Origin of the sequence: Pseudomonas sp. LS.1a, assembly GCF_022533585.1 — a bacterium.
Lineage (GTDB): Bacteria > Pseudomonadota > Gammaproteobacteria > Pseudomonadales > Pseudomonadaceae > Aquipseudomonas.
This window is the reverse complement of sequence record NZ_CP092827.1, coordinates 2,026,968-2,084,483: the sequence shown is the minus strand read 5'-3', so window position 1 is coordinate 2,084,483 and position 57,516 is coordinate 2,026,968. Positions and strand designations below refer to the sequence as shown.

Here is a 57,516-nt window from a genome sequence, read left to right as displayed (position 1 = left end):
AGTGGTACGGCGAAAGCCACCCGTCGGCGATGACCCTGTGCCCACGCACCACCGAGTTGCTCAAAGGCATCGGCACGATCAAGGCCGCCATGTTCGCCACCCTGCCGCCGGGCGCCAAGCTGGTGCGCCATCGTGACCCGTATGCCGGCTCCTACCGCTACCACCTGGGCCTGGACACGCCGAACGACGACGGTTGCTACATCGACGTGGACGGTGAGAAGTACTCCTGGCGCGATGGCGAGGGCGTGGTCTTCGACGAGACCTACATCCACTACGCGGCCAACACCACCGAGCACAACCGCATCATCCTGTTCTGCGACGTGGAACGCCCGCTCAAGTACCGCTGGGCAACCGCGTTCAACCGCTGGTTCAGCCGCAACGTCATGGCCGCCGCCGCGGCACCCAACGATGCCGGCGACAAGACCGGTGGCATCAACCGGCTGTTCACCCGCATCTACAAGATCCGCGAACGTGGCAAGGCGCTGAAGAAGCGCAACCGCACGCGCTACTACCTGGAGAAGTGGGCATTCGTTGCGGCGTTGGTGCTGGTGTTCATCTACATCTGACCGGTGCGGGAGCGCGCAGCCCAAAGGCCTGCGCGCAACCAACCAAAGTACGAGTCTCACACATCCCACTCTTCGACTAGCCTGAAAGCTCCACTCGCAACCTCCCCAAGGTGAAGACGATGAGCATGATGGACTGGGACGCCTACCGTAAGCAGTTGATGGCCGGCATCGGCGATCTCAAGCAGCTTTCCCCTGATACCGTTGCCGGCTACATGACCGCCAGCGGCGCAGGGGCCAAGACCAACCACCTGGACGCCAAGACCCGCGAGCTGATCTCCCTCGCCGTGGCCGTGACCACCCGCTGCGACGGCTGCATCGCCGTGCACTCGCAGCAAGCCGTCAAGCACGGCGCCAGCCGTGAGGAAATCGCCGAAGCGCTTGGCGTTGCCGTGGCGATGAACGCCGGAGCCGCGCTGGTCTACTCGGCACGGGCCATGGATGCGGTGGGCAAGGCCAACGGCTGAGTGCAATTGGCGTCGCCGCCCTTGCGCGACGGCGCCGCGCCACCCAGACTGGGCGGCCCAGCCCTTGCAGGAACCCGCATGATCCACATCCGCCCCATGACGCCGGAAGACTTCGAACGCTTCTGGCCCACCTTCCAGGCCGTTGTCCAGGCCCGTGAAACCTACGCATTCGACCCGGCCTTGAGCTTCGACCAGGCCCGCCAGCTGTGGCTGGAGCTGCCCATGCGCACGCTGGTGGCCGAAGAAGACGGCGAGCTGCTGGGTTCGTATTACCTCAAGGCCAACGCCGCCGGGCCTGGCGGGCACGTGGGTAATTGCGGCTACATGGTCTGTGAGTCGGCACGCGGCCGGGGCGTGGCGCGGCTGATGTGCGAGCACTCACAGAAACAGGCGCGCCAGGAGGGCTTTCTGGCCCTGCAGTTCAACTCGGTGGTGGCCACCAATGAGGTGGCTGTGGCGCTGTGGCACAAGCTGGGCTTTGAAACCGTTGGCCGCTTGCCCAAGGCCTATCGCCACGCCCGCCTGGGGCTGGTGGACTGCCTGGTGATGTACAAGTGGCTGGCGGATGAGCCAGTGGTGGAGAAGCCACCGCTGCTGATCGGGCGCAAGAATATCGAGGCGCGGGTATCGCGGCGGCGCGGGCGCTGATCTTCTCTCGCAGGCCTGGCCTCTTCGCGGGTAAACCCGCTCCCACAGGGATATCACGGGCTTCTGGGCCGGTGTTTTACTTGTGGGAGCGGGTTTACCCGCGAAGAGGCCAGGCCTGCCTACAACTCCCCCCAATGATCACACCAGATTTGACGCCCCTACGTTTCAATGGTCAGATGCCCGCCAGTTTCAGGTGCCCTGCGCCGCCGCGCGCAGGGTGAAACGGGAAGCCGGTGCGTCGTGTTGCCCACGACAAGTCCGGCGCTGCCCCCGCAACGGTAAGCGAGCGAACCCTTCGAGATACCACTGTGCACCTGCATGGGAAGGTGAAGGTTTCATGCCCCTCGCAAGCCCGGAGACCGGCCTGGAGCTTCACTTGGCAACCCGCGGTGGGCGGGCGCAGGCCGGTATCCGTGCGCGCACCTGTGGGCACGGTGCGCCTTTGCGTGTTTTCCACCGGGATCCATTCATTCCTGCAGCAGTGGAACGACATGTCCCGTATGTTAAAGCTTCACCCCCTGGCGGCCTGCCTGGCCGTTTCCCTGCCGGCCCTGGCCGACGACCTTGACCGACAGCCCCTGGCCCTGCCCTCCACGACCATCACCGACACCCAGGGCAGCCACGCCATCGACCTGGCCACCCCGACCCAGGCTGGCTCGCGCCTGGGCCTCAGCGCCCTGGAAACACCGGCCAGCACCAGCAGCATCAGCGCCGAGCAGATCCAGCAGCGCAACAACCTCACCGTGCAGGACGCAGTGACCCGCTCGCCGGGTATCAGCTACGTCGGCTCCCCGGGCGACGGCGGCACGGGTCTTTCCGCCCGCGGCTTTGCCGGCCACAGCTCGGTGATGACCTTGTTCGACGGCGCACGCCTGTACACCGGTGCCGGTACCCAGACGTTCCCGGTCGACCCGTGGATGGTCGAGCGCATCGATGTGATTCGCGGCCCGGCCTCGGTGCTGTATGGCGAAGGCGCCACCGGTGCAGTAGTCAACGTGATCCCGAAAAAGCCGTTTGCCGGCGAGGTACGCAACCACCTGCGCCTGGGCTACGGTTCGTGGGACCGTCAGCAACTCGGCCTGGACAGCGGCGGCAGCCTCGGCGAACGCCTGAGCTACCGCCTGGTCCTGAACCAGCAAGCCGGTAACGGTTGGGTCGACCGCACCCCTTCACGCAGCCTGGCGCTGAGCGCCGCGCTGCGCTTCGATGCCAGCGACGACCTCAGTTTCACCCTCGCCCACGACCGCGGCGATGCGGAGCCTGCCAACTACTACGGCACCCCGCTGATCGACGGTCACTACCGCAGCAGCCTGCGCAAGAAGAACTACAACGTGCAGAACGACGTGCAGCATTACGTCGATGAATGGACCCGCCTGAACACCGACTGGACGTTGAACGACCACCTCAGCGCCAGCAACCAGCTGTACTACATCAAAAGCCGCCGGCACTGGCGCAACGCCGAGGACTACAGCTGGGACGCCGAGCGCCAGCAGCTGCTGCGCGGCAGCTACCTGGAAATCAAGCACAACCAGGAACAGTTCGGCGACCGCCAGACCTTCACCCTCGACCACACGCTGTTCGGCCTGGCCAGCAAGACCATGGTCGGTGCCGAGTACAACAAGGTCCGTTTCAACGTCGACAGCAACGCGCCCTACAACGATGTGGGCGGCGACTACGTCGACCCGTGGCAGCCGCAACCGGGTTGGTTCCACAGCGCCTCGCCGTTGCGCCCGCAAACCTTGTCCACCACCCACACCTTTGCCCTGTTCGCGGAAAACCGCCTGCAGCTGAGCGATCGCCTGTCGCTGGTTACCGGCGTGCGCCGCGACCAGAACCACATCGTTCAGGAAAAACTGACCGTCGACAGCCGCAGCGACCGCAGCCTGCAAGGTGGCAACTGGCGTGCCGGGCTGGTGTTTGCGGTCAGCGACGACCTGTCGCTGTATGGCCAGTACTCCACCAGCGAGGACGGGGTCGACAACCTCATCAGCCTCAGCGCCAACCAGATGCACTACGACCTGACCGAAGCCAGGCAGACCGAGGTGGGCCTCAAGCAGCGCTTCTGGGAAGGGCGTGGCGAATGGACGTTGGCGGCCTACCACATCGTCAAGAAGAAGCTGCTGGTGGATGACCCGGTCACCCACGAGAAGCAACAGGCTGGTCAGCAGACATCCGACGGCCTGGAGGCAACCCTGGAACTGGCGCTGGCGCACCAGTGGCAGGTGTCGGCCAACGCGTCGGTGGTGCGCGCCAGGTACGACGATTTCGACGAAGTGGTCGGCGGCGTGGCACAGGACCGTGCGGGCAATCGCCCGGCCAATATCCCACGGCGTACCGCCAACCTGTGGCTGAGCAAAGGCTTCGGCCAGCGGATGGAGGCCGGCATTGGCGCGCGCTATGTGGATGAGCGCTATGCCAACACCGCCAACACCCGGAGTGCCCCCGGCTACACCGTGGTCGATGCCAACATCGGCTGGCAGGTGTTGCCGGATGTGCGGCTGGGGTTGCAGCTGAACAACCTGTTCGACCGTGAATATGTGCAGTCGGCGTTCAGTGGCCAGCAGTGGCTGTTGGGGATGCCACGGTCGTACTTTGCGACGGTGGATTACAGCTTCTGATCCTATCTGCCTGCACCGGCCTCTTCGCGGGTAAACCCGCTCCCACAAGGACATCACAGACCTTGAAACCTGTAACGTACCTGTGGGAGCGGGTTTACCCGCGAAGAGGCCGGTGCAGGCAGCACAAAAAATCTACCAATCCATGATTATTTAGTTATAAGATAACATTTCATTTGACATCCATTCCTACCAGCGAACTTTCATGACAAGCGCCAGTGCCACCCCCACCCTGCTCACCCAGCGCCTGCAGAGCATCGATGCCCTGCGCGGTCTGGTGATCCTGTTCATGCTCCTGGACCACGTCCGCGAACCCTTCTTCCTGCACCGCCAGGTCAGCGACCCGATGGCCATCGATACCACCGAGCCCTCGCTGTTCCTCAGCCGCACCCTGGCCCACCTGTGCGCGCCGGTGTTCGTCATGCTGACCGGCCTGTCAGCCTGGCTGTACGGCGAGAAACACCAGGGCCGCGGCGATGTCTCGGCGTTCCTGTTCAAGCGCGGGCTGTTCCTGGTGGTGCTGGAATTCACCCTGGTCAACTTCGCCTGGACCTTCCAGCTGCCGCCCAGCGTCATCTACCTGCAGGTAATCTGGGCCATCGGCGTCAGCATGATCGCCCTGTCGCTGCTGGTCTGGTTGCCACGTGCCGCCCTGATCGCCTTGGGCGCAATCATCATCGCCGGCCACAACCTGCTCGATGGCCTGCACTTTGGCGCCGAATCCGCCCTGCACGTGCCATGGGCAATCCTGCATGACCGGGGCTGGCTTGAGTTCTCCGAAAGCCTGCGCCTGCGCACCTCCTACCCGGTGCTGCCGTGGATCGGTGTCATCGCCCTGGGCTACGGCCTTGGCCCGTGGTTCGCCCGTGGCAGCGAGGCCGGCCAGCGCCAGCATCGCCTGCTGCTGGCCGGGTTGATCGCGCTGCCGGGCTTTGTCGTGCTGCGCCTGCTCAACGGCTACGGCGAGGCGCCGTGGAGCGCTTACCCAACCCTCACGCAAACCCTGATGAGCTTCTTCAACATCACCAAGTACCCACCGTCGCTGCTGTTCCTGGCCCTGACCCTGGGCTGTGGCCTGCTGTTGCTGCGCGCTTTCGAACGCGCCGGCCAGGCCCGCTGGATCAGCGCCCTGGCGGTGTTCGGTGCAGCCCCCATGTTCTTCTACCTGCTGCACCTGTATGTGCTGAAGCTGCTGTACCTGGCCAGCGTGGCGCTGTTCGGCCGCAACCATGGCGACTACTTCGGCTTCGACGGCATCGCCGCGGTGTGGCTGGGGGCGGTGCTGCTGGCGGTTTCGCTGTACCTGCCGGTACGCTGGTTCGCCCGCCTGAAGGCGCGGCGGCGCGACATCACCTGGCTGAAGTACTTCTGAAAAGCGTTTTCACCCGGCGGCGCGATGGTCTACCATGCCGGCCGCCGGTTTCCACCACGGAATCAATAGGGAATCCCAGGCCCGCCAATTCGGGCCAAACGGAACTGCCCCCGCAACTGTAGGTGCCGAGCCTGCTCCATCGATGCCACTGGGCCACCAACCCGGGAAGGCGGAGCCAGGCCATGACGCACCAGTCAGGAGACCTGCCGGCCTACATTCACCAACCGGCGGGGTGTCCGGGATTGGCTATCAGTGTTGCCCCTGCCGCCAGCGGGGGCTCGACGATGCCTGTCCGTGCGTTCCTCACCCGAACTGTCCGATAGGAGATCGCCCAGCATGCTGCCCCGTTTTGCCACCCTGCTCGCCAGCCTCGGCCTCACCGGCCTGGCCCAGGCTGCTGCCACCCACTACCCGCTGACGGTCGACAACTGCGGCAAACCGCAAACCTTCGCCCAGGCGCCGGAGCGCGCGGTCACCATTGGCCAGGCCGGTACCGAGATGCTCTACGCGCTGGGGCTGGGTGACAAACTGGCGGCCACCTCGCTGTGGTTCAACAACGTGCTGCCCGAGTACCAGGTACAGAACGACAAGGTGCCGCGCCTGGCCGACAACGAGCCCAGCTTCGAGGCAGTAGTGGGCAAGCGCCCGCAACTGGTGACGGTGCAGTTCGAATGGATGGTCGGTGCCCAGGGGGCGGTCGGCACCCGTGAGCAGTTCGATGAACTGAGTATCCCCACCTACCTGCTGCCGTCGGACTGCGAAGGCAAGGACAACCTGGTGGGCGCCGACGGCACCCGCCTGCAGGCGTTCCAGGTCGAAAGCATCTACAAGAGCGTCAGCCAGCTGGCGGAAATCTTCGACGTGCAGGACCGTGGCACAGCCCTGAATGCCGAGCTCAGAAACCGCCTGGACAGCGCCAAGGCGCAACTGGCCGGCAAGGATCTGTCCACCACCTCGGCATTGTTCTGGTTCTCCAGCGCCGACCTGCACATCGACCCCTACGTAGCAGGCCGCCAGGGGGTCGCCGATTTCATGCTGCGCACCCTCGGCGTGCGCAACGTGGTCGAGTCCAGCGAAGAGTGGCCGACCGTTGGCTGGGAAACCCTGGCCAAGGCCAACCCCACCTGGCTGATCATCGCCCGCATGGACCGCCGCCGCTACCCCGCCGACGACTATCAGAAGAAGCTGGCATACCTGCGCAGCGACCCGGTAACGCGCAACATGGACGCGGTGAAACACGACCGCATCATCATCCTCGACGCCGACGCCATGCAGGCCGGCATTCGCTTGTTCAGCGGCCTGCAGACGCTGGCCGCCGCCTTCACCAGCGGCAAAGCAGCCCAGTGATGATGCGCCTGTTACCGATCGCCGTTGCCCTGGTCGCCCTGTTGGCGGCCTTGCTGGCCGGCACCGCCATCGGCGAAACCAACCTGTCACCCGGCGTGGTCGGCCAGGTGCTGGCCAACCACCTGTGGCAGGCCGGCTACCCGGTCGACCCGATCGACGCCGGCATCATCTGGAACTACCGCCTGACCCGCACCCTGGTCGCTGCGGCCTGCGGCGCCGGCCTGGCCATCTGCGGCGTGATCCTCCAGGCATTGTTGCGCAACCCGTTGGCCGAGCCTTACCTGCTGGGGTTGTCTGCCGGCGCCTCGACCGGTGCGGTGCTGGTCGGCCTGCTGGGCCTGGGCAGCCTGGCGCTGAGCATGTCCGGCGGCGCTTTCATCGGCGCCCTGGCAGCATTCGCCCTGGTGCTGGTGCTGGCCCGCGCAGCCGGCCCGGGCAGCAACAACGCCCAGGTGATCCTCGCCGGGATCGCCGGCTCGCAACTGTTCAACGCCCTCACCGCCTTCCTCATCACCAAGTCGGCCACCGCCGAGCAGGCGCGCGGCATCCTGTTCTGGCTGCTGGGCAACCTCAGTGGCGTGCGTTGGCCTTCGGTGTGGCTGGCCGTGCCAGTGGCGCTGTTCGGGCTGGTGGTGTGCCTGTGGTATCGCCGTGCGCTGGATGCCTTCACCTTCGGTGCCGACTCGGCGGCGTCGCTGGGCATCCCGGTACGGCGTACCCAGTTGCTGTTGATCAGCTGCGCGGCACTGGTGACCGCCGTGATGGTGTCCATCGTCGGCGCCATCGGTTTTGTCGGGCTGGTGATTCCCCATGCCCTGCGCCTGCTGCTTGGCCCCGGGCACAGCCGCCTGCTGCCTGCCAGTGCCCTGGGCGGGGCACTGTTTCTGATTGCTGCCGACATCCTGTCGCGCACCTTGATTCCTGGCCAGGTGATCCCCGTTGGCGTGGTCACCGCGCTGCTCGGCGCACCGGTCTTCGCGCTGATCCTGGTCAGCCGCCGGGGGCGCCCATGACGGTCATGACGGCTGTACCGATGGCCCCCTTGAGTTGCCAGAGCCTGGGGCTGCAACTGGCCGGCAATAGCGTGCTCAGCGATATCGAACTAAGCGTTGTCGCCGGTGAAACCCTCGGCATCGTCGGCCCCAACGGCTCCGGCAAGTCTTCGCTACTGAAGGTGCTGGCCGGGCTGCGCAAGCCAGGCAGCGGCTGCGTGCAGCTGCTGGGCGAGCCGCTGGCACAATTGCCCCGCCGCCGCGTCGCCCAGGCCTTGGCGCTGGTCGAACAGCAGGCCGATACCCTCGATGCGATCAGCGTGTTCGACGCCGTTGCCTTGGGCCGCACCCCTTGGCTGTCGGCGCTGGCGCCGTTCTCCCGGGAAGACCGCGCGATCGTCGAACAGGCCCTGGCCGACCTCGACGCCCTGCACCTGCGCACACGCCTGTGGGGCTCGCTGTCCGGTGGCGAGCGCCAACGCGTGCACATCGCCCGTGCCCTGGCGCAACGGCCGCAGGTGCTACTGCTGGACGAGCCGACCAACCACCTCGATATCCAGCACCAGCTGGGCCTGCTGCAACAGGTGCAAGCCCTGCCGGTGACCACCCTGGTGGCCTTGCACGACCTCAACCAGGCACTTACCTGCGACCGCGTCGCGGTGCTCGACAAGGGCCGCCTGGTCGCCCTCGGCAAGCCGCTCGAAGTGCTCAACCCCGAGCGCCTGCTAAGCACTTTCGGCGTGCACGCCCACTACCTCACCGACCCCTTCGACGGCGCACGCATCTTGCGTTTTCGCGCCTCCTGAACAGGAAGCTTTGCCCATGCCGCGCCCTGTCGCCCTGCTGCTCACCGGCACCCTGCTAGCACCGGCCGCGCTGGCCGAATCCGCCCAGTCGCAAAGCAACGGCTTTGTCGAGGATGGCCGCTGGAGCCTGCTCAACCGCAGCGTATTCGACCAGCGCGACTACAAGCATGGCGGGCGCAACAGTGCCGCGCGCAACGCCTACAAGCCGCGCAGTGAACGTAACGGCAAGGCCGAGGAATGGGCCTATGGGCTGATGGGCACCTTTCAGTCCGGCTTCACCCGGGGGCTGATCGGTGTCGGGGTCGATGCCCACGCCTACCTGGGTGTGCAACTTGACAGCGGCGGCGGGCGCGCAGGCAAGGCGCGCTTGCTCGGGGTGGATAACGAGGGGCACCCGAAAAACGAATACAGCCGTGCCGGCGCGGCACTGAAACTGCGCATGTCCAATACCGTGCTGTCTTACGGTGAGCAACGGGTCAAGACCCCGGTGTTCAGCTCTTCGGACAGCCGCCTGCTACCCGAGACAGCCACCGGTTTCTTCCTTGCCAGCAACGAATTCGACACCCTAAAGCTGGTGGCCGGGCACTTCAACGAGAGTACCGACCGTAATGCTTCCAGCCACGACCAGGGCTTCGTGGTGAACTACTCCAACGGCCGCCAGGGCAACAGCTTCGACCTGGCTGGCGTGGTGTGGAACCCCGGCGCCGCCTTCAGCGGCAGCCTGTACACCTCCCGCTACCAGGACAGCTGGAACCAGCACTACCTGGGCAGCACCCTCAGCCATGCCCTGGATGAGCGCCGCAGCCTCAGCCTCGACCTCAACCTGTACCGCACCACCGACACCGGCAAGGCGCTGTCCGGGCGCATCGACAACACCACCTGGAGCCTGGTCTCACGCTACAACCACGGGCCGCACGGCTTCAGCCTGGGCTGGCAGCAGGTGGACGGCAACACGCCATTCGACTACGTGACGCGGGGGGCGATCTTCATTGCCAACGCGGTGCAGATGTCGGACTTCAACGCGCCGAACGAGAAGTCGTGGCAGGCGCGTTATGACCTGAACATGGGCGCCTACGGCGTGCCAGGGTTGAACCTGACGGCATTGTACGTGCGCGGGTTCGATATCGACGGCACTCATGTCGACCCTGCAGGCGGGTATGCGTACCTGGGGTATGGCAAGGGGGGCAAACATTGGGAGCGCGACCTCGAGGCACGGTATGTGGTACAGAGTGGCAAGGCCAAGGGCACCGTGTTTTCGCTGCGCCATGACGTGCATCGGGGCAACACGGCGCAGGCGGAGCTGGATGGGGACCAGATACGGTTGGCGGTGGAATGGCCGTTGGGGGGTGAGTTCTGATGTATCGCGTGGTCGGAAAGATCCTGGGGCCGCATGACGGCCCCAAAAACCGATCAGACGACCGAACTGCCAACAGGCTGCAACCCCCACTCCGCCCGTTCCTGCGCACTCAGCGTCGCCACCACCTCGGCAAAGGTCCGCTCCAGCTCTGAGCTGACATTGCCAAACACCCGGTAATTGGTCAGCAGGTAGCGCTTCACGGTCCTGGGCCAGCGCCTTTCCTTGTGCGCCGCATGGATGATGCCTTTGGCGTCATGCCGCGTCGCTCCACGCCACAGGTCCATCAACCTGTTCTCGAAATCACCGAAGGTCCACAGGTCTCTGCGGTCTTCGAACTCGTCCAGCAGTTTGAGTTTATACAGGGCCATGTGCGTCATCGTGAATCTCCCTTGGGTGCATTGAAAAATCCGTGCACCTCGGAAGGTAAGCAACCCGGGCAGGTTTTGAAATGAACGCGTCGATTAGCTGAGCAGCATCTTTGTAGGCACTTTCTGACCTGCCAGCGCAGCCACAACGGCCGACATCGGTATAATCGGCAGCACTCACTGCCCAACCAGGCCACGCCATGCCTCGCTTCCTGAAGTTGCTGTTGCCCCTGCTGCTGACTGCCGCCCTCACCGCCTGCGACCAGCAACCCTCCCGTGAAGAACAGATCCTGGCCCAGCTGCCGCTGCAGGATGCCTACACGCACAACATCGAGCGCATGGCAGCGCTGCTCGGCCGCACACACCCGCAGCTGTCGCAGGCGACCATCCAGGGCGTGCTGCGCAAGTACCTGACCGTCGAGGACCAGCGCCAGGACCTGTTCCGGCTGTACAGCGAAAAGAACTTCAGCGATGCCGAGTTCGCCACCATCGTCGAGGCCACCCAGGACCCGGCCAAGGCCCGTGCCCTGGAAGACACCGAGGCCGGCAAGCGCCTGAGCGAGAAGCTGACCGCCCTGATGCGCGAGACCGCCCGCGACGCGAAGGTGCAGGCCTTGGCCGAACAGCGCATGCAACAGGTCGAAGACGAACTGGACGCGCTGGAAAAGGCAGGCTCCTGAGCGTGGTTCCCCGCTGCGGCCATAACGCGTAAGGTTATTCCCATTTCATAGCTGTTTTTCGATCACCCGAGGTCAGGATTGCCACACACCAAGCACGGATTGCGCCTGGATTTACGCACACTCATTCTGGTGCTCTGCGCCCTTACCGCCGTGGTCATGCTGTGCGCCAGCTATTTCGCCAGCTACCGGGTGCAGCGCCAACTGCTCATCGACCACGCCCTGGAAGCCAACCGGGTGTACGCGATGAAACTGGCCACCATCACCGAGACCTTTATCGGCAACGCTTTACAGCAACTGTCGTTCAGCGCTGGCGTGCAAGGCCGGCAGTTCGGTGACGCCGTTGCCCTGCAGGCAGAGACCGAGCGTGTCCTGAGCCAGAGCCTGGCCTTCAACTCCACGTTCGTGATCGATGCCAACGGGGTGCTGCTGGCGATTTCCCCCGCCCCGTTGCGGCACCTGGTCGGCAGGCACATGCAGTCGCCCGGCGTTCAAGAGGCGCTGCACGCGCGCCGAGCACTGGTGTCGACGCCTTACGTGACGGCGGCCAATAACCTGGTGGTGGCGCTGTCGCAACCCATTTTCGACAGCAATGGCCGCTACCTGGGGTATGTCAGCGGCAGCCTGTACCTGCGTAAACACAACATCCTCAACAGCCTGCTGGGCGAGCACTTCTACAAGGACGGCTCCTACCTGTACGTGGTCGACCGCAACCGCCGTCTGCTGTACCACCCCGACAGCCAGCGCGTGGGCACGGTGGTTGAAGGCAACGCATTGATCGACCAGCTGACGACCCTGGGCAGCGGTACCCGGCAACTGACCAACAGCCTCGGCGTGGAAATGCTCGCCGGGTTCGCCACCGTACCCAGCACCGGTTGGGGCGTGGTGGCGCAGCAGCCGCTGACTCAGACGTTGGCGCCACTGAGCAACCTGATCCTCAACGTGGTCGGCACCTCCGTACCGTTGGCGCTGGTGGGCAGCTTGCTGCTGTGGTGGCTGGCCATGACCATCGCCCGGCCGCTGTGGCAGCTTGCCGCCGGCGCCCGCTCGATGGACCGTGCCGGCACTGCCGAGCGCCTGCATCGGGTACCAGCCTGGTACTTCGAAGCGGCCGAGCTCAAGCGCGCGCTGCTGTTCGGGCTCAACCTGCTGCAGGAACGTATTGGCCGGCTCAACCGCGACGCCCAGACCGACCCGCTGACCGGCCTGGGCAACCGCCGCAGCCTGGAGTTCAGCCTGTCGTTGCTGGAAGCCGAGGGTCGGGCATTTGCGGCCATCGTGCTGGATATCGACCATTTCAAGCGGGTAAATGACTGCCACGGGCATGAAATAGGTGACCAGGTGCTGCGCCGGCTCGCAGAGCTGATGCGCCGCTGCTGCCGCGAGGGTGACCTGCTGTGCCGCACCGGCGGCGAAGAGTTCCTGATGCTGCTGCCAGGGGCCAGCCTGGACGTTGCAGCAGCGGTGGCCGAACGGCTGCGGGTGACGGTGCAGGATACCCCGGTGGAGCCGGCGGGGGCGGTGACGGTGTCGCTAGGGGTTGCGCGTTGGGATGGCGAGGCCGATAGCGAACCGGGGGATGCGTTGAGCGAGGCTGACCAGGCGCTTTACCGGGCCAAGCAGCAGGGGCGTAATCGAGTAGTCGTTGCCTGAGCGCCCTTGCTTGCCTGTTCTGGCATCTTCGCGGGTAAACCCGCTCCCACACCCCGCCGCCCTTAAGGATGGTGCATAACCTGTGGGAGCGGGTTCACCCGCAAAAGGGCCGGAACAGACACTACACCGCTCAAGGCAGCCCCATTGCCACATGAAGAAATGAACTTAGCTGGCTGTAACAATCCTTGTCATGAAACTGTCGCGTTTCAGTCATGGATGAACGCCTCATGCGTCCTGTGGTTTTCAATCAGAAGGGCGGTGTCGGTAAGTCCAGCATCGCCTGCAACCTTGCCGCCGCCAGTACCGCCGAAGGCTACCGGACCTTGCTGGTCGACCTCGACCCGCAGACCAATGCCACCTACTAAAAATCTTGAGCCCGAAGCACTACCCGAGCGTTCATCCGGATGATAGATTCGCCGCCATGAAAACCACCCGGCACACCCGCACGCTGACTGCCTGGACGCTCTACGCCAGCGTCCTGTTCAGCCTGGTGCTGTGCGGCCTGCACCACGGCCAGATGGGTGGCTTGCGCCTGGCCGGCCTGGAAGGCGGTTTCTGCTCGGTCAACAGCGAACACGGTGTAGCCATCGACCTGGATGGCGCCGGCGGCGACCAGCACATGGCCCAGCTCGACTGCCCGGTGTGTTCCTCGTTCAGCCTGGCCGTGCCGCTCAGCAGCGGCGGCTGGTCGTTCACCCCGGCGCAAGCCGTGGCCACCTCGCCCATCGTGGTGCGCAGCTGGGCGCAACCGCCGCCACGCTATCAACGCCCCGCCCTCAACCCCCGCGCCTCCCCCGCCTCTTTCCCCGCAGCCGTACTTCATTTCGCCTGACCTCAGCCGGGCGCGCCTGATTGCGCGCGCTCGCGGTCAGCCATGACCTTTGCGTGGAAGACACACCAACATGCTTCGCAATACCTCCCTGGTGCTCCTCATGGGCACCTGCAGCCTTGCCTGGGCGGACGCTGCCCCGGTTGAACTGAGCGCCACCACCATCGACGGTGAACGCGACGCCGCCAGCGGCGTGCAACTGGACGAGCCGATCCGTACCGGCTCGCGCCTGGGCCTCACCGCACGAGAAACGCCTGCCTCGGTCAGTGTCTCGGACCGCCGCCTGATCGAAGAGCGCGACGCCAAGGACAGCCAGGACGTGATCAACGCCATGACCGGCGTCAACGCTTCGGCCAACCCCGGCTTTGGCGGCTTCGTCGCCTACCGCGGCTTCACCCAGAACCAGGTTACCCAGTTGTACAACGGCATCAACCTGGGCTACAGCAGCGCCACCCGGCCAGTGGATGCCTGGGTGCTCGACCGCGTCGAGCTGATCGGCGGGCCGTCGTCGTTCCTGCATGGTGCGGGCGCGGTAGGCGGCTCGATCAACTACATCACCAAGTTGGCCAGCCGCGATCAACAGACCATCGACGGCCGTATCCGCTATGGCAGCTTCGACGACAGCGAAGTGGCGTTCGGCATCAACCAGGCACTGGCCAGCAACCCCGCCGATGCCCGCCACTTCATGCGCCTGGACTTCAGCCGTGGGCATGGCAACGGCTACATCGACCGCAACGAACGGCACACCGACAGCCTGGCCTTCTCGCTGCTCAGCGACCTCGCCCCCAACCTCACCCATACCCTGGCCGTGGAGTACCAGGAAGATCGCGAAGACAGCCCGTATTGGGGCTCACCGATCCTGCCCGGGCGCAGCACGATGAAAATCGACAACAGCCGCCGCTTCGAAAACTACAACGTCGGCGACGGGCGCTATGAGCAGCGGGTACGCTGGCTGCGCTCGATCCTCGACTACCAGCTCAGCGACAGCACCAGCGTGCAGAACACGCTGTACCACTACAACGCCCAGCGCGACTACCGCAACCTCGAACGCTACAGCTACACCGACGATGGCAAGGTACGCCGCAGCAGCCCTTACCTGCAGCGCCATGACCAGAACCTGCTGGGCGACCGCATCGAGCTGCGCCACGACAACCAGCTGCTCGGCCTGGCCAGCCAGTGGTCACTGGGGCTGGAGTATTCGCGCATGCGCCAGACCCTCTACCCCACCTCGAGCAGCTGGAGCGACGTGGTCGATGCCGAGCACTTCGACCCCGGCAGCTTCGACGACATCCCCGGGGTGAATGCCGGCCTGACCAAGCAACGCCGTCACGAGGTGACCAACCGCGCAGTGTTTGCCGAAAACCGCCTGCAACTCACCGAACGCCTGGCCCTGCTGACCGCCTTGCGCTACGACTACCTGGACATGCAAGTGACCAACTACGGCGCGGTGACGCCAACCTCGCCGGCGTTCTTCGAGCGGCGCTGGGAGCCGCTTTCCGGGCGTATCGGCCTGACCTATGCGCTGACGCCCTCGGCCAGCCTCTATGCGCAGTACAGTACCTCCGCCGACTTGCCGGCCGGCTCGCTGGCGGCAGCGACCTACTCCAACGTCGGGCTGTTCGACCTGTCCAAGGGCGAGCAGTGGGAAGTGGGCAGCAAGTTCGACTTTCTCGACGGGCGCGGTGCGGCCACGCTGGCGCTGTACCAGATCGTGCGCAAGGACTTCGCCGTGCGCGACGCCAACGACGCCAACCTCACGGTCCAGGCCGGGCAGCAGACCTCGCGCGGTGTCGAGCTGTCCGGGCGGCTGCAGGTGACACCAAAGCTGCTGGCCGAGGCCAACTATGCCTACGTCGATGCGCAGTACGACGAGTTCAACGAGGCGGTCAATGGCGTGTCGGTGTCGCGCAAGGGCAACGCACCGGTGAACGTACCGGGCAACATCGCCAACCTGTGGCTGACCTACAGCCTGACCCCGGCGTGGTCGGTGGGGGCAGACGGGCGCTATGTGGGCTCGGTGTATGCCGACAATGCCAACAGCCTCAAGGCCCCGGCCTACACCCTGTTCGGCGCGTTCGCCCGCTACCGGCTGGATGAACACACCTCACTCACCGGCCGGGTACGCAACCTGACCGACGAGGTGTATGCCAAGCAGGCCTACAACAACCAGTACTACATGGGGCCGCCGCGCACTTTCGAACTGGCGCTGGACATGCGTTTCTGAGCGCATGGCTTGTCTTGCATGAACACCCCGGCCTGCGTTGGCTCCTGTGGGAGCGGACCGCGCAAAGCGAACAACTCGCGGTTGATTCAGGTATCCCGAGGTCGCCCTCGACAAAGCGTCCTCCAGCGCCCGGTTATCTACTGGCAAGCACAACAATGATGGCGCGGCCCGACCGCGCCACTTTCATCATGCCTGCCAATGGAACCGGAGAGCACTCGCATGCCCACACCTCACGAGGTATCCCCCGCCACACTGCGCCGGGTGATCGCCGCCTCGGCCATCGGCAATTTCGTCGAATGGTTCGACTTCGCCGTCTACGGCTTTCTCGCTACCCTGATCGCCAGCCAGTTCTTCACCGGCGAAGACGCCAGCGTGGCCTTGCTCAAGACCTTTGCGGTGTTCGCCGTAGCCTTCGCCCTGCGCCCGCTGGGCGGCATCGTGTTCGGCGCGCTGGGTGACCGCCTGGGGCGCAAGCGCATCCTGTCGCTGACCATCCTGCTGATGGCCGGTTCCACGACCCTGATCGGCCTGCTGCCGACCTACGCCAGCATCGGCCTGACAGCCCCCGCACTGCTGACCCTGGCGCGCTGCCTGCAGGGCTTTTCTGCCGGTGGCGAATATGCCGGGGCCTGCGCCTACCTGATGGAGCACGCGCCCAACGACAAGCGCGCCTTCTATGGCAGCTTCGTGCCGGTCTCGACCTTTTCCGCGTTTGCCTGTGCGGCAGTGATCGCCTATGGCCTGGAAGCCAGCCTGTCGGCCGAAGCGATGAATGCCTGGGGCTGGCGCATCCCGTTCCTGATCGCGGCACCGTTGGGGCTGGTCGGCCTGTACCTGCGCTGGCGCATGGAAGAAACTCCGGCGTTCCGCGAAGCCATCGCCCAGGGCAAGGAGCATGAACATTCGCCGCTCAAGGAAACCCTGCGCAACCATGGCCGGGCGATCCGCAATCTGGGGGCCTTCATCTCGCTGACCGCGCTGTCGTTCTACATGTTCACCACCTACTTCGCCACCTACCTGCAACTGGTCGGCAACCTGACCCGCGCGCAATCGCTGCTGGTGACCACCGTGGCCCTGTTGTTCGCCGCCGTCGGCTGCCCGCTGGCCGGCGCGTTCTCGGACCGCGTAGGGCGGCGCAAGACCATCGGCTTTACCTGCCTGTGGGTGATGCTGTGCGTGTTCCCGGCGTACTGGCTGGCCAGCTCCGGCTCGATGTCCGGCGCGCTGCTGGGGGTGATCCTGCTGGCAGTGGGGGCATTGTGCAGTGGTGTGGTCACGGCGGCATTGCTGTCGGAAAGCTTCCCTACCCGCACCCGCTATACCGCTTCGGCGATTACCTACAACGTGGCCTATACCCTGTTTGGCGGCACCGCGCCATTGGTGGCGACCTGGCTGATCGGGCAGACCGGCAGCAGCCTGGCACCGGCGTTCTACCTGGTGGTGATTGCGCTGGTGGCCTTGGTGGGTGGGTTGGCGTTGCCGGAGACTTCGCGGATTTCGTTGCATGATGAGGCGGGAACGGAGAGCGCGCGGCCCGGAGCCCGTAGTACCGTTTGATATTTTGGGGGCTGCTTTGCAGCCCTTCGCGGGCTTGCCCGCTCCCACAGGGATCGCGCAAGCCCGCGAAGGGCCGCAACGCGGCCCCGGGGGCTCAACCCTCCTGCACCTCTTCGCGCCGATACGCCCACTGATACAACGCCGGCAACACCAGCAAGGTCAGTGCAGTGGAGGACAGAATCCCGCCAATCACCACGGTCGCCAGCGGCCTCTGCACCTCGGCCCCGGTCCCGGTAGCCAAAGCCATCGGAATGAACCCCAGCGACGCCACCAGTGCCGTCATCAGCACCGGCCGCAAGCGCGTCAGCGCGCCCTCCTCGACGGCCGCCCGCAGCGTACGCCCCTCCTCCCGCAGGCCACGGATAAAGGCGATCATCACCAGCCCGTTGAGCACCGCCACCCCCGACAAGGCAATGAACCCCACGCCAGCGGATATGGACAACGGGATGTCCCGCAACCACAGCGCCAGCACCCCGCCAGTGAGGGCGAACGGAATGCCGGTGAACACCAGCAGGCCATCCCTGAGGTTGTTGAACATCATCAGCAACAGTGCCATGACCAGCAGCAAGGCCACCGGTACCACCACCTGCAGACGCTCGGCCGCCGACTGCAGCTGCTCGAACTGGCCACCCCAGCGTGTCCAGTAACCCGGTGGTATCTGCACCTGCTCGATCAACGTCTGTTCGGCCTCCTCGACGAACGAGCCCAGGTCACGCCCGCGCACGTTGGCACTGACCACTACCACCCGCTTGCCATCCTCGCGGCTGACCTGGTTCGGCCCCAGCTGCAGGTTCAACGTGGCCACCTGCGACAGCGGGATGAAGCCGATCTGCCCGGCACCCGCTGCAGCGCTGGCCGGCACCGGAATCAGCAGGCTGGCCAGCCCGTCGACATCGGTACGCAGGGTTTCCGACAGGCGCACCACCATGTCGAAACGGCGGTCACCTTCGTACAGCGTGCCGGCCGTGCGGCCCCCCACGGCAATGGCAATGGCGTCCTGCACGTCGCCCACGTTCAGGCCATGGCGTGCCGCCTTGTCGCGGTCGATATCGATGGTCAGCACCGGCAGGCCAGTGGTCTGCTCGACCTTTACCTCGGACGCGCCCGGCACGCCTTGCAGGCTGCTGGCGATCTGCGCGGCGGTGCGGTTGAGCACGTCCATGTCGTCACCGAACAGCTTGACCGCCACATCGCTGCGCACCCCCGATATCAGCTCGTTGAAGCGCAACTGGATCGGCTGCGACAGCTCGTAGTTGCTGCCTGGCACGCTGGCAGCGGCACGTTGTACCTCAGCGATCAGCTCATCACGCGGCTTGCCCGGGTCGCCCCATTGCTCACGCGGACGCAGCATCACATAGGCGTCGGAAATGTTCGGCGGCATCGGGTCAGAGGCGATCTCGGCGGTGCCGGTGCGGGCGAACACCCGCTCCACTTCCGGCACCTGGGCAATGATCGCCTGTTCCAGACGCTGCTGCATGTCGACCGATTGCGACAGGCTGGTGCCCGGCACGCGCAGGGCCTGCAGGGCGAAGTCGCCTTCGCTGAGGCTGGGGATGAACTCGCTGCCCATGCGGCTGGCCATTACCCCGGACAACAACACCAGGGTGGCGGCGGCGGCGAACGCCAGCTTGCGCCGGCCCAGCACCCAGGCCAGCACCGGGGCATAGCGCTGGCGCGCCGTGCGCATTACCAGGCCTTCCTCTTCCTTGACCTTGCCGGTGACGAACAGAGCAATGGCCGCTGGCACGAAGGTAACCGAGAGGATCATGGCACCGAGCAGGGCGATGACCACGGTAAAGGCCATAGGGTGGAACATCTTGCCCTCCACCCCGGTCAGGGCAAAGATCGGCAGGTACACCACCATGATGATCAACTGGCCGTAGATCAGCGGCCGGCGCGCCTCACGGGCGGCCGCAAACACCTCATGGAAGCGCTCGGCGCGGCTCAGCATGCGGCCATGGCGTTGCTGGGCGTGGGCCAGGCGGCGGATGGCGTTCTCCACGATCACCACCGCGCCGTCGACGATGATACCGAAGTCCAGTGCGCCCAGGCTCATCAGGTTGGCGCTGACCTTGTTGCTGAACATGCCGGTGAAGGTGAACAGCATCGACAACGGAATGACCATGGCGGTGATCAGCGCAGCACGGATGTTGCCCAGGAACAGGAACAACACGGCGATGACCAGGATGGCCCCTTCGATCAGGTTCTTCTTCACCGTGGCGATGGCCTTTTCCACCAGATTGGTGCGGTCGTACACCGTCACCGCGACCACGCCCTTGGGCAGGTTGCGGTTGATCTCCACCAGCTTGGCGGCGACCGCCTGGGACACCGTGCGGCTGTTCTCGCCAATCAGCATGAACACCGTGCCCAGCACCACTTCCCGGCCATTTTCGGTAGCCGCGCCCGAGCGCAGCTCTTCGCCCAGGCCGACCTGGGCAACATGGCTGACGCGGATTGGCGTGCCGTCGACACTGGAGATGACGATGTTGGCGATGTCCTCGGCCGATGCCACCTGGCCTGGCGCGCGGATCAGCAACTGCTCGCCATTGCGCTCGATGTAGCCGGCGCCGACGTTGGCGTTGTTGCGTTCCAGCGCCGCGATCAGGTCGTTGAGGGTGAGCTTGTAGGCCGCCAGGCGCTTGGGCTCCGGCGCAATCAGGTACTGCTTGGCATGGCCACCGATGCTGTTGACCTCGGCCACCCCGGGTACATTGCGCAGTTGCGGCTTGATGATCCAGTCCTGGATCACCCGCAAGTCAGTCGGGGTGTAGGGCGTGCCGTCCTCCTTCAGCGCGCCCTGCTCGGCCTCCACCGTCCACAGGAAGATTTCGCCCAACCCGGTGGAAATCGGCCCCATGCCCGCTTCGATGCCATCGGGCAACTGCTCGCGTGCCACTTGCAGGCGCTCGTTGACCAGTTGACGGGCGAAGAACAGGTCGGTGCCGTCGTCGAAAATGACCGTGACCTGCGACAGGCCCGAGCGCGACAGCGAGCGGGTCTGCTTGAGCCCAGGCAGGCCGGCCATGGCGGTCTCGATGGCGAAGGTGATGCGCTGCTCGGTCTCCAGCGGCGAATAGCCGGGCGCGGCGGTATTGATCTGCACCTGGACGTTGGTGATGTCCGGTACAGCGTCGATCGGCAGTTTCTGGTAGCTGTGGATACCCACCGCAGCCATCAGGACCACGGCCAGCATCACCACCAGGCGCTGCTCGATGGCAAATTGGATCAGGCGTTCGAACATGCAGGCGTCCCCGTGATCAATGGCTGTGCTCGGCCGAGCCCTTGCCCAGCTCGGACTTGAGGACAAAGCTGCCGGCGGCGGCCACCTGGGTTCCGGCGGCAACGCCGGTGGTGATTTCCACCTGGCCGGCGTCGCGGCGGCCGGTCTTCACCGGGCGGGCCTCGAAGCCTTCCTCGGTGCGGGCAAACACCACGGTCTGCTCCTCCCAGGTTTGCAGGGCGCTTTCCGGCACCACCACGGCGGCTTTGAAGCGCTCGACGCTGACCGCAACATTGACGAACAGCCCCGGGCGCCAGGCGCCGTTGGGGTTGGCCAGGGTGGCGCGGACAGTGGCAGCGCGGTTCTGCTCGCCGAGCAGGCTGCCAACGTAGTTGACCTTGCCCTCGACCTGGGCCCCCAGGTCCGGCGCGCTGACCGTGACATTGCGGCCGGTGACCACCTTGTCCAGATCGCGCGGGGCGACGGCGAAGGTGGCCCAGACCCGGTTCAGGTCAGACAGGGTGAAGGCGTTGCTGGTCTCATCGACCACCTCGCCCACGGTCAAGTGCTTTTCCACCACCACTGCATCGAACGGCGCGCGTAGTTCATAGCGGTTGCCGGTGCCGGCCGGCCCCACGGCGGCGACCTTCTGCCGGGCGTTGGCCAGGGCAATCTCGGCTTCCTGCAAGGCCTGGCGGGCCTGCTGGTAATCCTGCTCGGCGCTGATGCGTTCCTGCCACAGCTGCTGTTCGCGCTGGAAAGTCAGGCGCGCCAGTTCCAGGCGGCGCTGGGCAGCTTGTTGCTCGCTGCGCAGGTCGGAAATCTGCTGGCTGGCGATTACCGCCAGCACCTGGCCGCGCCTGACCGCCTGGCCCAGCTCGGCTTGCACCGCCTCGACCACGCCGGGCACGCGTGGCACCACATGGGCGGTACGGTCTTCGTCAAAGCGGATTTCACCCGGGAAGCTGATGGCGGTACCCAGCTCACGAGGGCCGGCGTTGGCCAGTTGCACACCGGCCGCTTCGATCTGGGCGATGGACAGGTGCAGCTTGCCCTCTTCTTCTTCGTGGCCTTCGCCGGCCTGTTCCTCGCCGTGGCCGTGGCTGTCGCCGTGGTCGTCGTGCCGGGCTTGCGTGCTCGACGCCTTGCCAAGGTTGTCGGTCCAGGCCAGGCCACCCAGGCCAAGCGCGGCAATGGCGGCAGCCAGAAGGGCTATCTTGCGTGGATTAGTCATTGTTGCTCCTGCTGTTCAATTTGTTGCTCAGGCCATCGAGGTCGCCATAGATCCGCTCGACCTGCGCCCGCGCGTCGGTCGCCGAGGCCAGTGCCTCGAGGTACAGCCCGCGTGCCTCGATCAGCGTGCGCTGGGCGTCGAGTACATCGAGAAAGGCGAACTTGCCCATTTCGAAACCGCGGGTGGCGGTGTCCACGGCCTGCTGCGCAGAAGGCAGGATGGTGCGGTCGTAGGCCTGCACTTCCTGCATGGCCGTGGCCCACTGGCTGACGGCGCTGCGGGTTTCACTGCGCAAGCGCAGCTCCACGGCGTTGCGCAGGTCACGCGCCTGGTCGGCACGGCGCGCCGCGGCCAGCACGTTGCCCTGGTTGCGGTCGAACAACGGCAAGGGCATCGACAGGCCCACCACATTGACTCGCTCGCGGTCTTCGCGGCTGTACTGGCTACCCAGGCTGACGGTGAGGTTGGGAATGCGCAGGGCCTTTTCCGACCCGAGGGACGCGTCGCCGCGCTCGACCTGGGCGGCGGCCAGGCGCCATTCGGCCGTCTGCTCGACCTGGCTGAGCAGGGCGTCGGCGCTGGGCGCGTCACCGGGGGACAGGTCGGCGGCCTGCAACTGGTCGAAGCTTGCCAACGGGCTGCCGGTCAACCGTGCCAGGGCCTGATAGGCCACGCTGCGCTGGGTTTGTGCACGGCGCACTTCGGCCTGGGCCTGGGCCAGCTGCACCTGGGCCCGGGTGGCCTCCACGGGCGATGACTGGCCGGCGGTCACCCGCCCCTGCACTACCCGCAGCCCACGCTCGGTCAACGCCTGCGATTGCTGCGCCAGTTCAAGCGCAGTCTGCGCGCGCAAGGCCGCATGGAAGGCCTGCACCACATCGGCGCGCAGGCCGTTGCGCTGGCGCTCCAGGTCCAGTTGGGCAATGGCCTGGCCGGCACCGGCCACGGCGATGCGTGCGCCGCGCTTGCCGCCCAGCTCCAGCGCTTGGCTGAGGGTGACAGTGGTGGTGCTGGTGTCACGCCGGGTGTCCTCGACCTCCCAGGACAGTTCCGGGTTGGGGATTAGACCGGCCTGGCGCCGCTCGCCGTCGGCAATGCCGATGTCCCGGCCAGCCGCGGCCAGTTCCGGGTTCTGGGCAAAGGCGGCGTCAAGCGCCTGGGGCAGGCTCAGGCTCTGGCTGGCCTGGGCGCTGGCGGCGCCGGCCAGCAACAGACAGAGCAAGGCGGTCTTGCGGGGAATGGGCACGAAACAGGTCCTCGTCGGCGAGCTTTGGCGAGGAACTGTAAAAAGCCGTGCTTATCGGGGGGGTGGCGGAAAAATTACAATTCTGTAATCCAGCCTGCGTTCTCTCCTACCGGGGATGTGTACATGCAGGGTTCGATAATCGCCCACTTTCCTGGTACAGCGGTTTAGTCCAATTGACTAAACTAACCAGGCGGTACAAAACTAGGTGAATCCAACAACAACAAAGCGATGCCCGTAATGAAGCCCATTATTCTCGTGCTCAACGGCCCCAACCTGAACATGCTGGGCACCCGCGAGCCTGCCCAGTACGGCTACGAAACCCTCGCCGACCTGGCCCGGGGTTGTGCCGATACTGCCCATGCCCATGGCCTGGAAATTGAATTCCGCCAAACCAACCACGAAGGCGAACTGATCGACTGGATCCATGCCGCTCGTGGTCGCTGCGCCGGCATCGTGATCAACCCCGGTGCCTGGACCCATACCTCAGTGGCCATCCGCGATGCCCTGGTGGCCAGCGAAGTGCCGGTTATCGAAGTGCACCTGTCCAACGTGCACAAGCGTGAACCGTTCCGTCACCTGTCGTTCATATCGTCCATCGCCGTCGGGGTCATCTGCGGCCTGGGCAGCCATGGCTACCGCATGGCCATCAGCCACTTCGCCGAAAGGGTGCAGGAGCACGGCGCATGAGCCAGCAAGCCATCCTCGCCGGCCTGATCGGCCGCGGCATCCAGCTGTCGCGCACCCCAGCCCTGCACGAACACGAAGGTGATGCCCAGGCGCTGCGCTACCTGTACCGGCTGATCGATGCCGACCAGCTGCACCTGGACGACAGCGCCCTGCCCGGCTTGCTCGACGCCGCCCAACACACCGGTTTTACCGGGCTCAACATCACCTACCCGTTCAAGCAGGCGATCCTGCCGTTGCTCGACGAACTGTCGGACGAAGCCCGCGGCATCGGCGCGGTGAACACCGTGGTGCTCAAGGACGGCAAGCGGGTCGGTCACAACACCGACTGCCTGGGCTTTGCCGAAGGTATGCGCCGTGGCCTGCCCGACGTGGCACGGCGCCAGGTGGTGCAGATGGGTGCCGGTGGCGCCGGTTCCGCCGTAGCCCATGCCCTGCTGGGTGAAGGGGTCGAGCGGCTGGTGCTGTTCGAAGTGGATGCGGCCCGTGCGCAAGCCTTGGTAGACAACCTGAATGCCCATTTCGGTGCCGGGCGCGCCGTGGTCGGCACTGACCTGGCCACGGCCCTGGCCGAAGCGGACGGGCTGGTCAACACCACGCCGGTGGGCATGGCCAAGCTGCCGGGCACGCCGCTGCCGGTGGAGCTGCTGCATGCGCAGTTGTGGGTGGCGGAGATCATCTACTTCCCGCTGGAAACCGAACTGCTGCGCGCCGCCCGGGCACTGGGCTGCCGCACCCTGGACGGCAGCAATATGGCCGTGTTCCAGGCGGTGAAGGCGTTCGAGCTGTTCAGCGGGCGCCAGGCGGATGCGGCGCGGATGCAGGCGCATTTCGCCAGTTTCACCTGACAGATCGTTGTTGGCTTCTTCGCGGGTGAACCCGCTCCCACAGGGATCGCACAGCCTGCAAGCGGTGCAGTACCTGTGGGAGCGGGTTCACCCGCGAAGAGGCCGGCACAGACCACTCACTCTTTCTCATCCAGCAACGCCTGTATAACCTGCTCCTGCCCCCCATAATCCCCCTCGCCAAAGTGCACATGGCGCACCTGCCCCTTGCGGTCGACAAAGTAGTGCGCCGGCCAGAACTGGTTGCCCCAGGCATTCCACACCTTGTAGTCGTTATCCACCGCCACCGGGTAACCGATCCCCAGCCTGGCCACCTTGTCACGCAAGGTGCCCACATCGTGCTCGTAGTCGTACTCCGGGGTGTGCACGCCGACCACCACCAGGCCCTGGTCGGCATAGCGCCGCGCCCATTCGTTCACATGGGGCAGGCTGCGCCGGCAGTTGATGCAGTCCCAGGTCCAGAAGTCCACCAGCACCACCTTGCCCTTGAGCCCGGGGCCATCCAGCGGCGCCGAATTGAGCCACTGGCTGGCTCCCGACAGCGACGGCATGGCACCGTAGCTGTCGCGGGCCATCAGGTGCCCAGCCAGGCCCAGGCCGGCCAGCGCCAGGGCAATGCCGCCAACCTTCAACAACAAGCGGCGATCAATTCTCATGGCAACCGCCGGTGGCGTAGGTACGGTACTGCACGCTCTGCTGCTGGCCCTTGGAGTCGAGGTAGTCCATGCGGGTGTTCACCAGGCCGCAAGCATCACTCTGGTCATCCTGTATCGACAGCACTTTCTTCACATCCAGGTGGTCGCCGTAGCGGTACTGCATGACCCCGGTATCGTTCATCGGCATCGTGGAGGCCTGGGCGGCAATGGCGCCGAAGCTGAGCACGGCGAACAGGCTGGCACTGACGAAGGTATTGAGTTTCATGGCATCTCTCCTGTGTAACGCTTTGGGGGTGGGGAGGTGTGCTCCCCGGTCGAGAGCCATTTCACGCCAGCCAGGTATCCCGTATGTGTCGCCCGAAGCGGTGATGTGCTTCCTCCTGTGTCTGTCCGCACGCCAGATACACTGCAATACAAAACCCCGCAGGCAAGGGCGAACACGCTCGGTACACTGCGCCCATCCCCTCTTGCACAGGAACGCAGCGCATGGAACACGTCGATCACATCCTGATCGTCGACGACGACCGCGAAATCCGCGAACTGGTCGGCAACTACCTGAAAAAGAACGGCCTGCGCACCAGCATCGTCGCCGACGGCCGGCAGATGCGCGCCTTTCTCGAAGCCAACAGCGTCGACCTGATCGTCCTGGACATCATGATGCCCGGCGACGACGGCCTGCTGTTGTGCCGCGAGCTGCGCGCCGGCAAGCACCGCAACACCCCGGTGCTGATGCTGACCGCGCGCAACGACGAAACCGACCGCATCATCGGCCTGGAAATGGGCGCCGACGATTACCTGACCAAACCGTTCTCGGCTCGCGAACTGCTGGCCCGCATCAACGCCGTGCTGCGCCGCACGCGCATGCTGCCGCCCAACCTGACCATCAGCGAAAGCAGCCGCCTGCTCGGCTTCGGCCAGTGGCGGCTGGACACCACCGCGCGCCATCTGCTCGACAGCGAAGGCACCCTGGTTGCCCTGAGTGGTGCCGAATATCGCCTGCTTCGGGTGTTTCTCGACCACCCGCAGCGGGTGCTGAGCCGTGAGCAGTTGCTCAACCTGACCCAAGGCCGCGAAGCCGACATCTTCGACCGATCCATCGACCTGCTGGTCAGCCGCCTGCGCCAGCGCCTGGGAGACGACGCCCGCGAACCCAGCTGCATCAAGACCGTGCGCAGCGAGGGCTACGTGTTCTCGCTGCCGGTGCAACTGCTCGAGTCGCCATCATGAAGTGGCCACGTACCCTGGCCTCGCGCCTGGCACTGATCTTCTTCACCGGCCTGGTGCTGGCCTACGGCCTGTCGTTCGGCCTGCAGGCCTACGAGCGCTACATCAGCAGCCGCTCGATGATGCTCAGCACCCTGGAGCAGGACGTGGCCACCTCGGTGGCCATCCTCGACCGCCTGCCCGCGGCCGAGCGCGCCGCCTGGTTGCCACGCCTGGAGCGGCGTACCTACCGCTACCGGCTGGACCATGGCCTGGCGGGCGAAGCCATGCCCAGCAGCGACCCGCCCATGGCTGCCGACTCGATCGTCAAGGCCATTGGCGCCGACTATCGCCTTTCCTTCCAGGAAATCCCCGGCCCGAACGCGCACTTCCAGGCACACCTGACCCTCGCTGATGGCGCACCGCTGACCATCGACGTAACCCCATCGCCGGTTCCGGTGGCACGTTGGCTGCCCGTGGTGTTGCTGATCCAGTTGGCCGTGCTGTTGCTGTGCACCTGGCTGGCGGTACGCCTGGCGATCGGCCCGCTGACCCGCCTGGCCCACGCGGTGGACAACCTCGACCCGGACAAGCCTGGCGTGCAGCTGGATGAAAGCGGCCCGCGCGAGGTGCGCTACGCCGCCGTGGCCTTCAACGCCCTGCAGGCGCGCATCGCTGCCTACCTCAAGGAACGCATGCAGTTGCTGGCAGCCATTTCCCACGACCTGCAAACGCCGATCACGCGCATGAAACTGCGCGTCGAAGTGATGGACGACGGGGTTGAAAAGGACAAGCTGTGGAGCGACCTGGGCGAGATGGAACACCTGGTGCGCGAAGGCGTGGCCTATGCCCGCAGCATGGACACCAGCACCGAGGCACCGTGCCGGGTGAACCTCGATGCCTTCCTCGACAGCCTGGTGTTCGACTACCAGGACAGTGGCGCCCGGGTCGAGCGCCATGGCAGCAGCGGCAGCCTGCTGGAAACTCGCCCCCATGCGCTGCGACGGGTGCTGGTGAACCTGGTGGACAACGCTCTCAAGTTTGCCGGTGCTGCCGAGCTGGAGGTGGGCCGCGAGGGTGACATGACCGTGATCCGCGTGCTCGACAACGGGCCAGGCATACCTGGTGACGAACTGGATGAAGTGCTCAAGCCGTTCTATCGCGTGGAAGGCTCACGCAACCGCAGCACCGGCGGCACCGGGCTGGGGTTGGCGATTGCCCACCAGCTGATCCAGGCCATGGGTGGCCGACTGACCCTGAGCAATCGCGCAAGCGGCGGGCTGTGCGCGCAGATCGAGCTGAGGTAAGGCAATCTCAGGCAGGAGCGGCCTTGTGTCGCGATCGGGCCGCAAAGCGGCCCCGGCAATTCATGCGCCGAAGCTGAAAACCTGGGGCTGCTTCGCAGCCCATCGCGACACAAGGCCGCTCCTACAGGGACTGCGGCGCTTGAGCGACTTCTACAATCCGATACACAACCCCACCACCGCCGACACACTGCAGATACCCCTCCCCGACACACTTCCGGTCACACAACCACACCCCGGGAGCCTCCCTGATGAAACCCCTCACCCTTCCCTCCGGCTGGAAGCTGTTCGCCACGCTCGCCGGCCTGACCCTGGCGATGACCGCCATGGTCCTGGCCAGCCAACCTGATCCCGACGGCCTGCGCAGCGCGATCCGTGCCACTGCGCGCAGCTCCTTCGCGCTATTCCTGCTGGCCTTCCTGGCTTCGTCGCTGGTGACCCTGCTGCCTGGCACAAGCAGCCGCCGCCTCCTCCAGGAACGGCGCTATCTGGGGCTGGCATTCGCCTTTTCCCACACCGTGCATGGCGTACTGATCTACCGCTACGCCCAGCAATTCCCCGAGCTGTTCTGGGCCGGCCGCACGCTCACCTCCAGCCTGCCCGGTACCCTCGGCTACCTGTTCCTGCTGCTGCTGACCATCACCTCGTTCAAGGCCCCGATGCGCCTGTTGGGTGGCCGTGCCTGGCAGGCCCTGCACAGCACCGGCATGTGGGTACTGGCCGCGGTGTTCTGCCTGTCGTTCTACAAACGCATCCCCATGGGCGGCTGGTACCCGCTGGCGTTCGCCCTGATGTTCAGCGCCATCGCCGTCAAGCTCACCGCCAAGCTGGCCCGTCAGCAACGCCGTAACGCCCGTGCCCTTTCCTGAAGAGAGAAACCAGCATGACTACCTTGACCCGCACCCTGACCACCTTCGACCGTTTCGGTACCTGGAGCGCCGACCTGCCGTTGCGGCTGTTTCTGGCCTGGGAATTTTTCGAATCCGGCTGGGAGAAATTCAATGGCAGCAACTGGTTCGCCGACCTGCAAGCGAACTTCCCGTTCCCCTTCAACCTGCTGCCTGCAGAGCTGAACTGGCAGCTGTCGATGTGGGCGGAGCTGATCCTGCCGTTACTGCTGTTGCTGGGGCTAGGTACCCGGCTGGCCTCGTTGGGGCTGATGGTGCTGACCGTGGTGGCGATTGCCGCGGTGCATTGGCCGGCGCACTGGTCGAGCCTGGCCGAGCTGGCCCAAGGGTATGCGATTACCGACCAGGGTTTTGGCAACTTCAAGTTGCCGCTGATCTACCTGGTGGCGTTGCTGCCACTGCTGCTGAAAGGGGCTGGGAGGTTGAGCCTGGATCATTGGCTCAGGGGGCGGTTCTGCAGGTGATTTCGCCGGGGCTGCGTTGCAGCCCATCGCCGGCTTGCCGGCGATGGGGCGCAAAGCGCCCCCCATACCAACGATTCAACCTGTACCGATGATAACCCCCTGCTCGCGCAGCCCCTCCAGCAACGCCAACCCCTCTTCCATACCACCTCCCAACGCCTCCAACCGCACCCGCCCACTGCCCTGTTCCAAGGCCAGTAACCGGTACGCCAGCGGTGCCAGGCGCGCGAAGCGCACTTTCAACTCCGCATCGCGATAAACCAGCAACAAGGTCGGCGTCTCTGGTGCGACCGCTGGCTGGTAATCCGCCCCGATCCGCTCCACCGGCCAGCGATAGGCCAACACCCGTGCCACGCACGACAACAGTGGCTCCCCTTCCAGCAGGTCGCCTGCCGGGTCATGGGCCGGGTCCTCGGCATCGCTCAGATACAACTGCGCCTCGACCCACTCATAGTGCGCCAGCTCCAACTGCCAGGACGCATCCAGCTCGATGCCTTGCAGGTACTCGACGAACGCTTCGGCAATCTCGGTGAACAACGGTGTCTGGCTGCGATAGTTGGCATAGAAATCTCGCACTCGCGCATGCCAGCGCTGTTCGCCCAACGCCTGGCGCATCACCGGAAAACTGCCGGCCAGCAAACCTTCGATAGCACCATAGAACAGCTCGCGGTAAATCTTCAGCCGCCGGGCCTCTATGCCAGGCGGCGGCGCATGGCGCTGCGGGTCACGCAGGTGCCGGGCCAAGGTGTACTGCTGCTCACGCAAGGTCTCATTCATTTGCATGCCCTCCCGAAACACGCTGCACAGTGCTGATGCGCGCCGTTTCGGCGAGCAGTTCGGCTAGCGGCGGGTAGTTGAAATCACGCTCGAGCACGGTCGGTTGCACACCGAAGCGCGCACAGGCGACCGCGTACAGCGCCCATACATCTTCCTTTACCGCAGCCCCGTGGGTATCTACCTTGAGGTCCGGCGCTTCATCGTAATGGCCGGCCACGTGCATGCCGGTCACCCGCGCCAGGGGCAAGCCTGCAAGGAATTCGCGGGCGTCATAGCCGTGGTTGCAGGCGTTGACGAAGACGTTGTTGACGTCCAGCAGCAGGTCGCAGTCGGCCTCATCAAGTACCGCACGGATGAAATCGAGTTCGCTCATCGCCTGGTATGGCGCGGCGTAGTAGCTGATGTTTTCCACGGCAATGCGCCGTTCCAGGTATTCCTGGGCCTGGCGAATCCGCGCGGCCACATGGCGCACCGCTTCGTCAGTGAATGGAATTGGCATCAGGTCGTACAGGTGCCCGTCATCGCTGCAGTAGCTCAGGTGCTCGCTGTACAGGCGTACCTGATGGCGATCGAGAAACTGGCGGGTCTGGCCAAGGAAATGTCGGTCCAGCGGCTCGCTGCCACCCAGCGACAACGATAGCCCGTGGCAGGTAATGGCAAAACGCTCGGCCAGCTGCGCCAGCCCCTTGCCGTAGGCACCACCTACGGCAATCCAGTTTTCCGGTGCGCATTCGAGAAAGTCCACGGCGTCAGTTTCCATGGCCAGCAGTTCCGGCAACAGCCCGCGGCGCAGGCCGAGCCCGACCCGTAAAGGGACGGGAGACAAAGATGTGGGGTGCATGAGCAGGTCTCCGCAACAGGCACAACGCCCCGCCTGACCAGCAGGAGGGGCGTTGCGCGGTTCGTGGGGCAGAAGGTCAGGGCTTGCCGGTCAGGTGGCTGAACAAGCCTTCGGGCATGGCCTTGCCATTAGCCTGGTAGATCGCCTTGAGGTGATCCGCGGCTTCCTGCTCGGAGATGAAGCCATCATGGTTGCGGTCGATCTTGTCGAAGTCGCCGGCACGATCCTTGGCCACCACCAGGAACTCGTCGCGCGAGACCTTGCCGTCGTGGTTGCTGTCGGTCTTGGCGAACGAGGCATCACCACACTTGCCCTCGCCACACTTGCCCTCGGCACCGGCCTTGGCGCTGGCGCCGCACTTGCCCTCACCACATTTGCCTTCGCCCTGGGTGGCCTTGGCGCTGCCACCACATTTGCCTTCACCACACTTGCCCTCGCCGGCCACCTTGGCCGAAGCCAGCTGGTAACCCTGGGCCAACGGCTCGACGGCAAAGGCGCTGCTGCTCAAAGCCATGCTGCCGATCAGGGCAGCGCCGAGCAGGCCGAGGGTGTTTCGTACTTGAGTCATGGTGTTGCTCCACTGTGGTTGGAATGTGGAGCCATTAGGCCGTTGCGGTATGTCGTGGATGTATCGCACGGGGTGCGGTTTTGTATGGGAATGGGTCTGCGGCGTGAGCAGATACAGTGGGATACACAACGGCCCCGAGGTGCGCCGGGGCCGTTGTGCCGGGTCAGTCTTCCAGCGGTTTGGGCGGCGCGGCCGGTTTGGCGGGCTTGCTGTCCTTGGCCTTGGCTTTGGTTTCCGGTACCGCCGCGGCCACAGGCTCGGGCGCCGTCACGGCTTTTTCGCTGGCGGGCAGGTCATCGACCGCCTTGAGAATCACCTGCGGGTCGATAACCTCGCCACTCTCGTCGTCCTTGAGCATGTGCCGCTCACCGTCCTTGCCCACCAGGATCACCTTGGTGCCTTTGCTGGCACCCAGCTTCAACTCGCGGATCAGGGCCATGGTGGTCTGCTGCTCGAGGTTCTTGTCCTCACGCTTGCCCATCATGTTGGCGACGCTGTAGACCACCAGGTTGCGCTCTTTGAAGGCGGCCTGGGTGGCCGGGTCCTTGAGGGCTTCGTTCAACCCACGCAACGTCGGGTCGGCGCTACTGGGCGCAATGACGACCAAGGGCCTGGCCTTGCCCAGTTCCTTGGCCAGCGGCGCGTCACTGTCGGCGGCAAATACGGGGCCGACAAATGCGAGCAAGGTGGCGAGGGTCAGTGACCGGACGAGCATGCGTATCTCCTTATTCTCTCGATAAACCAAAGACTACAGATCAGGGAGAAAGATCCTACAAGCGAGCCTAAACCAACCGAGCCGGCACGTGCGTATGCAAAGGTAACCTGGCATTTCCCCCAGGCACATGCGGCGCTCAAGCACGCCGTCGATGCCCGATAATCAGCATAGTTCATCGCCATACCACTGCCCGTGCCGGCACCGACGACTTCAAGTCGCCGCCTGTTCTGCCTGCCCGTCCAGCGCATCGAGCGTCAGCGTCATCATCAGTTCGCGTTCCGCCGCCTGCCGCTCGCTGGCCACCCGATTGATTTCGGTCAAACGCTCCGCCTCGGGCAGGGTGAAATTGCCCTGCAACGCCTCCAGGCGCTCGTGGAAGGGGGCGTCGAGCAACTCGAACCGCGCTGCATGGGCAGCGCGCAGGTGAGCTTGCCAGAAATCGCGCACGATCAATGAACTGGCAAGCCGCTCCCCGGTTTCATTGGCCAGCACCCAGTTCCGCGCCTGCGCCAATTGCGCTGCCCCTACCTGGGCAAGCGTACGAAACGTCATGCCACTGGTCAGAACCGGGAGCTCAAGTTGCTCGCGCAGGCCCAGGCGATAAGCCAGCACTATGTCGATCGGGTCTGTGCCTCGCCCTTCGAACTCACGCGCAAGCACATCCTGCTGGGCAAACTGATCGACCTCATCCAGCCGCCACATTTGCCGACCGAGCCGCAGCAGTGCTTGCTCCTGCCCGCCCGCCGCCGCCTGAGTACGGGCCCGCCACGCCAGCAAACGCAGCTCCAGGTCGCTGAAACGCAGGGCCACGCTGTCCTGGCAGGTCAACTGCTCGGCGTCATTGAACATCAGGTCGCGAAGCTCGTCCGACTCTCTCATGGCACGCAGCAGTTCCAGCACCCGGCCAGCCAGGTAACGTGCCCCGGTCAGATGCTGGAAGTCTTCGGTCTCCATCAAGCGTTCAAGCAGGTTGAAGAACTGCGTGGCATCAGGCATGGCTTCCAGCGCCTCCCAATGGGCACCGAGCTCGGTACGCAAGCTGACCCCGGCAGCATCCATCCAGCGCAACCGCGCGGGCACCGCCGCCGCGCCCCCATCGGCCATTGCGGCAAGCAACACTGCATGCAACCGTTGGGCTTCGGGCTCGCTAAAGGGGTTACCTCTAAGGCGCACTTCGTGCTCCATCCACAGCCGGGAATCATAGAAACCCTCCGGCATGGTGGTTATCAGGTTGTCGCGAAAGTCCACCACCCTCAAGGAGGTGCTTTGGAGGAGACCATAAGGGACATCCCGTATGCCTGTGTCGGCAAGCCGCAGCTCGCGCAGGCGCGGCAGCCCACTCAACGAAAACGGTCGACCCAGAGGGTTATGCGACAAATCGACGGACACCAGGTTGGGGCAGCTGGCAAGAATGGTGGCTTGCCCGGCATCCAGGCGGATGCGGTTTCGCTGCAGGCTCAGACGCTGCAGGTTGGGCATGCCCAGCAGCGCGTGCGGGATTCGGGCGAGCCGGTTATTGGGCATCTCCAGGCCACGGATATTCGGGAATGCGCGCAAGAAACTCTCGGGCACATCCTCAAGCTGCATGTTCTGCAGCGTCAGCACATGCACATGGGCAAACACCACCTGCTCGGAAAACGCCGGCAGGTTACTGGTGCGCATTTCAGTCATGTCCCAACGGTAGACCGTACCAGGCCCCACCTCGTGCGCCCCCTCCTCGAGCATCTGTTGCCAGCAGCAGCGCAATGCACGTCGCAACCTGCGCCTGTTCTCTCGCTCGGCGGTGTCGGGGGCTGCATGAACCCAGCGCCGCAGCTGGGTAGTGAGTGCGTCGAAGGCCTGTTCGTACTGCTGCAACGTGCGCTCCAGCCCCAGGACCGAATTGCGTGCCCGCTCTACCCAGGCAAACACCTGCTCATCGGTGAAGGTCGGGTACAGGTAACGCACGCGGCGCAGGATCGGCCCGGGTCGATACGCACTCGGCGAGCCGCCCGGAAGACGCCCGCTCAAGGGATAACCGATGCGGCCGTCCGCCAGCCGGGTGGGTAGGTGCAGCCCCGACGTACGCGAAGGGCTGAGCAGTTGCTCGACAGCCTGACGCCTGGCCAGGGCCTGGCGCGTGAGCAGCACCCGCAGGTTATGGGCAAAAGGCTCGGACACCTGCAGGGCTGCGCGCAGGTCATCGCCATAGGCATGGCTGATGACCTCGAACAGCTCGCCCGCCTCACCAACGGCCAGCCCTTGCGGGCCGATACGCTGGAACAGCCCGTCCTCGAAAGCCAGGTCGCAGACCGGGCTACCCGCCTGCATCGTGGCCACCGGCGCAGCGCGCTCCCCGCCATTGAACAGCCGCCAGCGTATCCCACCGCTGGCCGCCGGCAAGTGCTCGAGCATCGCCAGCACAACGCGGGCAAGGTCGAGGTTTTGCGGGGTGTCCCAGTGCAGCGCTTCGAACACCCGAACCTTGCGCACGTCAGTCAGTCGCTGCCTGGCGGCCTCGCCCAGGCGTAACGGGATACGCCCGGTCAGTTGCAAGCGCTCACGGTCCGCTGCACTGGCCCTGGCCAGCAGCGCCTGAGCGGCACGCCAATGAAGGCCGGGGAACACACGCCGCAGTGCCGTGATGTCGGGGTTGCCTGCCGACACCTGGGCTTCGGCCTGATAAACCTGCTCGAACAACCGCCGCCGCTGGGCCCAGGCCAGGTCCGCCAGGGCTTGCCCGGAAAGGCCAGCGGCCCCTTCGAGGCCTTCGAGCTGCGCCAGCACCACACTGTCTTCGGGTTGCTGCCCTGACCGCAAACGGGCCACCAGCGTACGAATGCGCTGGTCGATCAGCACCCGCTGGGCGCTGTCGACTACCCCCGGCTCCGGCGCCCGTCCCAGTACATGCCAGGCTCTTAGCTGGTCGCTGCCCAGGCCATGGATGCCCAGCACTTCGTCAACCTGTTCGTCCTGCAACTGCGCCAGTTGGCCGCCCAGGCGCCTGAACAGGTAGCGAGGCGCATCCCACTGCAACGGCTGTTCGTACCAGAGCCTCCAGGCGCCGGCACCATTGTGCACCAGCAGCGGCCCGTGGCCATGGCGCGGCAGCAATTGCCAGCAGCCATCGGTACTGCGCTGCACCACCCGGTAGAAGTGCTCATCGATGGCCACCCAGGCCCGCTCACCCTGGCGCCAAACGCCTTGCGCATCACTCAGCGCATCGGCAGGCGGCGCCTCGCCACGAAAGGCTGCCAGGTCACCGTCCCATAAACACACGGCACCGTCCTCCAGGCGCGCCTGGGGCATGCTGTCGACCCGCAGCGAGCGCTGCCACAGGCGCCGCGCCCCGCCCAGCGCGGTGCCTGTGGCAGCGATCACGGCCAGGTCGATGGCCACCTCGGTGACATGGTCCAGTGCTTCACGAACCTCCCCTTCCTGCCACGCCGCCACCGACTGAAACACGTCATCCAGCCATTTCCAGGCAAGCATGGCCAGCAGCACGGTTCCCAGTGCAGGCAGGTAAAGACTGGCAGCACTCAGGGCGGTCAACCCCAACGCCGCCAGGCGCTGCGCGTGCGCCTGCTGGACCTCCCGGTCCAGCTTCGCTACAGATGGCGCGAACACTTGCGCATCATCCTTGACCTGGGCAACACGCAGTGCCGCGAGGTGTTTGAACACATAAGCCCCTATAGGGTGCATGCGCTCATCAAGGTCGATGTTGGCCCATTTCGTCAGGTCATCGTAGCCCGCCCCGATGCGCGAAAAAAACGCCTGGCTGTCACGCGCCCGCACGAAGCGAGCGAAAAACTGCCGGTATGTGACCATGCGCAAGCGCTGCCCCAGCACGCGCTGGGCAAATTGCTGCAAATCGTCATGGGCGCTCCACGCGCCTTGGGGGTCACCCGGGATATACACCAGCACGCGTCTGGTACTGGTGTGCAGCGGGGCAAAGGTCTCATCGCGAACGTCGAGCACCACGATCTGCTGCAGCGGGCAACCCAGCACTTCGAGGCGCTTGCCCAGCACTCGAGTGTCATCGAGCTGGGATAACCAACCGTCACGCCACAGTTTGACCAGCAACTCGAGCTCTGCTGCGTCGAGCACACCCGCGTGGCGAGCCTGCATGGCATCGATCAACATGCCGTGGCGCACGCTGTCGGCCAACAACGCCTTGCTCTGCGGAGTTGCCAGGTGGCTGTCCAGATGCTGCTGGTAACGCTGGCCCAGGTCCAGCTCGCGTACCAGGCTGGCAAAGGCCATGGCGCTGGGAGCCTCCAGTGGCATGCCGTCGGCCTCGTAGAGGCCACAGTCCGGCGCCTGGCCACCGGCCTTGGCCTCGGCAGCGGTAAAGCCGTGCAACGCAGCCTCGAGCAGGGGAATCTGGTAATAGACCCGCTCGGTCAAAGGCACGCGAATCGGCGCATAGGTGCTCAGTGGTTTTTCAAATGCCGCGCGCATCCACAAATGATCAAGGTCCTGTTTCAGGCCGTAGCGGGCTTGCAGTGCCTGTTTCAGCAAGGGCGTGGCGAAGCGGTCGATTGGTACAATCTGCTGCAACAAGGCCTGCAAGCGGTATCGGCAGTCCAGGCTGCCCCTCAATGCCTGGCACAGGACCCTCATGTGCTCGGGGTTGCCCGGGCGCATCCAGCCGGGCAAGCGCTTGGCGATGATGGCGTCCTGCTCGGCTTGTTCGAGCAGGTCGTGTGTGGCTTGCAGGGTACCCATGATGCCGCCTCCGCGTGCTGAAAAAACGCAAGGCTATCGGCGGGCGAGACACCCAGGTGCCTAGCGGATTACTACCCGCTTCACCGGCAAGGGCAACCGCCCAGGCACCGCTACCTGGGCGCAGCCACGGGTATCATCACAGCCGCCAGGTGGCGGCCCAGCGCCTCCCGTGTCAGTTGCCTGGTCACATTGAGTTCCCACTGCTGTACGCGGTCCTGAAGCCGATCGATATCCACTTGCGCGGCGTTGCGCTCGACCAGCGCTTCCAGTTCGGCATGAAAGAAATGCGGCGTACTCAAGCGCGTCGCGAAGACGCGAGTCAGGTACTCCTTCCAGAACGCTGTGGTCGACAGGTAATCGACCAGCGCGTCCCTGGACTGGGCAACCCGCACCAGCTGCGCGGCGGCGTCGATATCCTGCCGCGACAGGTTGGCAACGCCGGGGTTGAGCATTTCGTCGTGCTCGACAGGCAGGTCCAGCTCGTCGGCCAGCGCCAGCCGGTAGGCCAGTGCGAACTCCAGCGACTCCTCAGGCCGGCCAGCACGCACGGCGTGCAAGCCACCCACCTGGTCGAGGGTATCCAGCCGCCAGCATTGCCCGCCCAGGTGCAACAGCGCCCGCTCCGGGTCGTCGGCCTTGCTGCCGTGCAGTGCTTTCCATTTGCGCACACGTACTTCCAAGTCGCTGAAGCGCAAGGTTGCGTTGTCCTGGCAGTGCTCGGTCAGCGCATGCGCGTACAGTTCCGTGCACAACAGCGGCTGTTCGCTCATGGACACCAGCATGCGCAGCACCCTGAGTGCCAGGTAGCGGGCCAGGAATTCCTGCTGGAAATCGGCCGAACCAGTCAAGCGCTGCAGCAGGTGAAAGAAGTCTCTCGATGCCTCCTGGCCATTGAGCTTGCTCCAGATATCAGCCATGCGATCTCGTTCAGCGGGCTGCACCAGGTCGGTCCAGCGCAGCATCGTCGGCACCTGGTCTTCGAGAACCTCGTGCCAGGTATCCTGGTCACGCAGCAAGGGGTTGCCTGCAAGCCAGACCCGCCCCGCGTGCCACAAGTCCGAGCGATAGAACCCGTAGGGCAAGGTGCGGATCGCATTGTGGCTCACGTCCAGCGTATGAAGGTGCGGTGCCTCCATGACCCCGGCGGGCATCTGCGTCAACTGCGCCCCCCGCAGCATCAAGGCATTGAGCCGGGGCATGTCCGCCACTGACAGCGCACTGCGCAACGGGTTGTGGGACAGGTTGAGGTACACCAGCGAGCGGCAGGCCTGCAGCAGGGCCGGCATGCCGCCCTCAGGCCCGATCTGGTTGTTCGACAGGTCCAGCACCTGCAGGCGTTCGGCCATGGCCTGGGGCAACGCCAGCGTACGCAGTCGGCAATTGGTGATGTTCAGGGTGCTCAACGTGGAGAAGGCGTGCAGAAACGTGTCTGGCACGGTGTGTATCTGCAGTGACCGTAATGCCAGGTCCGACACATGCGCGAAGCTGACCGTCGCCGGGATAGCCGGCAGCGCATCCAGGTCACTGCGGTAGCAACTCAGCAAATAACCGCGGTCTGCCTCTACAGCCCCCAGTTGTCTGGGCACCAGGTAGCGCCAGCAGTCAACGAGGCCTCGGGCGAACTCTCGACGCGCCTTCCAGGCCCAGGCTTTGACCGTACCCACCTGCCAGCTCTTCAGCGTCTGGCGCAACGTGCCCAACTGTTGCTTCAGCTCGGCCAGCTCCGTCGCAGGGTCACGTTGCGACGCCCGCAACCGTTCCAGCCAATGCTCGACTTCGTCATCGTCGAAGCCCGGGTAAAGGTCACGCAGCTCGGCGGCCAGGTTCCTGACTACGGCCCGGTCCAGGCCCAGGCACTGGCGCCAGCCACTCAACGGGTAGCCGATGCGGCCGTTGGCCAGGCGTTGCGGCATGAACACAGCGCCATTCGAGGGCCTGATGCCTAGCACTCCGGCGATCACTTCCCGCTGTTGCGCCACCCGCCGCGCCAGCTCGCTGCGTAGCTGCAAGGCGAACGGTTTGCCAATGGCCAGTGCCGCGCGCTGCTCACGGGTATAGCCGCTGGCTATCTGCTGGAACAACTCACCCGCTGTGCCCAACGGCCTCTGGTCATCGCTGAGATGGAACAGGCCGTCCCGGTACCTGAGCTGCAACTGCCGCCCGCCCCCACGGGTGCTGAACAGCGGCGTACCGGCGTCACCGTCGAACAATTGCCAGCGTGGGCCGATGTCCATGCCAGGCATGCGGTCGAGCATGCCCAGGGCGAAGCGCGCAAGGTCCAGGGTCTGCGGCGTATCGAAAAACAGGGCTTCGTGTACACGGATGCAGCGGATGCGCTTGACCAGTACCGCAGCCGAGATCAACAGGTCGTCCGGGCTTGCCGTGCCCAGCAGCTGCTCCGCCGCAAGCCGGTGCAGGCTGGCAAAATCGCGCTGTAACGCCTGCGTATCGCCGGTCACCGGGTACTGTTCGTAGTACAACTGCCCCAGCAACGAACGGCGACGGTTCCACAGGTAATCGGCCAGCTCGTCATTCGCCACATCCTCTGTACTCTGCCAGCGCCGTGCCCGGGCAAGCAGTGCCGTATCGGCCACCGCCCCGCCTGCGCGCAGCTGGCTGACCAGGAGCTTGATGCGGTTCGCCAGCCTGACCCGGCTGACGGTGTCCAGCAGGCAGGCATCCGCTGCCTGGCCGCACACATGCAAGCCGCGCAAGTCGTCCGGTTCCATCCCGTGAATGGCCAGCACGTGATCGATCTGGTCGTCTTCCAGTTGCCTGAACTCACCGCCCAGGCGCCGGAACATGGCGTGCGTGTCATGCCACTCCACCGGCTGCTCGCACCATACCCGCCAGGCACCGGCGCCGTTGTGACGCAACCGTGGGCCGTGGCCTTGCCTGGGCAGCATGCGCCATTGCTCGTCGTCGCCCTGTACCACTTCGTAGAAGTAACCCTGTATGTTCACCCAGCAACGCTCGCCCAGGCGATACACTCCCTCGGCATCGGGCTGCGCTTGCAGCGCTGGCGGCTCGGTGCGAAAAGGGGCCAGGTCGAAGCGCCAGAGCTTTTCGCTGCCATCCTCGAGGCGCGCCGTGACCAGTTGCTCGACCAGGTCGGTCCTACGCACCACCGCGCCGGCCAGCACAGACGCGATACCCACCGTGATGACCGTCCTGGCGATGTTCAGCAGGTGCTCGACCGCGGCATGGGTATCGCCCTCCCGCCAGCTTTCCACCGCATGGAATGCGTCCTTGAGCATGTCCCAGGCCATGGCTGCCGCCATCACCGCGCCAATGACCGGCACGAACAGCCCCGCTACCCCTGCCGCAGCCCAGGCGCCGGCCTCCAGACGTTCACGCTGCGCCTGCTGCACGCCGCTGTCGATCATGCGTACCGGTACCGCGATGAATGCCGCATCATCCTTGATCACATCGATGCGTGCCTGTGCCTGGCGGTCGAACAAGGGCAATGCACAGTCAACCAGGTGCTGTTCCATATCCCGCGAAGCGGCTTCGGTCACATCCGCTAGCTCGCTGATAACCCGGGCGAAAAATCCGGCCTGATCACGCAGGCGCACGAAACGCCTGAAGAAACCCTGATACTGAGGGTCGGCAAGGCGTTTACCCAAGATCCTGCGGACAAAGGTGTCGAGGTCTGGCGCAACACACCAGGGGCTGACCGGGTCGCCGGGCAGATACACCAGCACGCGCCTGGTGCTGGTAAAACCCAGCGTCGTGCGGGTGACATGCAGCACGATGATCTGCTCCAGCGTGCACCCAAAGGCATGCAGATGCCTGGCGGCGACCGGGTCACCCTCGAACCTGCCAGGCTCGCCGCTGCTGCACAACCCCAGGATCAGGGCCAGTTCTGCATGGGTCAGGGCTGCCTCGGTCATTGCCTTGAAGGCATCCACCTGCATGTTCGACACCAACTGTGCCTTGAGCGTGGCTTGCAGGCCCTCGGTGCCCTTGGCGGGCGGGTACAGGACGGTGTCCAGGTGCTCCTGGTAGCGCTCACCCAGGTCCAGCTGGCGGCACACTTTGGCCAACGCCGGAGCGCTCACCCCCGGCACCGCCACACCCACTGCGTCCACCAGGCAGTCGCTGCGCGGCAGGGTGCCCGGGCTCGCTTCATCCTCGGTGAAATTGGCCAGCGCAGCATCGACAAGCGCGATGTCGTAGTAGTCTTTTTCCTGCTGCGCCAGGCGGCCCGTGGCCAGTTCGGGATCAGGCGAAAGGGTGAAGTAGGTATGGCGGTAGTACAACGTATCGGGGTCGTGCAGGGAATGCAGTTTCTCCTGCAACGCCCGCTGCAGCAGCGGCTTGCAGAACGCGTGAATGCCTTGCACCGGCGCCAGTTGGCGCTGCAGGCGCTGGCGGCAGTCGAAACTGTCTTGCAGGGCCTGCAGCAGCGTCGTCAGTTGTTCTGCTGTTACCGAAGAAGGCGGCTGCGGCGCACTGTCCGGGCTTGCCAGATGCAGCCCGCTCAGCCAGGCCGGCAAGCGGCGGGCAAGGATGCCGTCCTGGAAGCCTCGCTCCAGGTCCAGGGTGGTGGGCAATGCTTGGGTCGGATTCAGACGGTTCTGCATGTCGCGCCTCCAGGGTAAACGGAGGTGCGAAACTAGTGGCTGCCACTGGCCAGCGAGTGCTAGCCAGGTACCACCGCGTCAGAACAACAGGAGCTGGCGATCGGTCAGCGCAGCAAAATCATCCCCCACGAACGGCAGGATGGCATCGGCCACCGGCTGCAGCTGGCGGCTCAGGTAATGATCGTAATCGATGGGCGCCTGCGGGTTCTCCAGCGGCTCGGGGCCCGCGGTGGTCATCAGGTAGCTGATCCAGCCGCCGCGCTGGTACTGCTTTGGCCTGCCCAGGCGGCTGTTGTAGTCATCTGCCAGGCGCGCAGCGCGCACATGTGGGGGCACGTTGCGTTGATAGTCGGCCAGCGGCCGGCGCAAGCGCTTGCGGTACACCAGCAACTCGTCCAGTTCACCGGCCAGCGTCTGCCGCACATAGTCACGCACGTAGTCGCGGTACGGCTGCCCACGGAAGATCCGCGCATACAGCTGTTGCTGGAACTGCCGGGCCAGCGGCGACCAGTCGGTACGCACCGACTCCAGGCCCTTGTAGACCATCTCCTCGTTGCCATCGGCCCGCAGCACCAGCCCGGCGTAGCGCTTCTTGCTGCCTTCGTCCGCGCCACGGATGGTGGGCATCAGGAAGCGCCGGTAATGCACCTCGAACTGCAGCTCCAGCGCGCTTTCCAGGTTCATCTGTTGGCGCAGGTGTTCGGCCCACCACTGGTTGACCTGGGTCACCAGCTCGCGGCCGATGCGTGCCGCAGCCTCCTCGCCATGGGCGCCCTTGAGCCAGACGAAGGTGGAGTCGGTATCTCCGTAGATCACCTCATAGCCCTTGGCTTCGATCAACGCGCGAGTCTGGCGCATGATCTGGTGGCCGCGCATGGTGATCGACGAAGCCAGGCGCGGGTCGAAGAAACGGCAGCCGCTCGAGCCCAGCACCCCGTAGAAGGCATTCATGATGATCTTCAGCGCCTGCGACAGCGGCGCGTTACCCTCGCGCTTGGCGGCTTCCCGGCCCTGCCATACGCGCTCGACGATGGCCGGCAGGCAATGCTCGCTGCGCGAAAAGCGCCCACCCCGGAAGCCTTCCACCGAATGCTCGTCATCGGGCTGGCGCAGGCCTTCGACCAGCCCCACCGGGTCAATCAGGAAGGTACGAATGATCGACGGGTAAAGGCTTTTGTAGTCCAGCACCAATACCGAGTCGTACAGGCCCGGGCGCGAATCCATGACGAAGCCACCGGGGCTGGCTTCGTCGGGGCGGCTGCCCAGGTTGGGGGCGACGAAGCCCAGGCGGTGCATCTGCGGGATGTACAAGTGGCAGAACGCGGCCACCGAACCACCGCTGCGGTCCGCGGCAAGGCCGGTGACCGATGAACGCTCAAGAAGGAATTCGAGCAGGCGGGTGTGGGCGAAAATGCGCGTCACCAGCTCGCAGTCCTTGAGGTTGTAGCGCGCCAGGGCCGGTTTGTCCTCGGCAAAGCGGCGGTTGATTTCGTCCATGCGCTGGTAAGGTGTGTCGATGGCCTTGCCTTCACCGAGCAGGGTTTGCGCGACACTTTCGAGGCTGAACGACGGGAAGCTCCAGGTCGCCGAGCGCAGCGCCTCGATGCCGTCGATCAGCAGCCGCCCCGGGGCATCGGCGAACAGGTGGCCGCCACTGGTATGGCTGCGCAAGGTCATGGGCGCGCCATTGCGCCCCAGTGCCAGTGGTACCTGCAGCAGCTTGGCGTGCTCATGCAGCAGGCGCAGGTCGAACTGGACCAGGTTCCAGCCGATGATTGCATCCGGGTCATGCGTGGCCATCCACTGATTGAGGCAGGCCAGCATCTCGGCGCGGTCGGCGCAGTAGTGCAAGTCGAAGTCAAGTCCATCAGCCGTGCCATTGACCGGGCCGAGCATGTACACCTGGCGCTGGCCACAGCCTTCCAGGGCAATGCTGTACAGCTCACCCCGCTCGCTGGTCTCGATATCCAGCGACACCAGGCGCAGCGGCGGGCGATAACCCGGCAGGGGTTTGAGCTGGGCATCGCAGAGCACGCCCTGGGCATCCGGCTGGCCGGTGAACTGCACCGGGGCAGTGATGAAGCGCTCCATCAGGTAGCGCTCGGGCGGACGGATATCGGCCTCGAACACCTCGATACCGGCTGTACGAAGGCGTTGCTCCAACTGCATCAGTTGCCGGTGCTGGCGGCAGTACAGGCCCAGCACCGGGCGCTGGTCAAAGTCCTTCAGCTGCAGTGGCCGCAGCTCGACACCGGGTTCGTTGGCCAGCAGCACCCGTGCGTGCGCTTCCTGCGCCTGGGGAATGAAAGCCACCGATACCTGTGGCGCCAGGCGCAACTGCCGTGGCCCCTGATCGGTGGCCAGCCAGAATTCCACGCAGGTGCCTTCGGGCGTGTCATGCCAATGCCGGGTCAGGACAAAGCCCTGCTGCAACTCCACCGCGTCGACCTCTGAATCGTTTGTTGTGCTGATTGCGGCGATTCTACCGCCGATGCTCCGTTGCAGCGCATTTTTCCAGAAGAACATCCAGCCCGTCGGGTGTGCTGTTACGCAGATGACTCCAATGGGTAAGCGCGACGCGGCACCTGTGGGAGCGGGCATGCCCGCGAACAGTCCAATTCGATGGCTGGCACCGCGTTGGATTCTTCGCGGCTAAAGCCGCTCCCACAGGGTACGCGGATTGCCTGCAATTTCAGTAGCCCGTCTAGCGGGCTCCCGCCACGAACCCACTGCGCCGCCCAGCCCACGCCAGCAGCCAGGCCAGCGCGATCAACCCCAACACCACCCCACCAAACCACTCCACCCCTGCCCCGCTCAGCAACAACCCGCCAATGATCCCGCCCAGGGCGATGGCGCTGTTCCACACCGTGACCAGCATCGACTGCGCCACATCACCACCCTCGCCCGCCGCATCGGCGCAGGCGGTCTGCAGCAGGGTTGGCGCACCGCCGTAGGTCACGCCCCACAAGGCGATGCTCAGGTACATCGCCCACGACGACGCCTGCCCCAACACCAGCGTCGCCAGGGCGAAACCGGCCAGGCTCAGCAGCACCAGGGAACGCAGATAACGGTCGACCAGCAGCCCCACCAGGCCAATCCCGGCCAGGGCCGCAAGGCCGAACACCATCAGTACCAGGCCGATGTCGGCAGCCATGCCGGCCGCCGCCAGCAGCGGCACGATGTAGGTGTAGAGCACATTGTGGCCAAGGATCCAGCTGAGGATCACCAACAGCACGATCACCACCCCCGGCGTGCGCAACACCTGCAGGGCCGCAGGCCGCTTGCCGGTGGCGAGCCCCGGGTAGTCCGGCACCGACCGCAGTACCCAGGCCACCAGCAGCAGCGCCGCCAGCGTGACCACCACGAAAGTGGCGCGCCACCCCAACCCCGCCCCCAGCCAGGTGGCGATCGGCAGCCCGAGCGACAAGGCGATGGGCTGGCCGAGCATCGCCACGGCCATGGCCCGGCCCTGCAACGCCACCGGCACCATGCGCCGCGCATGGCCGGCAATCAACCCCCAGGCCAACCCGGCCGCGGCGCCAGTGCAAAAACGCAGCACCAGGGTCACAGCGTTGGAAGTGGACAAGGCAGTCAGCCCGTTGAACAGCACGAAACCGACGATCGCCAGCAGCAGCGCGCGGCGGCGGTACCAGCCCTGGGTCAGGGTCACCAACGGGATGGCGGTCAGCAACGAGCCCAGGGCATACGCCGTGACCCATTGCCCGGCCATGGCTTGGCTGATGTGCATGCCATCGGCGATCTGGTCGAGCAGGCCGGCCGGCAGGGTTTCGCTGAGGATGGCGATAAAGCCGGTCATGGCCAGCGCCAGCAGCCCACTGAGGGGCAAGCGTTCACTGTTGGCGACCAGCAGCGGTGCGGAGGATGTCTGGGACATTGCAGATGCCTTGAATGAGAAACGAGGCGGACAGTCTGCAAGCCGAGGCCATTACGGAAAAAGGCGGTTACAATGCCGTTCATCCAGGACATCAATGTCCGCAATCAGGAATACGGCATGGACAGCCTCAGCGGCTTCGTGGTCTTCAACCGTGTCGCCGAAACCCGCAGTTTCGTCGCTGCCGGCCAATCGCTGGGCATCAGTGCCTCGGCCGTGGGCAAACGTGTGGCGCGCCTCGAAAGCCGCCTGGGGGTGCGCCTGTTCCACCGCAGCACGCGCAGCATCACCCTCACCGCCGAAGGCACGTTGTTCCTTGAGCGCAGCCGGCGCATCCTGGCCGAGATCGAGGCCACCGAGCAGGCGCTCTCCCAAGCCAGCGCGACCCCGAGCGGTCGCCTGCGGGTGAGCATGCCGCAGGTCACCGGGCTGGTGATGCCGGCGCTGGCCGAGTTCATGGCGCGCTACCCGCAGGTGGAGCTGGACCTGGATTTTTCCGACCGCATGGTGGATATCGTCGGCGAAGGCTTCGATGTGGTGATGCGGGGTGGGCAGCCGGTGGACTCGCGGCTCAACGCCAAGTTCCTGGGGCACTTCCAGCACTGCCTGGTGGCTTCGCCCGAGTACCTGCGCGAACGCGGCACGCCGCTGCACCCGCGCGACCTGGCGGCACATACCTGCCTGCATTACCGCTTCCCCAGCAGTGGCAAGCTGGAAACCTGGCCGCTGCGCCAGGAGCACCCCGAGCAGGGCTACGACATCCCCATCTCGATGGTCTGCAACCATGTCGAGACGCGCGTCTGCTTTGCCGTCAACCACCGCGGCATCACCTGCCTGCCGGATTTCACCGTACGCCGCGAACTGGCCAACGGCGCGCTGGTCAGCGTGCTCGACGACTTCATGGAACGGCGCGGTAGCTTCTACCTGCTATGGCCGTCCGGGCGGCAGATGCCGCCGAAATTGCGGGTGTTCATCGACTTCATGCTCGAGCGCGTGTTCAACCGTACAGGTAATTGATGTCCTTGCAGACCAGCGGCGGCACCTGGCCAAGCAGGAATTCGCGCAGCTTGTGCATCTGCCGTGCCTTGGGGCTGGCCTTGAGCCAGGTCATGTAATAGCCGTCACCCGTAGCCACCGCATGCCTGAACGGCGTGACCAGGCGCCCGGCCGCCAGGTCGGCACTGGCCAGCACCAGGTCGACCACCGAAATACCCAGGCCTTGCTGGGCGGCCGAGATGCCCTGGTCGAGGGTATCGAACACTTGCCCGTGGTCGATACTGATGTCCAGCGCGTCCATGCGAGCCAGCCAGCGCCGCCAGTCACGGCGGTCGGGGGACGGGTGCAGGAACTCGCACTGGGCCAGGTCGGCCAGGGCCGGCTGTGCCTGGGTCATGTAGTCCGGGTGGCACACCGGGATCAGCCATTCATCGAACAGTTTGAAACTCTCGATATCGGCGGGAAAACGCCCGTTGGCAAGGAGGATTGCACAGTCGTAGGGCTCGGAATAGAAGTCCACGCTGTCGATGTCCATCCACACGCTGGACAGCTGCACGCTGCAGTTGTCCTCGACCTTCTTGAACGCATCCAGCGCCCGCAGCAGCCAGCGCACGGTGAGCGTGGACGGCGCCTTCAGACGCAGGCCGTAGCGGTCCTGGCGCAGCAGGGCGCAGGCGTTTTCGATGATCTTGAAGCCAACCTTGAGTTCCTGCGCCAGCAGGCGACCGTGCTCGGTCAGGGCCAGTTTCGGCCCGCGGCGTTCGAACAGATCGCAGCCGAACATGGCTTCGAGGGTCTTGATGTGGTGACTGACGGCGCCCTGGGTCAGGGCCAGCTCTTCCGCGGCACGGGTAAACGAGCCATAGCGAGAGGCCACCTCGAAGGCACGCAGCGCGTGCAAAGCCTGAATCCTTTCCGACATGGCGAAGCCCCGAGCATGAGTAAGACTAATAGTAGGTCATAGTTCCACGCGTTTTACAACGTCAAGGGCGTCTTGGAAAATGCCGGTAAATAACAAACATAACCAAGATCCTGCCTGCATGTGACTGGAACGTTCATCTAAATTAACGCCTGGGGAAATCATGCTTACGGGTTATGGAACTTGCTATCGCCTGGATGCGCTAGAGCTGGCCGCCGAACATGTCGGGAACACGCGACACTGGACCTACAATGCCGTAGAGCATTTTCGCAGCACCCTCGCCAACCCCGAATTCCCCTGCCTGTTCGGCCGCAAGGCAGTAAACGGCGCAACCTGCCACATCCTCTTCGCCCGCGCCGGGCAGCTGGCCGATGACATCGCCCTGGGCCTGGCCGACTACGTGCGCACCGTCGCTCCAATCCAACCCAAGCAGCGTATCGGCAGCCCGCTGGTCGTGTTTCTGGAAACCGCTGCCAACTGCACCCTCGCCGAGCAACAGGCACTGGCCTGGAAGGTGTTGCGTGGCGTGCATGCGCGCGACCCGCAGCCTTGGCCACACGGCATCCCGACCGACCCCGACGACAGCACGTGGTCGTTCTGCTTTGCCGGCATGCCGCTGTTCATCAACATGAATTTCCCCGGCCACCAACAGATGAAAAGCCGCAACCTGGGGCCACACATTACCTTCGTCATCAACCCGCGGGCGAACTTCGACGAAGTGGCCAATGCCAATACCGAAAGTGGCAAACGTATCCGTGAACGCATCCGCGAGCGCGTACACCATTACAACGACGGTGTCATGCCCGACACCCTTGGCTTTTTCGGCGATGCCGACAATTTCGAGTGGAAGCAATACCAACTGCAGGAGGCCGGGTCGCTCAACCCGTCCCGCTGCCCGTTCCACGCCCATGCCGTACACCCGGCAACACCTGAAATACTGATCGAGAACTGACCGTGAATACCGCACTCACTGCCACCTATGCCCTTACCGTCCTGCTACTGATCGCCACACCCGGCCCGGTAGTGGCGCTTATCATCAATACCGCAGCCGCCTCCGGCTCGCGCAGAGCCATGTTCACCGCCATTGGCACCAATTGGGCATCACTGGTGCTGATCGGCGCCGCGGCCTGGATCATCCTCACCAGCGCCGCCATCGACAAGGCCTGGCTCAGCGCCATGAGCCTGCTCGGCTGCCTGTTCATCGGCTACACCGCCGTGGGCACCCTGAGGGACGCCCTGCAGGCGCCTGCGACCGAGGCGCCGGGCGAACTCGCCAAGCCAGAGCGCAGCGGGCTGTTGCAAGGCTTCATGGTGGGCATTTCCAACCCGAAAGACATCATCTTCTTCATCGCCTTCTTCCCGCAGTTCATCCAGATCACCGAGTCGTTCGGCAAGAGCATGGTGGTGTTGTCGCTGCTGTGGGTGGCCATCGATTTTGCTGTGCTCAGCCTTTACATCTTCGCCATCGGCAAGATCGCCTCGCAACGCAGCAACCGCATGATCAGCCTGGCCTCGGGCGTCGCCCTGCTGCTGATCGCCGCCGGCGGCCTGCTGTACAACCTCAAGGAACTGGCGGCCTGATTGTGATGCAAAGTGCCCGCTGCAACATGAGGGAGAGATCATGACCGCGAGTGACACGAGCCCGTCGCCTTCGCCGTTGCAACAGGACTACCAGCGCTTTCTGCTGCTGGGCAGCCGGCGTGCACCGCACACCGTGCATGTGCACGAAACCGGCTACCGTTCCGGCACCATCAACACCGACGCCCTGGGCCTGCGCTACAGCCACTGCGCCGGCAAGCGCTTCTCGGCGGCCGAGCGCGGTGGTGCCGCGCGCATCAACCTGCTGGTCGGCGGCTCCACCGCCCTGGGCATCGGCGCCAGCTCCGACGAACACACAGTGGCCTCGCACCTGTCGATGCTCACCGGCGAAGTCTGGCTGAGCCTGGCCGGCTGTGGGCTCAATGCCAGCCAGGAGCTGCTGATGTTCCTCACCCATCAGCACCGCCTTGGCCAGCTCGGCCACGTGGTGGTGCTCAGCGGCCTCAACAGCCTGGCCCATGAAGCCCTCTGCGAAGTCCTCGCCAGCCTGAACGGTCCACAGCACGCCAAGGCTTACCAGGACTTTCTCAACAGTTTCAGCGAAGGCATGCAGCCCATGGCGGCTCCGCGCCGGCAATCGCTGTGGCAGCGTATCGGCCAGGCCTTGGCCGCGCCCCCGGTCGCACCACCTGCCACCTGGCCACTGTCGCCCCCGGAAAAGCGCCTGGCTCGTGCCGCCGACAACATTGGCCGGACCTTGCGCCAATGGGAACGACTGCTGGCAGACAGCCATTCCACCCTCACCTTCATCCTGCAGCCGTTGCTGCCCTGGTGTCGGGATAGCCTGCCCGCTGGCGAGCAGGCCATGCTGGATGCGCTGCAGCGAAAACCGGCGAATTTCGACCGGCTGCTGGACGGCGCGTTCGACAGCCAGTTGCACTCGGCCTTCTTCCGCCGCATCAAGAGCCAGGCCGACCCGGTCCCCTGCTACGACATGAACTGCATGCTCAGCAGCTCGCCGGTGTTCGGGGCCGACTTGTTCATCGACCGCCTGCACCTGAATGACCTGGGCAACAATGCCCTGGCAAAGGTCATAACTGCCAAGCTTGGCCTGGCCCAGGAAAAACATGCCCAGCGCAAGGTCACGCCGATCAAGCTCGTCTGACAGTTGCCGGGTGGTCTTCCGGCCAGGCCCATTGGGTGGCTAGAATATGCCGTCGTTCCGATCTGCCCGAGGCGCACGCTTGACCGCCATGAACATCGAAGCCATCCATCATCAGTGCCTGGCACCCTGTGAGGCTTGCCTGTGAGCTGCATGCTTCGCCTGCCCCCCCTGCTGCTCGCTCTGATGCCGCTGGCCGCACACGCGCTGGAAGTGCGCATCGACCCTCATGCCGACCTGCTCTACCGTCAGGCCTTGCCCCTGCTGGAGCAGGCCGACAGCCAGGATGACAGCGCCAGCACGCTGCGCACGGCCGTGGGTGACGACCCGGAGCTTAGCCGCCAGGGCCAGGCCATGGCCCACACCCTGCCGACAGCGGTCGCCTTGCTGAAAAAGTCCGTGGCGCTGGGCCACCCGGTCGCACAGTACCGCCTGGCGCTGTACTACATGACCTACCTGCCCGCCGCGCAAATCCCTGATGCCGCCTGCCCGCTGCTCGAAGCCAGCCTCAAACAGGGCTTTGCCGCACCGGCGCCGGCCATCGCCACCTGGTGCCCGCCCTACAACGTCAGCAGCGAGTACCGCACTGCACTGGAGGCCATCCCCAGCATGGCCACCGTGTACGCCCCCTACTACCCGCAACCGGCCACGCGCCTGGCCTGCAACCGCAGCCGGCCACAAGGCCTGGAAATGCTATGGGGGCGCCAACGGGACTATCAGGCCGAGGTATACCGCCTGCTCGGCGACCTCGACCCGCAGCACCGCCAGAGCCTGCTGCAGAAGGCCGTGGATACCAACGGCTGCGTGACGGCGCAGCAGCACCTGACCAGCCGTCCCTGACCCTCACCCGTCGCGATCCTTTGTGGGAGATGGCCCAGCCCTTAGGGCTGCGCTGTCGCGTAGAGAACTGAAATGGCAAGCAGTCCGCGCACCCTGTGGGAGCGGCTTTAGCCGCGAAGAATCCAACGTGGTGCATGGCACCGGCTTCGCCGGTGTTCGCGGGCAAGCCCGCTCCCACAGTGACCGCGTGCGCCTTGAAATCTTGAGCAAGACAGTTGCTCCCACAAGGTGGAGACCAGCAAGATCGTTCAAGCCATCCCCCGCCCCGTCTGGCATGCTGGCCTACCACGTACACGCACTGCAGCCACCATGCCCCACATCGCTCGCCAAGCCTTCCTCCACGGCGCCATCGCCATTCTCCCGTTGTCCCTGGCCGTCGCGCCCTGGGGCCTGCTGGCCGGTTCCATGGCCATCGAGGCCAGCCTCAGTGCCTGGCAAGGGCAAGGGCTGTCGGCCATCGTCTTCGCCGGTGCCGCGCAACTGGTGGCCATCGGCATGCTCAAGGGCGGCGCCAACCTGGCGTCGATCCTGTTGACCACGCTGCTGCTGACCTCGCAGCACCTGTTGTACGGTCTGTCGATGCGCCCGGTACTGTCCAGCCAGCCGCTGCGCTGGAGGCTGGGCCTGGGCTTCCTGCTGACCGACGAGTTCTTCGCCCTGACCAGCCAGTACGACCAGCAGCAGTTCAACCGCTGGTACGCCCTGGGGGTGGGCCTGACCTTCTATGTCGCCTGGAACCTGTTCACTCTGGCCGGCATCCTGTTAGGCCAGAACATTCCACACCTGGACCAGTTCGGCCTGGACTTCTCCATCGTCGCCACCTTCGTCGCCCTGATCGCCCCGCTGGTACGCAACCTGGCCACAGTGGTGTGCGTAGCCGTGTCGCTATTCTGCTCGGTGCTGTTCAGCTACTGGCACTGGGAGACCGCCCTGGTGGCCGCAGGCCTGCTGGGCATGAGCGCCGGCTTCATCTGCCAGAAATTTGCCGGAGCCCGCGCATGACCTGGATCCTGATTTTCGCCATGGGTGCCATCGTATTCCTCAACCGCTATGCGTTCCTGGAGCCGCGCCTGCCCATGCGCCTGAGCTCCAACGCCCGGCAGTTCCTCGGTTTTGCCGTGCCGGGCATGCTCACCGCCATCTGTGGCCCTATCATCTTCATGCCCGACCACCAGCTGAACCTGAGCCTGCTCAACCCCTACTTGCTGGGTTCACTGGTGGCCATCGCCCTGGTGCTGTTGACCCGCAGCGTGTTGCTGAGCATGCTGGTGAGCATGTTGATCTTCTTCCTCCTGCGCAGCTGGCTGGCATGAGCACGCCCCTGCGCGAGCAGACACACCTCTGGCAGGCGCCGGCACTTGGCGACGTCGAAATGCTGCACGCGCGCTACTTCCAGCAGCGGTTCGCCCCGCATGTGCATGAAGGCTATGTGTTCACCGTGATCGAGTCGGGCGCCCAGCGCTTCTGGCATCGCGGTAGCGAGCACCTGGCGCCGGTCGGCAGCATGGTGCTGATCAACCCCGACGAGCTGCACACCGGCGCTACCGCCCACGAAGCGGGCTGGCGCTACCGCGGCTTCTACCCGGAGCACGAGCGGGTAACCGGGGTGCTCGACGAACTGGAACTGGGCCGCCACGGCATGCCCCGCTTCAAGGACAGCGTGATCAACGACCCGGCCCTGGCCAGCGCCTTCAGCCAGTTGCACCAGCTGTCCGAAGCAGGCGCCAGCGCCCTGCAGCAACAGACCGCCTGGCGCCAGGCAGTGCTGGCCCTGGTGCAGCGCCACGGGCAATGCGCCGAACCTGCGGCCCCCGGCCACGAACCGCTGGCCGTGGCCCGCGCCCGCGAACTGCTGGAAAGCCAGCTGGCCGACCCGCCCTCGCTCGAAACCCTGGCGGCGGCGGTCAACCTGTCGCCGTTCCATTTTGCCCGGGTATTCCGCCAGGCCACTGGCCTGCCGCCGCATGCCTGGCTGAAGCAGCGGCGCCTGGCCCGTGCGCGGGAAATGCTCAAGCGTGGCTGGGCGGCCTCGGAGGTGGCGTTCGACCTGGGCTTTGCCGACCAGAGCCATTTGAGCCGGCAGTTCAAGCAGGCCTACGGGGTGACGCCAGGGGCCTATCGCAGCGCCTGCCTGCAGGGCTGAACTGCGACAGCCGGCCTCAGGCAGGCCGGCCAGCCACTGCTACACTGACAAGGCTGAATGGAGGATCCTGCCATGTCCGAAAGAGAGCTCACCACCCTCCTGTCGCTGATGAACCAGCGCCAGGCCTGCCTGAGCAGTGCCTGCAAGGAGATAGCCGACTGGATCGACCGGCAGGGCGACGTGCCCGCCGCCGGCAAGATCCGCGCAAGTCTCAAGGCCCTGGAGGCCGACGAGGCCCAGGTCCGCAAGACCTTGACCTCGCTGACCCTCGACAGGCCGCTGCCCAGGTTTCGCAGCTGATTGAAATATGGGCCCGCTCCCACAGGGCGCAAAGCGCCCTGAAGGGTTCAGCCTGTCAGTGCTTCATGTGCATGTGATCATGCCCACCGCCCGCCTCGGCGTTGAGCGCACGCACGTCGGCCTGCACGTCCAGGGTTTCCTTGGCCCCCTTGGCATCCTCGATGGTCAGGGTCAGCGGCACTTTGTCGCCTTCCTTCACCTGGTTGTTCAGGCCCATCAGCATCACATGCAGGCTATTCGGGTCGAGGGTCACCGCCTTGCCGGCTGGCAACTCGACCGCCTTGACCTCACGCATGCCCATCACGTCGCCATTCATGGTCATCTCGTGCACCTGCACGGTCTTGGCCACGGGCGAAGCCACGGCCACCAGTTTGCTGTCGCTGCTGGCGGTCAGGATCATGAAGGCACCGGTGGACTGCTGGTGCGGCACAGTCGCACGGACCCAGGCATCGCTCACGGTGGTCTGGGCCAGGGCCGGCAGCGCCAGGCCCATCAGGACCAGGGCAGCCAGGCCGTGCTTGATCGGTTGTATCGACATTCAGCAGATCTCCATCAGGGTGACCAGGTCTTCGGCGCATTCCTTTGCAGTCAGGGAATGGCCCAGGCTCAGGCGCAGGGTGCCACGCGTATCGTAGACGTAGCTGGTGGACGAGTGAGAGACGGTATAGGTATCACCGGCCGGGACTTTCTCGTAGAACACCTTGAATTCCTTGGCCACCGCAGCGATCTCCTCGGGGGTGCCGGTCAGCGCGGTGAACGACGGGTCGAACGCCTTGACGTAGGCATCGAGCACTTCGGGGGTGTCGCGCTCCGGGTCCAGGGTAATCAGCACCACCTGGAACAGGTCGCGATCGCGGCCGCGCAGCAGCTGGCGGATTTGCGCCGCGCGCGCCAGGGTAGTCGGGCACACCGCCGGGCACTGGGTGAAACCGAAGAAGATCATCGGCATGCTGCCGTAGAAACTCGACAGGGTGCGCACATTGCCTTGGGTATCCTTGAGGCTGAACTTGCGCCCAAGGATTTCGTTGCTCATGTTCTTGCCGTGCTTGAACTCGAGCCCCCGGGCCGGGCTGCAGCCTGCCAGCAGGCCAAGCCCGAGAACGCCCATCCCGGCGACAACTGCGCGCCGGGTATACAGATCATTCATGAAACCATCCTTTACAGGGAAGGTGCCGGCCCTCGGGACGGGCCGGTCGAAAAACCGGGGCATTCTGGCACGACACCCCGAGGGGTTCTACCCGACGAAGGCGAGGATCGGCTGCAGCCCTTTGAATACGGGCTGCGGCCTGTTGTCGCAGGGATTGAAACAGTAACACTTTGTTGCTAAGGAAGTGGGTTCAACGCGATCCCTGTAGGAGCGCGTCAGCCTCAGTAGTAGGCGTTCTCTTTCTGGCTGTGGTCAGTCACGTCACGCACGCCCTTCAGCTCGGGAATACGCTCGAGCAGGGTGCGCTCGATACCTTCCTTCAAGGTCACGTCAGCCTGGCCGCAACCCTGGCAACCACCACCGAACTGCAGCACGGCAATGCCATCATCGACCACATCCACCAGGCTCACCTGGCCGCCGTGGCTGGCCAGGCCAGGGTTGATCTCGGTCTGCAGGTAATAGTTGATGCGCTCGTTGATCGGGCTGTCTTCATTGACCATCGGCACCTTGGCATTCGGCGCCTTGATGGTCAGCTGGCCACCCATGCGGTCGGTGGCGTAGTCGACCAGTGCGTCTTCCAGGAACGGTACGCTGACCGCGTCCAGGTAAGCGGTGAAGCTCTTCAGACCCACGGCGGTATCGTCAGGCTTCTCTTCGCCCGGCTTGCAGTAGGCAATGCAGGTTTCGGCGTACTGGGTGCCCGGCTGGGTGATGAAAATGCGAATGCCGATGCCAGGCGTATTCTGCTTGGAGAGCAGATCGGCCAGGTAGTCATGGGCGGCGTCGGTAATGGTTATAGCGCTCATGTAGGTTCCTCACAGACTTGCGGCCAAGTGTACGCCAACCCGGCCTTCGAACAAAGTCCTAGTATTTGACTCGGGAAAGCGCATATTCAGGGGGCTGCCCCCGTGGCGCCGCCAGCCAGGCCTGCATGCGCCGGTACAGGCCGCGCTCCAGCCACTGGTAGCTGAACCACGACATTAGTCCAATGGACGGCACGCACAGGGCGAACACCAGGTATGGGTTCAACTGCAGGCGCTGGCTGGCGAACCAGCCGGCATACAACACCAGCACATGGATCAGGTACACCGAGTACGAACAGTCGCCCAGCGCCTTGAGCAGCCGGTTACCGCGCAGCAGCGGCTCCAGGGCGACGAAGGCCAGCACGATCATTGCACTCGGCACGCCCCAGTGCAGCAAACGCCGGGAAGCGTCCAGGTGGTAGATGGCCAGGCCTGCCACCGCCAGCAACGCCAACGGCAGCCAGCGGCCATGGCGAATCAGCCCGCGACGGTGCAGCACGCCCAGGCCGATGCCGAGCAGGAACTCGTAGATGATGTCGTTGCTGTAGAAGCGGCTGAGCACGCCCAGCCGGCCCAGTACCTCGCTGGCCAGCAGCAGTGCGGCGGTGACCAGTAGCTGCTGATGACGCTGGCGCACCAGTAAAGCCAGGCCGAACAGCAGGTAGAAGAACATCTCGAAGTTCAGCGTCCAGCCCACGTTCAGGGTCGGGTACAAGCCGTAGCCACCAGGGTTTTCCGCCGGGATGAACAGCAGCGACAACAGCAGGTGGTGCCAGGTGAATGCCTGGTGCGGCAGCCACTGGCTGAAGGCCAGCAGCAGGGTTGCCATCAGCGCCGTGTAGAACCAGTAGGCCGGGACGATACGCAGTGCCCGGTTGAGCAGGAACTGGCGGGGCTCGATGGCTTTGTCGCAGGTCGACAGGTAGATGACCAGCCCGCTGATGACGAAGAAGATATCGACGCCTGCGGCGCCGCGGTCGGTGAGCAGTTGGCCGATGGGGCCGGTGGCATGGAAGTCGAAGAAGATCTGCATGAAATGGTGGCAGACCACCACCCAGGCGGCGAACGCCCGCAGTGCCTGAAGCGAATACAGCATGGAGTACCCTGCGATTGCCGGTGCATTGAGGCCCAGGCTCGGATGCAGGGGCGAGCGCTACGCGCTCGTTCGCGGGTAAACCCGCTCCCACAGGGTTAGCGCTGAGCTCGAGCGTTGCGCAATACCTGTGGGAGCGGGTTTAGCCGCGAAGGGCTGCAAAGCAGCCCCCTTGCAATCGATCAGGACCACCCAGCAAGTCCGACCGCAGGGTAATCGGAAAGGTCAGCCCGACCGATCAGAGGTTCTCGTAGCGGTTCATGTCCAGCACGCCCGCCTCGACCGGTTCGGTTTCCTTGATGAAGCTGTTCAGGTCATGGAAGTAGCGCCAGAACTCAGGGTGACTGCGACGCACGCCCCAGCGCATGACGATACGCTCGAACTTCGCCGCATCATTCTTCGCATACTCCATGTCCTCGACGAACTCCGGCACATCCTTGGTCGGGATGTTGAAGATGAAGTTGGGGTAGCTGCTGAGCACGCCGGGGTACAGGGTCAGGGTATCCAGCCCCGGCTGGTAGCGGTACGCCTCGCCCAGCAGGAACGCCACGTTGCTGTGCGCGCGGTTGCGCAGCAGGCTGTACACCTGGCGCTGGCCGCCCTGCCCTTCGATGCGCAGCATGGTCGCTTCGGGCAGCTGGTTGATCACCTTCAACCCGGCAGCCGGGCGCGACACCAGGCGGCTGAGCGACTGCTCGGCATTGCGGAACTCTTCGCTCACCTGCGGCCGTGAACAGAACGCGCCCTGGCAGCGGTTGATCGGGTCAGGCGCGGCATTCAGGCTGCCGGTACGCTGCAGAAGCTTCAGGCCGAAGTCGCGCTTGGGGTTGCGCGGGTCGAGCTGGATACCGCTCGGGGTGTCGGTGTCGATGTCTTCATAATCCATCCACATCTTCACCTTGCCGCTGTTCTGGTACCAGTCGCCGAGGATCGCCTTGCGCTGGTCGGCCGGCATCAGGCGCAGGAAGTTGACCTCGGCGCCGTTGCGGATCAGGTCGAAGTAAAGGCGCGTCTGCAACTGGTGCGAGACGTTGCCGAACACATCGAAGTTGACCGCCAGCTGGTAATAGGTGCGCTCGAACAACGGGTAGTCGAACAGCCACACGGTCAGCGGCACGTCACCGATCAGGCCCTTGGTCACCGAGGCGCTGTCGAAGTGGCGGAAGATGCTCAGCAACGCGTTGTCGTTACCGGCCCACAGCGTCGCCCAGCCCGGCGCCGGCATGTCGGCATAGGCTTCGCGACGCAGTTTTTC

Annotated in this window: 49 protein-coding genes, 1 pseudogene and 2 riboswitches (2 of these 52 running past the window's edge); of the genes and pseudogenes, 30 read left to right on the top strand and 20 right to left on the bottom strand. The window is 64.9% G+C overall.

Annotation, left to right across the window (positions count from 1 at the left end; genetic code table 11):
- From lpxO to MKK04_RS09530, 9 genes are all read left to right on the top strand, one after another.
- On the top strand, positions 1-566 hold the 3' portion of the coding sequence (gene lpxO / locus MKK04_RS09570; RefSeq protein ID WP_241106498.1) for a lipid A hydroxylase LpxO. 334 nt of this gene lie to the left of the window's left edge; the window shows 566 of its 900 coding nt (coding positions 335-900); its start codon lies beyond the left edge, outside the window; it ends in the stop codon at positions 564-566.
- 119 nt (positions 567-685) lie between these two features.
- On the top strand, positions 686-1,030 hold the full coding sequence (locus tag MKK04_RS09565; protein WP_013973174.1) for a carboxymuconolactone decarboxylase family protein: 345 nt from the start codon (positions 686-688) through the stop codon (positions 1,028-1,030).
- A 78-nt stretch (positions 1,031-1,108) separates the two neighbouring features.
- Complete coding sequence (locus MKK04_RS09560; protein ID WP_063915069.1) at positions 1,109-1,678, top strand: GNAT family N-acetyltransferase; 570 nt, start codon at positions 1,109-1,111, stop codon at positions 1,676-1,678.
- A gap of 174 nt (positions 1,679-1,852) precedes the next feature.
- Positions 1,853-2,060: riboswitch (cobalamin riboswitch) on the top strand.
- 109 nt (positions 2,061-2,169) lie between these two features.
- On the top strand, positions 2,170-4,296 hold the full coding sequence (locus tag MKK04_RS09555; protein ID WP_241106497.1) for a TonB-dependent receptor: 2,127 nt from the start codon (positions 2,170-2,172) through the stop codon (positions 4,294-4,296).
- Between the two features lie 202 nt (positions 4,297-4,498).
- Entirely contained in the window at positions 4,499-5,665 is a 1,167-nt protein-coding gene (locus MKK04_RS09550) for a DUF1624 domain-containing protein (protein ID WP_241106496.1), read from the top strand.
- A gap of 28 nt (positions 5,666-5,693) precedes the next feature.
- A riboswitch (cobalamin riboswitch) is annotated at positions 5,694-5,890 on the top strand.
- Positions 5,891-6,001: 111 nt separating this feature from the next.
- Positions 6,002-7,012: an ABC transporter substrate-binding protein gene (locus tag MKK04_RS09545; RefSeq protein ID WP_241106495.1), complete on the top strand. Its 1,011-nt coding sequence runs from the start codon at positions 6,002-6,004 to the stop codon at positions 7,010-7,012.
- A complete protein-coding gene (locus MKK04_RS09540) occupies positions 7,012-8,025 on the top strand; it encodes a FecCD family ABC transporter permease (RefSeq protein WP_233687772.1) in 1,014 nt (337 codons plus the stop codon). Before MKK04_RS09545 ends, MKK04_RS09540 begins: the two co-directional genes overlap by 1 nt.
- Positions 8,022-8,810 carry an ABC transporter ATP-binding protein gene (locus MKK04_RS09535; protein ID WP_207833863.1) on the top strand — a complete coding sequence of 263 codons (789 nt, stop codon included), beginning with the start codon at positions 8,022-8,024 and terminating at the stop codon, positions 8,808-8,810. Before MKK04_RS09540 ends, MKK04_RS09535 begins: the two co-directional genes overlap by 4 nt.
- 16 nt (positions 8,811-8,826) lie before the next feature.
- The gene (locus tag MKK04_RS09530; RefSeq protein WP_207833865.1) at positions 8,827-10,167 is read left to right on the top strand and encodes an OprD family porin; all 1,341 of its coding nucleotides are present in this window, start codon (positions 8,827-8,829) and stop codon (positions 10,165-10,167) included.
- Positions 10,168-10,220: 53 nt separating this feature from the next.
- On the opposite strand, the gene MKK04_RS09525 is transcribed toward MKK04_RS09530, so the two are convergent.
- On the bottom strand, positions 10,221-10,544 hold the full coding sequence (locus MKK04_RS09525) for a hypothetical protein (RefSeq protein ID WP_207833873.1): 324 nt from the start codon (positions 10,542-10,544) through the stop codon (positions 10,221-10,223).
- Positions 10,545-10,732: 188 nt separating this feature from the next.
- Between MKK04_RS09525 and MKK04_RS09520 the strand changes: the two genes are divergently transcribed.
- From MKK04_RS09520 to MKK04_RS09495, 6 genes and pseudogenes are all read left to right on the top strand, one after another.
- Positions 10,733-11,212: a hypothetical protein gene (locus MKK04_RS09520; RefSeq protein ID WP_207833875.1), complete on the top strand. Its 480-nt coding sequence runs from the start codon at positions 10,733-10,735 to the stop codon at positions 11,210-11,212.
- A gap of 78 nt (positions 11,213-11,290) precedes the next feature.
- On the top strand, positions 11,291-12,862 hold the full coding sequence (locus MKK04_RS09515; RefSeq protein ID WP_233687775.1) for a sensor domain-containing diguanylate cyclase: 1,572 nt from the start codon (positions 11,291-11,293) through the stop codon (positions 12,860-12,862).
- 227 nt (positions 12,863-13,089) lie between these two features.
- Positions 13,090-13,224, top strand: a pseudogene (locus MKK04_RS09510) (ParA family protein); the annotation flags it as partial.
- A gap of 59 nt (positions 13,225-13,283) precedes the next feature.
- A complete protein-coding gene (locus MKK04_RS09505; RefSeq protein ID WP_233694278.1) occupies positions 13,284-13,694 on the top strand; it encodes a DUF2946 family protein in 411 nt (136 codons plus the stop codon).
- A gap of 70 nt (positions 13,695-13,764) precedes the next feature.
- Positions 13,765-15,915 carry a TonB-dependent receptor gene (locus MKK04_RS09500; RefSeq protein ID WP_241106493.1) on the top strand — a complete coding sequence of 717 codons (2,151 nt, stop codon included), beginning with the start codon at positions 13,765-13,767 and terminating at the stop codon, positions 15,913-15,915.
- 219 nt (positions 15,916-16,134) lie between these two features.
- Complete coding sequence (locus MKK04_RS09495; RefSeq protein WP_207837362.1) at positions 16,135-17,472, top strand: MFS transporter; 1,338 nt, start codon at positions 16,135-16,137, stop codon at positions 17,470-17,472.
- A gap of 94 nt (positions 17,473-17,566) precedes the next feature.
- Here the strand turns inward: MKK04_RS09495 and MKK04_RS09490 are convergent, their stop codons facing one another.
- Genes MKK04_RS09490 through MKK04_RS09480 form a run of 3 tightly spaced genes read right to left on the bottom strand, consistent with a single transcriptional unit; the run spans position 17,567 to position 23,172 of the window.
- Positions 17,567-20,713: an efflux RND transporter permease subunit gene (locus MKK04_RS09490; protein WP_241106492.1), complete on the bottom strand. Its 3,147-nt coding sequence runs from the start codon at positions 20,711-20,713 to the stop codon at positions 17,567-17,569.
- Positions 20,714-20,729: 16 nt separating this feature from the next.
- The gene (locus tag MKK04_RS09485) at positions 20,730-21,926 is read right to left on the bottom strand and encodes an efflux RND transporter periplasmic adaptor subunit (protein WP_241106491.1); all 1,197 of its coding nucleotides are present in this window, start codon (positions 21,924-21,926) and stop codon (positions 20,730-20,732) included.
- Entirely contained in the window at positions 21,919-23,172 is a 1,254-nt protein-coding gene (locus tag MKK04_RS09480) for a TolC family protein (protein WP_233687779.1), read from the bottom strand. The genes MKK04_RS09485 and MKK04_RS09480 overlap by 8 nt, the downstream gene beginning before the upstream one ends.
- A gap of 237 nt (positions 23,173-23,409) precedes the next feature.
- Between MKK04_RS09480 and aroQ the strand changes: the two genes are divergently transcribed.
- Entirely contained in the window at positions 23,410-23,859 is a 450-nt protein-coding gene (gene aroQ, locus MKK04_RS09475; RefSeq protein ID WP_207837374.1) for a type II 3-dehydroquinate dehydratase, read from the top strand.
- The gene (locus MKK04_RS09470; RefSeq protein WP_241106490.1) at positions 23,856-24,704 is read left to right on the top strand and encodes a shikimate dehydrogenase; all 849 of its coding nucleotides are present in this window, start codon (positions 23,856-23,858) and stop codon (positions 24,702-24,704) included. Before aroQ ends, MKK04_RS09470 begins: the two co-directional genes overlap by 4 nt.
- 116 nt (positions 24,705-24,820) lie before the next feature.
- On the opposite strand, the gene MKK04_RS09465 is transcribed toward MKK04_RS09470, so the two are convergent.
- Together MKK04_RS09465 and MKK04_RS09460 are read right to left on the bottom strand one after the other, a co-directional pair.
- Positions 24,821-25,357: a thioredoxin family protein gene (locus MKK04_RS09465; protein ID WP_233687780.1), complete on the bottom strand. Its 537-nt coding sequence runs from the start codon at positions 25,355-25,357 to the stop codon at positions 24,821-24,823.
- The gene (locus tag MKK04_RS09460) at positions 25,347-25,622 is read right to left on the bottom strand and encodes a DUF2790 domain-containing protein (protein WP_233694274.1); all 276 of its coding nucleotides are present in this window, start codon (positions 25,620-25,622) and stop codon (positions 25,347-25,349) included. The genes MKK04_RS09465 and MKK04_RS09460 overlap by 11 nt, the downstream gene beginning before the upstream one ends.
- Before the next feature lie 221 nt (positions 25,623-25,843).
- Between MKK04_RS09460 and MKK04_RS09455 the strand changes: the two genes are divergently transcribed.
- The 4 genes from MKK04_RS09455 (at position 25,844) to MKK04_RS09440 (ending at position 29,236) form a co-directional block, all read left to right on the top strand.
- On the top strand, positions 25,844-26,584 hold the full coding sequence (locus MKK04_RS09455) for a response regulator (protein WP_003250463.1): 741 nt from the start codon (positions 25,844-25,846) through the stop codon (positions 26,582-26,584).
- Complete coding sequence (locus MKK04_RS09450; RefSeq protein ID WP_241106489.1) at positions 26,581-27,867, top strand: sensor histidine kinase; 1,287 nt, start codon at positions 26,581-26,583, stop codon at positions 27,865-27,867. Before MKK04_RS09455 ends, MKK04_RS09450 begins: the two co-directional genes overlap by 4 nt.
- A 248-nt stretch (positions 27,868-28,115) precedes the next feature.
- Positions 28,116-28,733, top strand: a complete 618-nt coding sequence (locus MKK04_RS09445; RefSeq protein WP_207837381.1) for a ferric reductase-like transmembrane domain-containing protein — start codon at positions 28,116-28,118, stop codon at positions 28,731-28,733.
- Between the two features lie 14 nt (positions 28,734-28,747).
- On the top strand, positions 28,748-29,236 hold the full coding sequence (locus MKK04_RS09440) for an HvfX family Cu-binding RiPP maturation protein (RefSeq protein WP_207837383.1): 489 nt from the start codon (positions 28,748-28,750) through the stop codon (positions 29,234-29,236).
- Between the two features lie 75 nt (positions 29,237-29,311).
- Here the strand turns inward: MKK04_RS09440 and MKK04_RS09435 are convergent, their stop codons facing one another.
- From MKK04_RS09435 to MKK04_RS09400, 8 genes are all read right to left on the bottom strand, one after another.
- Positions 29,312-30,010 carry an HvfC family RiPP maturation protein gene (locus MKK04_RS09435; RefSeq protein ID WP_241106488.1) on the bottom strand — a complete coding sequence of 233 codons (699 nt, stop codon included), beginning with the start codon at positions 30,008-30,010 and terminating at the stop codon, positions 29,312-29,314.
- Positions 30,003-30,851, bottom strand: coding sequence for an HvfB family MNIO-type RiPP peptide maturase (locus MKK04_RS09430; protein ID WP_241106487.1), 849 nt, complete (start codon positions 30,849-30,851; stop codon positions 30,003-30,005). The genes MKK04_RS09435 and MKK04_RS09430 overlap by 8 nt, the downstream gene beginning before the upstream one ends.
- A 76-nt stretch (positions 30,852-30,927) precedes the next feature.
- Positions 30,928-31,419: an HvfA family oxazolone/thioamide-modified RiPP metallophore gene (locus MKK04_RS09425; protein ID WP_207837390.1), complete on the bottom strand. Its 492-nt coding sequence runs from the start codon at positions 31,417-31,419 to the stop codon at positions 30,928-30,930.
- 163 nt (positions 31,420-31,582) lie between these two features.
- Entirely contained in the window at positions 31,583-32,134 is a 552-nt protein-coding gene (locus MKK04_RS09420; RefSeq protein WP_207837393.1) for a DUF4174 domain-containing protein, read from the bottom strand.
- Between the two features lie 210 nt (positions 32,135-32,344).
- Positions 32,345-36,841 carry an NEL-type E3 ubiquitin ligase domain-containing protein gene (locus MKK04_RS09415; protein WP_241106486.1) on the bottom strand — a complete coding sequence of 1,499 codons (4,497 nt, stop codon included), beginning with the start codon at positions 36,839-36,841 and terminating at the stop codon, positions 32,345-32,347.
- 110 nt (positions 36,842-36,951) lie between these two features.
- Positions 36,952-41,427, bottom strand: a complete 4,476-nt coding sequence (locus MKK04_RS09410) for an NEL-type E3 ubiquitin ligase domain-containing protein (RefSeq protein ID WP_241106485.1) — start codon at positions 41,425-41,427, stop codon at positions 36,952-36,954.
- Between the two features lie 78 nt (positions 41,428-41,505).
- The gene (locus tag MKK04_RS09405; RefSeq protein ID WP_241106796.1) at positions 41,506-43,866 is read right to left on the bottom strand and encodes a DNA polymerase II; all 2,361 of its coding nucleotides are present in this window, start codon (positions 43,864-43,866) and stop codon (positions 41,506-41,508) included.
- A gap of 265 nt (positions 43,867-44,131) precedes the next feature.
- A complete protein-coding gene (locus tag MKK04_RS09400; RefSeq protein WP_241106484.1) occupies positions 44,132-45,322 on the bottom strand; it encodes an MFS transporter in 1,191 nt (396 codons plus the stop codon).
- 117 nt (positions 45,323-45,439) lie between these two features.
- Between MKK04_RS09400 and MKK04_RS09395 the strand changes: the two genes are divergently transcribed.
- Positions 45,440-46,336: a LysR family transcriptional regulator gene (locus tag MKK04_RS09395; RefSeq protein WP_207837440.1), complete on the top strand. Its 897-nt coding sequence runs from the start codon at positions 45,440-45,442 to the stop codon at positions 46,334-46,336.
- On the opposite strand, the gene MKK04_RS09390 is transcribed toward MKK04_RS09395, so the two are convergent.
- On the bottom strand, positions 46,317-47,237 hold the full coding sequence (locus tag MKK04_RS09390) for a LysR substrate-binding domain-containing protein (RefSeq protein ID WP_207837402.1): 921 nt from the start codon (positions 47,235-47,237) through the stop codon (positions 46,317-46,319). The genes MKK04_RS09395 and MKK04_RS09390 overlap by 20 nt on opposite strands.
- A gap of 160 nt (positions 47,238-47,397) precedes the next feature.
- Here MKK04_RS09390 and MKK04_RS09385 point away from each other — a divergent pair, with 160 nt between their 5' ends.
- The 8 genes from MKK04_RS09385 to MKK04_RS09350 all read left to right on the top strand — a co-directional run bounded on the left by MKK04_RS09385 (position 47,398) and on the right by MKK04_RS09350 (position 53,218).
- On the top strand, positions 47,398-48,186 hold the full coding sequence (locus tag MKK04_RS09385; RefSeq protein WP_207837405.1) for a YqcI/YcgG family protein: 789 nt from the start codon (positions 47,398-47,400) through the stop codon (positions 48,184-48,186).
- Positions 48,187-48,188: 2 nt separating this feature from the next.
- Complete coding sequence (locus MKK04_RS09380) at positions 48,189-48,815, top strand: LysE family translocator (RefSeq protein WP_207837408.1); 627 nt, start codon at positions 48,189-48,191, stop codon at positions 48,813-48,815.
- Between the two features lie 40 nt (positions 48,816-48,855).
- Positions 48,856-49,938 (top strand): hypothetical protein, encoded by a 1,083-nt coding sequence (locus MKK04_RS09375; RefSeq protein ID WP_233694267.1) that lies wholly within the window; start codon positions 48,856-48,858, stop codon positions 49,936-49,938.
- A 141-nt stretch (positions 49,939-50,079) separates the two neighbouring features.
- A complete protein-coding gene (locus MKK04_RS09370; protein WP_207837413.1) occupies positions 50,080-50,775 on the top strand; it encodes a sel1 repeat family protein in 696 nt (231 codons plus the stop codon).
- 309 nt (positions 50,776-51,084) lie between these two features.
- Complete coding sequence (locus tag MKK04_RS09365; protein ID WP_241106483.1) at positions 51,085-51,777, top strand: AzlC family ABC transporter permease; 693 nt, start codon at positions 51,085-51,087, stop codon at positions 51,775-51,777.
- The gene (locus MKK04_RS09360) at positions 51,774-52,088 is read left to right on the top strand and encodes an AzlD domain-containing protein (protein WP_207837417.1); all 315 of its coding nucleotides are present in this window, start codon (positions 51,774-51,776) and stop codon (positions 52,086-52,088) included. Before MKK04_RS09365 ends, MKK04_RS09360 begins: the two co-directional genes overlap by 4 nt.
- Positions 52,085-52,918 (top strand): AraC family transcriptional regulator, encoded by an 834-nt coding sequence (locus MKK04_RS09355; RefSeq protein ID WP_207837419.1) that lies wholly within the window; start codon positions 52,085-52,087, stop codon positions 52,916-52,918. Before MKK04_RS09360 ends, MKK04_RS09355 begins: the two co-directional genes overlap by 4 nt.
- A gap of 72 nt (positions 52,919-52,990) precedes the next feature.
- Positions 52,991-53,218, top strand: coding sequence for a hypothetical protein (locus MKK04_RS09350; RefSeq protein ID WP_003250422.1), 228 nt, complete (start codon positions 52,991-52,993; stop codon positions 53,216-53,218).
- Between the two features lie 55 nt (positions 53,219-53,273).
- Here the strand turns inward: MKK04_RS09350 and MKK04_RS09345 are convergent, their stop codons facing one another.
- From MKK04_RS09345 to MKK04_RS09325, 5 genes are all read right to left on the bottom strand, one after another.
- The gene (locus tag MKK04_RS09345) at positions 53,274-53,756 is read right to left on the bottom strand and encodes a copper chaperone PCu(A)C (RefSeq protein WP_233687900.1); all 483 of its coding nucleotides are present in this window, start codon (positions 53,754-53,756) and stop codon (positions 53,274-53,276) included.
- The gene (locus tag MKK04_RS09340; protein ID WP_063914066.1) at positions 53,757-54,365 is read right to left on the bottom strand and encodes an SCO family protein; all 609 of its coding nucleotides are present in this window, start codon (positions 54,363-54,365) and stop codon (positions 53,757-53,759) included.
- A 221-nt stretch (positions 54,366-54,586) separates the two neighbouring features.
- Positions 54,587-55,171: a Fe-S biogenesis protein NfuA gene (gene nfuA, locus MKK04_RS09335; RefSeq protein ID WP_003250416.1), complete on the bottom strand. Its 585-nt coding sequence runs from the start codon at positions 55,169-55,171 to the stop codon at positions 54,587-54,589.
- Between the two features lie 58 nt (positions 55,172-55,229).
- A complete protein-coding gene (locus MKK04_RS09330; protein WP_207837423.1) occupies positions 55,230-56,264 on the bottom strand; it encodes an acyltransferase family protein in 1,035 nt (344 codons plus the stop codon).
- Between the two features lie 235 nt (positions 56,265-56,499).
- Positions 56,500-57,516, bottom strand: partial view of a fatty acid cis/trans isomerase gene (locus MKK04_RS09325; RefSeq protein WP_241106482.1) — the final stretch only. Its footprint extends 1,284 nt past the window's final position; the window shows 1,017 of its 2,301 coding nt (coding positions 1,285-2,301); its start codon lies beyond the right edge, outside the window; its stop codon occupies positions 56,500-56,502.

Excerpts from the sequence above, each read along its gene's own strand:
- MKK04_RS09430 (WP_241106487.1), bottom strand. The coding sequence starts at position 30,851 with ATGCACCCCACATCTTTGTCTCCCGTCCCTTTACGGGTCGGGCTCGGC.
- aroQ (WP_207837374.1), top strand. The coding sequence starts at position 23,410 with ATGAAGCCCATTATTCTCGTGCTCAACGGCCCCAACCTGAACATGCTG.
- MKK04_RS09565 (WP_013973174.1), top strand. The coding sequence starts at position 686 with ATGAGCATGATGGACTGGGACGCCTACCGTAAGCAGTTGATGGCCGGC.
- MKK04_RS09485 (WP_241106491.1), bottom strand. The coding sequence starts at position 21,926 with ATGACTAATCCACGCAAGATAGCCCTTCTGGCTGCCGCCATTGCCGCG.
- MKK04_RS09550 (WP_241106496.1), top strand. The coding sequence starts at position 4,499 with ATGACAAGCGCCAGTGCCACCCCCACCCTGCTCACCCAGCGCCTGCAG.
- MKK04_RS09520 (WP_207833875.1), top strand. The coding sequence starts at position 10,733 with ATGCCTCGCTTCCTGAAGTTGCTGTTGCCCCTGCTGCTGACTGCCGCC.
- MKK04_RS09460 (WP_233694274.1), bottom strand. The coding sequence starts at position 25,622 with ATGAAACTCAATACCTTCGTCAGTGCCAGCCTGTTCGCCGTGCTCAGC.
- MKK04_RS09500 (WP_241106493.1), top strand. The coding sequence starts at position 13,765 with ATGCTTCGCAATACCTCCCTGGTGCTCCTCATGGGCACCTGCAGCCTT.
- MKK04_RS09415 (WP_241106486.1), bottom strand. The coding sequence starts at position 36,841 with ATGGGTACCCTGCAAGCCACACACGACCTGCTCGAACAAGCCGAGCAG.
- MKK04_RS09555 (WP_241106497.1), top strand. The coding sequence starts at position 2,170 with ATGTCCCGTATGTTAAAGCTTCACCCCCTGGCGGCCTGCCTGGCCGTT.
- MKK04_RS09355 (WP_207837419.1), top strand. The coding sequence starts at position 52,085 with ATGAGCACGCCCCTGCGCGAGCAGACACACCTCTGGCAGGCGCCGGCA.
- MKK04_RS09385 (WP_207837405.1), top strand. The coding sequence starts at position 47,398 with ATGCTTACGGGTTATGGAACTTGCTATCGCCTGGATGCGCTAGAGCTG.
- MKK04_RS09425 (WP_207837390.1), bottom strand. The coding sequence starts at position 31,419 with ATGACTCAAGTACGAAACACCCTCGGCCTGCTCGGCGCTGCCCTGATC.
- MKK04_RS09540 (WP_233687772.1), top strand. The coding sequence starts at position 7,012 with ATGATGCGCCTGTTACCGATCGCCGTTGCCCTGGTCGCCCTGTTGGCG.
- MKK04_RS09390 (WP_207837402.1), bottom strand. The coding sequence starts at position 47,237 with ATGTCGGAAAGGATTCAGGCTTTGCACGCGCTGCGTGCCTTCGAGGTG.
- MKK04_RS09330 (WP_207837423.1), bottom strand. The coding sequence starts at position 56,264 with ATGCTGTATTCGCTTCAGGCACTGCGGGCGTTCGCCGCCTGGGTGGTG.
- MKK04_RS09560 (WP_063915069.1), top strand. The coding sequence starts at position 1,109 with ATGATCCACATCCGCCCCATGACGCCGGAAGACTTCGAACGCTTCTGG.
- MKK04_RS09530 (WP_207833865.1), top strand. The coding sequence starts at position 8,827 with ATGCCGCGCCCTGTCGCCCTGCTGCTCACCGGCACCCTGCTAGCACCG.
- MKK04_RS09535 (WP_207833863.1), top strand. The coding sequence starts at position 8,022 with ATGACGGTCATGACGGCTGTACCGATGGCCCCCTTGAGTTGCCAGAGC.
- MKK04_RS09505 (WP_233694278.1), top strand. The coding sequence starts at position 13,284 with ATGAAAACCACCCGGCACACCCGCACGCTGACTGCCTGGACGCTCTAC.
- MKK04_RS09400 (WP_241106484.1), bottom strand. The coding sequence starts at position 45,322 with ATGTCCCAGACATCCTCCGCACCGCTGCTGGTCGCCAACAGTGAACGC.
- MKK04_RS09360 (WP_207837417.1), top strand. The coding sequence starts at position 51,774 with ATGACCTGGATCCTGATTTTCGCCATGGGTGCCATCGTATTCCTCAAC.
- MKK04_RS09455 (WP_003250463.1), top strand. The coding sequence starts at position 25,844 with ATGGAACACGTCGATCACATCCTGATCGTCGACGACGACCGCGAAATC.
- MKK04_RS09435 (WP_241106488.1), bottom strand. The coding sequence starts at position 30,010 with ATGAATGAGACCTTGCGTGAGCAGCAGTACACCTTGGCCCGGCACCTG.
- MKK04_RS09350 (WP_003250422.1), top strand. The coding sequence starts at position 52,991 with ATGTCCGAAAGAGAGCTCACCACCCTCCTGTCGCTGATGAACCAGCGC.
- MKK04_RS09525 (WP_207833873.1), bottom strand. The coding sequence starts at position 10,544 with ATGACGCACATGGCCCTGTATAAACTCAAACTGCTGGACGAGTTCGAA.
- MKK04_RS09375 (WP_233694267.1), top strand. The coding sequence starts at position 48,856 with ATGACCGCGAGTGACACGAGCCCGTCGCCTTCGCCGTTGCAACAGGAC.
- MKK04_RS09365 (WP_241106483.1), top strand. The coding sequence starts at position 51,085 with ATGCCCCACATCGCTCGCCAAGCCTTCCTCCACGGCGCCATCGCCATT.
- nfuA (WP_003250416.1), bottom strand. The coding sequence starts at position 55,171 with ATGAGCGCTATAACCATTACCGACGCCGCCCATGACTACCTGGCCGAT.
- MKK04_RS09470 (WP_241106490.1), top strand. The coding sequence starts at position 23,856 with ATGAGCCAGCAAGCCATCCTCGCCGGCCTGATCGGCCGCGGCATCCAG.
- MKK04_RS09545 (WP_241106495.1), top strand. The coding sequence starts at position 6,002 with ATGCTGCCCCGTTTTGCCACCCTGCTCGCCAGCCTCGGCCTCACCGGC.
- MKK04_RS09395 (WP_207837440.1), top strand. The coding sequence starts at position 45,440 with ATGGACAGCCTCAGCGGCTTCGTGGTCTTCAACCGTGTCGCCGAAACC.
- MKK04_RS09445 (WP_207837381.1), top strand. The coding sequence starts at position 28,116 with ATGAAACCCCTCACCCTTCCCTCCGGCTGGAAGCTGTTCGCCACGCTC.
- MKK04_RS09490 (WP_241106492.1), bottom strand. The coding sequence starts at position 20,713 with ATGTTCGAACGCCTGATCCAATTTGCCATCGAGCAGCGCCTGGTGGTG.
- MKK04_RS09410 (WP_241106485.1), bottom strand. The coding sequence starts at position 41,427 with ATGCAGAACCGTCTGAATCCGACCCAAGCATTGCCCACCACCCTGGAC.
- MKK04_RS09440 (WP_207837383.1), top strand. The coding sequence starts at position 28,748 with ATGACTACCTTGACCCGCACCCTGACCACCTTCGACCGTTTCGGTACC.
- MKK04_RS09345 (WP_233687900.1), bottom strand. The coding sequence starts at position 53,756 with ATGTCGATACAACCGATCAAGCACGGCCTGGCTGCCCTGGTCCTGATG.
- MKK04_RS09465 (WP_233687780.1), bottom strand. The coding sequence starts at position 25,357 with ATGAGAATTGATCGCCGCTTGTTGTTGAAGGTTGGCGGCATTGCCCTG.
- MKK04_RS09450 (WP_241106489.1), top strand. The coding sequence starts at position 26,581 with ATGAAGTGGCCACGTACCCTGGCCTCGCGCCTGGCACTGATCTTCTTC.
- MKK04_RS09340 (WP_063914066.1), bottom strand. The coding sequence starts at position 54,365 with ATGAATGATCTGTATACCCGGCGCGCAGTTGTCGCCGGGATGGGCGTT.
- MKK04_RS09495 (WP_207837362.1), top strand. The coding sequence starts at position 16,135 with ATGCCCACACCTCACGAGGTATCCCCCGCCACACTGCGCCGGGTGATC.
- MKK04_RS09420 (WP_207837393.1), bottom strand. The coding sequence starts at position 32,134 with ATGCTCGTCCGGTCACTGACCCTCGCCACCTTGCTCGCATTTGTCGGC.